General features: G+C 68.0%; 51 protein-coding genes and 2 tRNA genes (1 of these 53 cut by a window edge). 34 read left to right on the forward strand and 19 right to left on the reverse strand.

Features of this window, described 5'->3' with window-relative positions; all coding sequences use genetic code 11:
* Positions 1-28: 28 nt before the first annotated feature.
* The 5 genes from ACP7CK_RS01690 to flgF form a co-directional block, all read right to left on the reverse strand.
* On the reverse strand, positions 29-499 hold the full coding sequence (locus tag ACP7CK_RS01690; protein ID WP_426024935.1) for a hypothetical protein: 471 nt from the start codon (positions 497-499) through the stop codon (positions 29-31).
* Positions 500-597: 98 nt separating this feature from the next.
* A complete protein-coding gene (flgH, locus tag ACP7CK_RS01695) occupies positions 598-1338 on the reverse strand; it encodes a flagellar basal body L-ring protein FlgH (RefSeq protein WP_426024936.1) in 741 nt (246 codons plus the stop codon).
* Between the two features lie 11 nt (positions 1339-1349).
* A complete protein-coding gene (locus ACP7CK_RS01700) occupies positions 1350-1961 on the reverse strand; it encodes a flagella basal body P-ring formation protein FlgA (RefSeq protein ID WP_008264100.1) in 612 nt (203 codons plus the stop codon).
* Positions 1962-1964: 3 nt separating this feature from the next.
* Entirely contained in the window at positions 1965-2753 is a 789-nt protein-coding gene (gene flgG, locus ACP7CK_RS01705) for a flagellar basal-body rod protein FlgG (RefSeq protein WP_008264364.1), read from the reverse strand.
* 14 nt (positions 2754-2767) lie between these two features.
* Entirely contained in the window at positions 2768-3508 is a 741-nt protein-coding gene (gene flgF, locus ACP7CK_RS01710; RefSeq protein WP_008262304.1) for a flagellar basal-body rod protein FlgF, read from the reverse strand.
* Positions 3509-3686: 178 nt separating this feature from the next.
* Here flgF and ACP7CK_RS01715 point away from each other — a divergent pair, with 178 nt between their 5' ends.
* The 7 genes from ACP7CK_RS01715 to ACP7CK_RS01745 all read left to right on the forward strand — a co-directional run bounded on the left by ACP7CK_RS01715 (position 3687) and on the right by ACP7CK_RS01745 (position 9091).
* A complete protein-coding gene (locus tag ACP7CK_RS01715; RefSeq protein WP_035309203.1) occupies positions 3687-4364 on the forward strand; it encodes a flagellar basal body-associated FliL family protein in 678 nt (225 codons plus the stop codon).
* A gap of 2 nt (positions 4365-4366) precedes the next feature.
* Entirely contained in the window at positions 4367-5407 is a 1041-nt protein-coding gene (gene fliM / locus ACP7CK_RS01720; RefSeq protein ID WP_008260695.1) for a flagellar motor switch protein FliM, read from the forward strand.
* The gene (locus ACP7CK_RS01725; protein WP_035309205.1) at positions 5407-5997 is read left to right on the forward strand and encodes a DUF6468 domain-containing protein; all 591 of its coding nucleotides are present in this window, start codon (positions 5407-5409) and stop codon (positions 5995-5997) included. Before fliM ends, ACP7CK_RS01725 begins: the two co-directional genes overlap by 1 nt.
* A 17-nt stretch (positions 5998-6014) precedes the next feature.
* A complete protein-coding gene (locus ACP7CK_RS01730) occupies positions 6015-6920 on the forward strand; it encodes a MotE family protein (protein WP_426024937.1) in 906 nt (301 codons plus the stop codon).
* Positions 6921-7220: 300 nt separating this feature from the next.
* On the forward strand, positions 7221-7460 hold the full coding sequence (locus ACP7CK_RS01735) for a DUF3297 family protein (RefSeq protein ID WP_008263719.1): 240 nt from the start codon (positions 7221-7223) through the stop codon (positions 7458-7460).
* A 43-nt stretch (positions 7461-7503) separates the two neighbouring features.
* Positions 7504-8955 (forward strand): M20/M25/M40 family metallo-hydrolase, encoded by a 1452-nt coding sequence (locus ACP7CK_RS01740; protein ID WP_426024938.1) that lies wholly within the window; start codon positions 7504-7506, stop codon positions 8953-8955.
* Positions 8956-9004: 49 nt separating this feature from the next.
* Positions 9005-9091 (forward strand) — tRNA-Leu (locus ACP7CK_RS01745).
* A 59-nt stretch (positions 9092-9150) separates the two neighbouring features.
* Here the strand turns inward: ACP7CK_RS01745 and ACP7CK_RS01750 are convergent.
* Positions 9151-10560 (reverse strand): SLC13 family permease, encoded by a 1410-nt coding sequence (locus ACP7CK_RS01750; RefSeq protein ID WP_292149204.1) that lies wholly within the window; start codon positions 10558-10560, stop codon positions 9151-9153.
* Between the two features lie 88 nt (positions 10561-10648).
* On the opposite strand from ACP7CK_RS01750, the gene ACP7CK_RS01755 reads away from it, so the two are divergent.
* The gene (locus ACP7CK_RS01755) at positions 10649-11491 is read left to right on the forward strand and encodes a hypothetical protein (RefSeq protein WP_426024939.1); all 843 of its coding nucleotides are present in this window, start codon (positions 10649-10651) and stop codon (positions 11489-11491) included.
* 30 nt (positions 11492-11521) lie between these two features.
* On the opposite strand, the gene ACP7CK_RS01760 is transcribed toward ACP7CK_RS01755, so the two are convergent.
* On the reverse strand, positions 11522-12004 hold the full coding sequence (locus ACP7CK_RS01760) for a MarR family winged helix-turn-helix transcriptional regulator (RefSeq protein ID WP_035309464.1): 483 nt from the start codon (positions 12002-12004) through the stop codon (positions 11522-11524).
* Positions 12005-12068: 64 nt separating this feature from the next.
* Between ACP7CK_RS01760 and ACP7CK_RS01765 the strand changes: the two genes are divergently transcribed.
* From ACP7CK_RS01765 to ACP7CK_RS01775, 3 genes are read left to right on the forward strand one after another with little or no spacing between them, the layout of a single operon-like run.
* A complete protein-coding gene (locus tag ACP7CK_RS01765; protein WP_426024940.1) occupies positions 12069-13844 on the forward strand; it encodes an N-acetylglutaminylglutamine amidotransferase in 1776 nt (591 codons plus the stop codon).
* Positions 13834-15603, forward strand: coding sequence for an N-acetylglutaminylglutamine synthetase (gene ngg / locus ACP7CK_RS01770; protein WP_426024941.1), 1770 nt, complete (start codon positions 13834-13836; stop codon positions 15601-15603). The genes ACP7CK_RS01765 and ngg overlap by 11 nt, the downstream gene beginning before the upstream one ends.
* A gap of 10 nt (positions 15604-15613) precedes the next feature.
* The gene (locus ACP7CK_RS01775) at positions 15614-16738 is read left to right on the forward strand and encodes an osmoprotectant NAGGN system M42 family peptidase (RefSeq protein WP_426024942.1); all 1125 of its coding nucleotides are present in this window, start codon (positions 15614-15616) and stop codon (positions 16736-16738) included.
* A 17-nt stretch (positions 16739-16755) separates the two neighbouring features.
* Here ACP7CK_RS01775 and ACP7CK_RS01780 read toward each other — a convergent pair whose 3' ends face one another.
* Complete coding sequence (locus tag ACP7CK_RS01780) at positions 16756-18069, reverse strand: DUF5690 family protein (protein WP_008261144.1); 1314 nt, start codon at positions 18067-18069, stop codon at positions 16756-16758.
* Positions 18070-18142: 73 nt separating this feature from the next.
* Here ACP7CK_RS01780 and ACP7CK_RS01785 point away from each other — a divergent pair, with 73 nt between their 5' ends.
* Together ACP7CK_RS01785 and phnX are read left to right on the forward strand one after the other, a co-directional pair.
* Positions 18143-19276 carry a TIGR03364 family FAD-dependent oxidoreductase gene (locus tag ACP7CK_RS01785; RefSeq protein WP_040349277.1) on the forward strand — a complete coding sequence of 378 codons (1134 nt, stop codon included), beginning with the start codon at positions 18143-18145 and terminating at the stop codon, positions 19274-19276.
* On the forward strand, positions 19273-20082 hold the full coding sequence (phnX, locus tag ACP7CK_RS01790) for a phosphonoacetaldehyde hydrolase (RefSeq protein WP_426024943.1): 810 nt from the start codon (positions 19273-19275) through the stop codon (positions 20080-20082). The genes ACP7CK_RS01785 and phnX overlap by 4 nt, the downstream gene beginning before the upstream one ends.
* Here phnX and ACP7CK_RS01795 read toward each other — a convergent pair.
* Positions 20079-20798, reverse strand: coding sequence for a UTRA domain-containing protein (locus tag ACP7CK_RS01795; protein ID WP_008264036.1), 720 nt, complete (start codon positions 20796-20798; stop codon positions 20079-20081). The genes phnX and ACP7CK_RS01795 overlap by 4 nt on opposite strands.
* A 183-nt stretch (positions 20799-20981) precedes the next feature.
* Here ACP7CK_RS01795 and ACP7CK_RS01800 point away from each other — a divergent pair, with 183 nt between their 5' ends.
* From ACP7CK_RS01800 to ACP7CK_RS01815, 4 genes are all read left to right on the forward strand, one after another.
* Positions 20982-23120 carry a phosphocholine-specific phospholipase C gene (locus tag ACP7CK_RS01800; protein ID WP_426024944.1) on the forward strand — a complete coding sequence of 713 codons (2139 nt, stop codon included), beginning with the start codon at positions 20982-20984 and terminating at the stop codon, positions 23118-23120.
* Between the two features lie 53 nt (positions 23121-23173).
* Complete coding sequence (locus ACP7CK_RS01805) at positions 23174-23749, forward strand: HD domain-containing protein (RefSeq protein ID WP_292149185.1); 576 nt, start codon at positions 23174-23176, stop codon at positions 23747-23749.
* Positions 23750-24003: 254 nt separating this feature from the next.
* Positions 24004-26868, forward strand: a complete 2865-nt coding sequence (locus ACP7CK_RS01810; RefSeq protein ID WP_426024945.1) for a TonB-dependent receptor — start codon at positions 24004-24006, stop codon at positions 26866-26868.
* A gap of 32 nt (positions 26869-26900) precedes the next feature.
* A complete protein-coding gene (locus ACP7CK_RS01815) occupies positions 26901-27017 on the forward strand; it encodes a phospholipase domain-containing protein (protein WP_426024946.1) in 117 nt (38 codons plus the stop codon).
* Positions 27018-27080: 63 nt separating this feature from the next.
* Here ACP7CK_RS01815 and ACP7CK_RS01820 read toward each other — a convergent pair whose 3' ends face one another.
* From ACP7CK_RS01820 to ACP7CK_RS01845, 6 genes are all read right to left on the reverse strand, one after another.
* Positions 27081-27911 carry a hypothetical protein gene (locus ACP7CK_RS01820; protein ID WP_008260646.1) on the reverse strand — a complete coding sequence of 277 codons (831 nt, stop codon included), beginning with the start codon at positions 27909-27911 and terminating at the stop codon, positions 27081-27083.
* Positions 27912-28005: 94 nt separating this feature from the next.
* Complete coding sequence (locus tag ACP7CK_RS01825; protein ID WP_426024947.1) at positions 28006-29616, reverse strand: M56 family metallopeptidase; 1611 nt, start codon at positions 29614-29616, stop codon at positions 28006-28008.
* A complete protein-coding gene (locus ACP7CK_RS01830; protein ID WP_426024948.1) occupies positions 29613-29987 on the reverse strand; it encodes a BlaI/MecI/CopY family transcriptional regulator in 375 nt (124 codons plus the stop codon). Before ACP7CK_RS01830 ends, ACP7CK_RS01825 begins: the two co-directional genes overlap by 4 nt.
* Positions 29988-30314: 327 nt before the next feature.
* On the reverse strand, positions 30315-31352 hold the full coding sequence (locus ACP7CK_RS01835) for an oxidoreductase (protein WP_426024949.1): 1038 nt from the start codon (positions 31350-31352) through the stop codon (positions 30315-30317).
* A gap of 7 nt (positions 31353-31359) precedes the next feature.
* The gene (locus ACP7CK_RS01840) at positions 31360-32796 is read right to left on the reverse strand and encodes a helix-turn-helix domain-containing protein (RefSeq protein WP_426024950.1); all 1437 of its coding nucleotides are present in this window, start codon (positions 32794-32796) and stop codon (positions 31360-31362) included.
* Positions 32789-32929 carry a hypothetical protein gene (locus ACP7CK_RS01845; protein WP_426024951.1) on the reverse strand — a complete coding sequence of 47 codons (141 nt, stop codon included), beginning with the start codon at positions 32927-32929 and terminating at the stop codon, positions 32789-32791. The genes ACP7CK_RS01840 and ACP7CK_RS01845 overlap by 8 nt, the downstream gene beginning before the upstream one ends.
* On the opposite strand from ACP7CK_RS01845, the gene ACP7CK_RS01850 reads away from it, so the two are divergent.
* The 9 genes from ACP7CK_RS01850 to tdh all read left to right on the forward strand — a co-directional run bounded on the left by ACP7CK_RS01850 (position 32928) and on the right by tdh (position 45035).
* A complete protein-coding gene (locus ACP7CK_RS01850) occupies positions 32928-34463 on the forward strand; it encodes an acyl-CoA carboxylase subunit beta (RefSeq protein WP_008259414.1) in 1536 nt (511 codons plus the stop codon). The genes ACP7CK_RS01845 and ACP7CK_RS01850 overlap by 2 nt on opposite strands.
* Before the next feature lie 62 nt (positions 34464-34525).
* Positions 34526-35524 carry an RES family NAD+ phosphorylase gene (locus ACP7CK_RS01855; RefSeq protein WP_426024952.1) on the forward strand — a complete coding sequence of 333 codons (999 nt, stop codon included), beginning with the start codon at positions 34526-34528 and terminating at the stop codon, positions 35522-35524.
* Positions 35525-35576: 52 nt separating this feature from the next.
* Positions 35577-37556, forward strand: a complete 1980-nt coding sequence (locus tag ACP7CK_RS01860; RefSeq protein ID WP_426024953.1) for an acetyl-CoA carboxylase biotin carboxylase subunit — start codon at positions 35577-35579, stop codon at positions 37554-37556.
* A 169-nt stretch (positions 37557-37725) separates the two neighbouring features.
* Positions 37726-39105, forward strand: a complete 1380-nt coding sequence (locus ACP7CK_RS01865) for a methylmalonyl-CoA mutase family protein (RefSeq protein ID WP_426024954.1) — start codon at positions 37726-37728, stop codon at positions 39103-39105.
* The gene (gene scpA, locus ACP7CK_RS01870) at positions 39102-41258 is read left to right on the forward strand and encodes a methylmalonyl-CoA mutase (protein WP_426024955.1); all 2157 of its coding nucleotides are present in this window, start codon (positions 39102-39104) and stop codon (positions 41256-41258) included. Before ACP7CK_RS01865 ends, scpA begins: the two co-directional genes overlap by 4 nt.
* Positions 41255-41677, forward strand: coding sequence for a methylmalonyl-CoA epimerase (gene mce, locus ACP7CK_RS01875; RefSeq protein ID WP_426024956.1), 423 nt, complete (start codon positions 41255-41257; stop codon positions 41675-41677). The genes scpA and mce overlap by 4 nt, the downstream gene beginning before the upstream one ends.
* 39 nt (positions 41678-41716) lie before the next feature.
* Positions 41717-42646 carry a DUF4232 domain-containing protein gene (locus ACP7CK_RS01880; protein WP_426024957.1) on the forward strand — a complete coding sequence of 310 codons (930 nt, stop codon included), beginning with the start codon at positions 41717-41719 and terminating at the stop codon, positions 42644-42646.
* 41 nt (positions 42647-42687) lie between these two features.
* Positions 42688-43878, forward strand: a complete 1191-nt coding sequence (locus tag ACP7CK_RS01885; protein WP_372705545.1) for a glycine C-acetyltransferase — start codon at positions 42688-42690, stop codon at positions 43876-43878.
* Between the two features lie 104 nt (positions 43879-43982).
* Entirely contained in the window at positions 43983-45035 is a 1053-nt protein-coding gene (gene tdh / locus ACP7CK_RS01890; protein ID WP_008258650.1) for an L-threonine 3-dehydrogenase, read from the forward strand.
* Between the two features lie 190 nt (positions 45036-45225).
* Here tdh and ACP7CK_RS01895 read toward each other — a convergent pair whose 3' ends face one another.
* A complete protein-coding gene (locus ACP7CK_RS01895) occupies positions 45226-46503 on the reverse strand; it encodes a lytic murein transglycosylase (protein WP_426024958.1) in 1278 nt (425 codons plus the stop codon).
* Positions 46504-46685: 182 nt separating this feature from the next.
* Here ACP7CK_RS01895 and ACP7CK_RS01900 point away from each other — a divergent pair.
* The 4 genes from ACP7CK_RS01900 (at position 46686) to ACP7CK_RS01915 (ending at position 48071) form a co-directional block, all read left to right on the forward strand.
* A tRNA-Ala gene (locus ACP7CK_RS01900) sits at positions 46686-46762 on the forward strand.
* A gap of 282 nt (positions 46763-47044) precedes the next feature.
* Positions 47045-47170: a type B 50S ribosomal protein L36 gene (ykgO, locus tag ACP7CK_RS01905; protein WP_008263184.1), complete on the forward strand. Its 126-nt coding sequence runs from the start codon at positions 47045-47047 to the stop codon at positions 47168-47170.
* Positions 47171-47366: 196 nt separating this feature from the next.
* Positions 47367-47642: a DUF2312 domain-containing protein gene (locus ACP7CK_RS01910; RefSeq protein ID WP_008263716.1), complete on the forward strand. Its 276-nt coding sequence runs from the start codon at positions 47367-47369 to the stop codon at positions 47640-47642.
* 132 nt (positions 47643-47774) lie between these two features.
* Positions 47775-48071, forward strand: a complete 297-nt coding sequence (locus ACP7CK_RS01915) for a hypothetical protein (RefSeq protein ID WP_040349953.1) — start codon at positions 47775-47777, stop codon at positions 48069-48071.
* Positions 48072-48232: 161 nt separating this feature from the next.
* Here ACP7CK_RS01915 and ACP7CK_RS01920 read toward each other — a convergent pair whose 3' ends face one another.
* The 3 genes from ACP7CK_RS01920 to ACP7CK_RS01930 form a co-directional block, all read right to left on the reverse strand.
* A complete protein-coding gene (locus tag ACP7CK_RS01920; RefSeq protein WP_426024959.1) occupies positions 48233-49684 on the reverse strand; it encodes a sigma-54-dependent transcriptional regulator in 1452 nt (483 codons plus the stop codon).
* 113 nt (positions 49685-49797) lie between these two features.
* Entirely contained in the window at positions 49798-51579 is a 1782-nt protein-coding gene (locus ACP7CK_RS01925; RefSeq protein WP_426024960.1) for a DUF4153 domain-containing protein, read from the reverse strand.
* 64 nt (positions 51580-51643) lie between these two features.
* Positions 51644-52129: a DUF1203 domain-containing protein gene (locus ACP7CK_RS01930; protein ID WP_426024961.1), complete on the reverse strand. Its 486-nt coding sequence runs from the start codon at positions 52127-52129 to the stop codon at positions 51644-51646.
* 104 nt (positions 52130-52233) lie between these two features.
* Here ACP7CK_RS01930 and ACP7CK_RS01935 point away from each other — a divergent pair, with 104 nt between their 5' ends.
* The 4 genes from ACP7CK_RS01935 to ACP7CK_RS01950 all read left to right on the forward strand — a co-directional run.
* Positions 52234-54042, forward strand: a complete 1809-nt coding sequence (locus ACP7CK_RS01935; RefSeq protein ID WP_426024962.1) for a M3 family oligoendopeptidase — start codon at positions 52234-52236, stop codon at positions 54040-54042.
* 63 nt (positions 54043-54105) lie between these two features.
* A complete protein-coding gene (locus ACP7CK_RS01940; RefSeq protein WP_426024963.1) occupies positions 54106-54378 on the forward strand; it encodes an aa3-type cytochrome c oxidase subunit IV in 273 nt (90 codons plus the stop codon).
* Between the two features lie 94 nt (positions 54379-54472).
* Positions 54473-55606 carry a Re/Si-specific NAD(P)(+) transhydrogenase subunit alpha gene (locus ACP7CK_RS01945; protein ID WP_426024964.1) on the forward strand — a complete coding sequence of 378 codons (1134 nt, stop codon included), beginning with the start codon at positions 54473-54475 and terminating at the stop codon, positions 55604-55606.
* Between the two features lie 247 nt (positions 55607-55853).
* Positions 55854-56136, forward strand: partial view of an NAD(P) transhydrogenase subunit alpha gene (locus ACP7CK_RS01950; RefSeq protein ID WP_035307110.1) — the 5' portion only. It continues 53 nt past the right edge of the window; the window shows 283 of its 336 coding nt (coding positions 1-283); its start codon is at positions 55854-55856; its stop codon lies beyond the right edge, outside the window.

A 56136-nucleotide genomic window follows, 5' to 3' on the forward strand; every position in this document is an offset into this window, starting at 1 on the left:
ACGCGAAATGGCGTCTCCACCCATTTCGTCAAGCGCGCGACGATCCGCAATAGGAAAGGAAGCCCGCGATCATCCGGCGCTCATCCGGGCCGGCCTTCAGGACGAACCGCCCGGAGTCGCCCTGCACGCGCATCGCGCCGCGCGAAGCCAGCCCCGTCAGGCTGGCGTCCTGCAGGGAGAGGCGGGTTTCCGTCGCGTCTCCGCCGCTCATGGGATCCAGGGGCGCAGGGCCGTGAGAGGCCGCGATCAGACGCGGCGTATCCGGCTGGACGTCGCCATAGACCACGGCGGCGGCGTCGCCGGGGGAACAGGTGACCATCAGGGCCAGTTGGTCCGAGTTCTCGACCCCGTAGGCCAGCTTGGCCATCGCGCCTTCATGGCTCAGATGCCAGTTCATCGTCGGCGTCTCGACGGGTGGGAAGGCGTCGAGCGGTTGGGGCCTGGCGGCGAAGGCGACCAGGGCGACAGCAGCGGCGGCGGGGATCAGAACCTTGAACATGTGAATACTCGCGTCTGACGAACAAACGCGGTTACGCATCAAGGGTTCACGGCTCCGCTTGAGCCGCCGTCGTCCTGTGGCCGAGCGGCATCAGTGGATCAGAACGGGCTGAACCGCTCCACCAGGCTCTGGGCGGCAGGCGTCGCCTGCATCCGGCTGATGTCGCCACGACCGCCGTAGGAGATGCGGGCCTCGGCGATCTGGGTGTGATTGATCGAATTGGCCGACGAGATGTCCTCGGGTCGCACGATGCCGGCGACGGTCAGTTCGCGGACTTCGCGGTTGGTGCGCACTTCCTGCCGACCCTGAATCACCAGGTTGCCATTGGCCAGGACGTCGGTGACCACGGCGGCGACGGTCAGGGAGACCTTTTCCGAGCGGTTGACCGAACCAGAACCGGCGGCGTTGGTCTTTCCTTCCAGCCCGACCATGTTGGCCGGGTCGAAGCCACCGGGGAAGACGCGGCCCAGGCTGCTCTCCAGGCCGAAGAAGTTGGAGACTCCGTTCGCGGAGGTGTTCGAGCGCGCCCTTTGGGTCGAGTTCTGGGTCTGGGCCCGGTCGTCGATATCGATCCTGACCGTCAGGATGTCGCCGACGTGACGCGCGCGCTGATCGCCGAAGAAGGTGCGGGCGCCGACGCGCCACAGGCTGTTGGCGCTGGCGGGGGTCGCTTCCTGACGCAGACTGGGGTCGGCCATATAGGCCTGTTGCGCCGGCACAAGCGCGGCCGGATAGCCGATGGGGGCCAGTTCCGGGCCACGCACGGCCTCGATGGCGGTGGAGCAGGCGCCGAGCGAGGCGGCGGCGGAGACGGCGGCGACGATCAGGATCTTGCGCATGACGGATTCCCCTAGCGGGCGGCGAACTGTTGAGGATTGGCGCGGACCCTGTCGGCGGCGGGGCCGGCGACAGCCTGGCCCGGACCGGACGCGACGGCGTCGATGACACGGTTGGAGGCGGTGTTGAGGACGGCGACGGGCTCGCCCAGCGCGGCGTTGCGCATGGCCTTGCCCATGATGCTCAGGTTCACGCCGCCGACCTGATAGGTGACGCGCACCATGTCGTTGCGGGCGATGACCTGCTGTCCGCCGCCGGCCGGACGATAGACGGGACGGTTCTGGGGCGCAGAGGCCTGCAGGTCTGTTTGGGCGGCGGCGGCTGAAACCGGACCGGTCGATCGGCGGACGGCGACGCGCCGCAGACCATTGGGATTGGTCCAGTCCAGACCGGCCTGGCGGGCCTGGGCCTGAAGCTGGCCGGCCTCGATCACCACCGACGGGCCGACCCGCTGCGCCACGACCACTTCGGCGGCGGCGCCGGCGCCGTCGAAGATATCGCCCAGGGTGACGCGGCCGTCGTCATCGACAGGATTGGACTTCAGCGAAACCGGTCCGGCCCATGCGGCGCTGGAAACGGCGGCGAGGGCGGCGGCGAGAACCAGGGCGCGACGGATACGGGTCATGGCTTAGCTCTTCACCTGAGCGGTCACCGACAGCATGTTGTCGGCGGTCGAGATGACCTTGGAGTTCATCTCGTAGGCCCGTTGAGCGATGATCAGGGCGCTGATCTCGGCCACGGAGTCGACGTTGGAGGCTTCAGTGTAGCCTTGCAGGATCTTTCCGAAGCCCGGGCTGCCCGGCGTGCCGATGTTGGCGGCGCCCGAAGCGGCCGTTTCCAGCAGCAGGTTGTCGCCGATGGCCTCGAGACCGGCTTCGTTGAAGAAGGTCGCGAGTTCGATCTGGCCGACCGTCGTCGGCGCGGTCTGGCCGGCCTGGGTCACCTGGACCAGACCCGATTTGGAGATGGTGACGTCGGTCGCGTCCTGCGGGATGGTGACGGCCGGTTGCAGCGCATAGCCGTCGTCGGTGACGATCTGGCCTTCCTGGTTGACCTGCAGGTTGCCGGCGCGGGTGTAGCCGATCTCGCCCGAGGGCAGGGTGATCTGGAAATAGCCCTTTCCGTCGATGGCCATGTCATAATCGTTGCCGGTCTGGGCCGGCGTGCCCTGTTCGGTGACGCGATAGACGGCGCCGGCCTTGACGCCCGCGCCGATCTGGATGCCGGTCGGAACGACGGTGCCCTGGCTGGACGACTGCGCGCCCATCCGTTCGACGTTCTGGTACAGTAGGTCCTGGAACTCGGCGCGCTGCTTCTTGAAGCCCACCGTGTTCATGTTGGCGATGTTGTTGGAGATGACCTCCACGTTCAGCTGTTGGGCGGCCATGCCCGAGGCTGCGGTTCTGAGCGCTTGCATTGTCCGGCTCTCCCTTAAGCGGCCTTGCCGAGGCGCTCGACGGCGCGACGGCTCAGGTCATTGGTGTTCTCGATCATTCGGGTGATGCTTTCGTAGGCCCGGCTGATCTCGATGAGATTGGTGATTTCGGTCAGCGAATTGACGTTCGACGCTTCCAGAGATCCCTGATGGATCTGGACGTCGTTGGCCTCGACCGGCTGGACGTTCGAGCCGTTGCGATAGAGGCCGTCACCGCCCTTTTCGAGCACGCCGAGCGTGTCGAAGCGGACGACCGACAGGCGCCCGGTGATCTGGCCGCTCTGGGTGATGGTGCCGTCTGCGCCGACGGAGGGGGCGCCGAGGGCCGGGTCCAGCACGATCTCCGCCCCGCCGCCCAGCACGGCCTGACCCTGTTTGGTGGTCAGCCGGCCTTCCGGATCCATGGTGAAGGCGCCGTCGCGGGTGTAGGCCTCGCCGGCCGCGCCGTCTCGAACGGTGAAGAAGGCGCCCTCGCCGGCGATGGCGAAGTCGAGGGGGCGGCCGGTCTCGGACATCGAGCCCTGGCCGAAGTCGCGGCCCACGCCGTTGTCCAGCACGAAGCTGGCCGAGGGGCGGATGGAGTCGTTGCGGGCGCGCTGGCCCACTTCCGTCCCGACCATCAGCTGTTCGACCTTGAATCCGGTGGTGTCGGCGTTGGCGACGTTGTTGGCCACGATGTCGAGTTCGCGGCGCAGCGTCATCTGACGGGACAATCCGATATAGGCGGCGTTTTCCACGAGTGGCGTGCTCCTTCGATTCCTCCCTCGCAACGACCGTGCCAACAGGGTTAATCCAGCAGGAATGGCGGTTTGAGGGGGCGGGAGGCCGGTGACGCCCGGCAAAAACTGCCGTTTGTAAACGTCGCGTTAACCAAGCCGGGCCGATCCTCCCCATGAGATTCTCCGGGGCGAGCGCATGTTCAAGTTTGGCAAGAAGAAGGGCGACCCGAACGCCGATGCGCCCGCCGACAAGTCGGTCGATGCGGACGCGGCCGAGGGCGAAGAGGGCGCGCCCAAGAAAAAGAAGCTGCCGATCCTGTTCATCATCGCGCCCGTGGCCCTGCTGGTCCTGGGCGGCGGCGGCGCGGCGGCCTTCTTCCTGATGAAGCCCAAGCCGGCCGAGGCCCATGGCGAGGAAGCCGCCGCCGCAGGTCACGGCGAGGAGAAGGCTGAGGAAAAGGGCGGTCACGGCAAGGAAGAGAAGAAGGCCGAAGGCGGCGGACACGGCGCGCCCGCCGAAGGCGGCGAAGCCGATCCGGCTCTGGGCAAGATCAGCGAAGGGCCTGACGGCGTCACCTTCTACACCCTGCCGGACATGGTCATGAACATCCAGTCGGCCGACGGCCGGCCGACCTTCCTGAAGCTGAAGCTGACGCTGGAGATGCACGACGCCGAGGTGGCGACGCATCTTCAGTCCGAGATGCCGCGCCTGCAGGACATGTTCACCGGCTTCGTGCGCGAACTGCGTCCCGAGGATCTGAGCGGCTCGGCCGGCACCTACCAGCTTCGGGCGGAGATCCTGCGCCGCGTCAATCTGGTCGCGGCGCCCGGCAAGGTGGACGCGGTCCTGATCGAAGAAATGCTGGTGCAGTAGGCATGACCGATACGGCGCTCGATTCCTTCGGCGGCATGGGCGATCCGGCGGACGCCCTGTCCGAACGCGTCCTGAACCAGGACGAGATCGACAGCCTGCTGGGCTTCGACCTGGGCGACGACGACGGTTCGGAAAAGTCCGGCATACGCGCCATCATCAATTCGGCGCTCGTCTCCTACGAACGCCTGCCGATGCTGGAGATCGTGTTCGACCGCCTGGTGCGGTTGATGACGACCTCGCTGCGGAACTTCACCTCGGACAACGTCGAGGTGTCGCTGGACAATATTTCGTCGATCCGCTTCGGCGACTATCTGAACTCGATCCCGCTGCCGGCGATCCTGGCGGTCTTCCGGGCCGAGGAACTGGACAACTATGGTCTGCTGACGGTCGATTCCAATCTGATCTATTCGATCGTCGATGTGCTGCTGGGCGGGCGTCGCGGCACGGCGGCCCTGCGGATCGAGGGGCGCCCCTACACCACGATCGAACGGGTGCTGGTGCAGCGGATGGTCGAGGTGGTGCTGAACGACGCCCGCCTGGCCTTCGAACCCCTGACGCCCGTCACCTTCAACCTGGACCGGCTGGAGACCAATCCGCGCTTCGCCGCCATCGCCCGGCCGGCCAACGCCGCCATCCTGATCAAGCTTCGCATCGACATGGAAGACCGCGGCGGGCGAATCGAGCTTCTTCTGCCCTATGCGACGCTGGAACCGATCCGGAAAATGCTGCTGCAGCAGTTCATGGGCGAGAAGTTCGGCCGCGACAACATCTGGGAAGGCCACTTGGCCACCGAACTCTGGACGACCGAGACCGAGGTGCGCGCCGTGCTGGACGAGCAGATGATGCCCCTGTCCACCGTGCTGAATCTCAAGGTCGGCGATACGATGATGCTGAACGCCACGCCGGATTCGGAAGTCTCGATCCGCGCCGGCGCCATCCCCCTGACGACGGGGCGAATGGGCCGCAAGGGGCAGCATATCGCCGTCCGCATCGAAGGCCCGGTGAACCCGGAAATCGCCGCCCGCATAAGAGGACCCCGCTGATGACCGGCATGATCATGGATGCGGTGCTGATGCTGCTGCTCGTCGCGGCGGTGGGCTACGGGATCAAGCTGGAACGCAAGCTGTCGGCCCTGCGCACCGGCCAGGTCGCCTTCGCCCAGGCGGTGACGGAACTGAACGCCGCCGCCGGTCGCGCCGAGGCCGCCCTGGCGACCCTGCGCGCCTCGGGCCAGGAGACGGACCTGCTGCACGACCGCATCATCAAGGCGCGCGAGGTGAAGCAACAGCTGGAAGCCCTGATCGCCCGCGCCCCCGTCGCGGCGCCGATGCGGCTGCAACAGGAAGAGACGGCCCCGCGCCCCGAAATCGTTCGGCCGGTCGCGTCCGCGCCTTCGCCCGCCGCCGTGGTCAATGATGATGACGAACGCGCCCGGCGCATGGCCGCCCTGGCCCAGCGCATTCAGGGCATGTCCGGCCCCGCCGCGACGTCGCGAGCCGGGGCGCCGGCGGGTCGCGACAACGTCGCCGCCATCGTCCAGGCCCTGACCTCCGTCGGCTCCGCTAACCATTCCGCCAAACAAAGCCTCAACGCCGCGCGTCGTAATCTCGACGACGATCTGTTCGCCGCCTGAGTTCGGAACCCCATTTCATGGCTCGCATACCCCGCCTTCTGCCCCTGATCGCCGTCGCCATTGGCGGGGTTGTCGCGGTGCGCGCCGTCGGCGTCGCGCCCGGCCTGTTCGAGGGCGCCAAGGCCTGGGCGGAAGAGGCGCCGGCCGCCGCCGGCGCCCCGGCCAAGCCGGCCCTGCCCGGCACCTGCGCACTGTCGCCCGAACAACTGGCCCAGCAGGCGGGCATTTCGCCGGCCGAATTGAAGATCATCCAGTCGCTGTCGCAGCGCCGCACCGAACTGGACGCGCGCGACCAGGATTTCGCGACCACCCTGCCGCTGATGGTCGCCGCCGAGCAGAAACTGGACGCCAAGGTTCAGGCCCTGGCGGCGCTGAAGGCCGAGATGAAACAGATGCTGGGCCAGGTCGACGAGCGCGAGAAGGCCGAGATCGATCGGCTGGTCCAGGTCTATTCCGCCATGCGCCCCAAGGAGGCCGCGCCGGTCATGGCCAGCCTGGAGGATCGGGTCCGCCTGCCCGTCGCCGCCGCCATGCGTCCGCGCACCCTGGCCGCCATCATGGCCCAGATGACGGCGCCCCAGGCCAAGGAACTGACCGAGAAACTGGCCGCCCGGTTCCAGGCCCAGCAGATGGCCGCCCGCGCCGCCGCCGCCGAAGCCGCGACGCCGCCGCCCGCCGCGACCCCGGCCGCACAGCCTGCGGCCCAGCCGGCCGCCGCAACGCCTTCGCCCACGCCCGCCGTCGCGACAGCGCCCCAGGCGCGGCCCACGCCTCGTCCCGCCGCCCGCCAGCCGGCCCGTCGGCCCGCCAGCCGCCCTGCCAGCCGACCTGCGGCGAGCCCGGCCGCCGCGCCCGCCGCCGCCGGCCCGCAGCCTTACAAGCCTGCTGCTGCAGACGCCCAGCCGCGCCAGACGGTGCAGTAGGCGCATCCGCATTCCTCCGTAGCGGCGACAGGCGAATATAATAACCATTCCAGCGCATCATCGCCTCACGCTCCATCAAGGAGCGAGGCACAGAGGATGATACGCCGTGGTCGGCGAACTTCTTTATATCGCGCATCGTCTTCGGCGCGTCCTGATCCTGGGCGTGATCGTCACGCCGCTGGCGGTCTTGGCCCTGATGGTGCAGCGAAGTCTGAGCTTCTGATCGGCCGGTTTCGGTTGGCATGAGGGCCGGGCGCGGCTATCACCGCGCCTTCCCGATATCCGAGCCGCCGAACGATCATGTCCGACACGCCCCCCGACCGCCTCTCCGTCGATCCCTCCAGCCCCTTCCATGATGCGGACGTGCTGCAACGCGGCGTCGGCATTCGCTTCAAGGGCGAGGAAAAGACCAATGTCGAGGAATACTGCGTTTCCGAGGGCTGGGTGCGGCTGGCCCTGGGCAATCGGGTGGACCGCAAGGGCAAGGCCCTGACGGTCAAACTGCAGGGCTTGGTAGAACCCTATTTCCAGAACGGCTGAGTCTTTCTAGGCTGCGGCTCTTCCCCGAGTCTGGAGCCTGCCGATGTCCTTCCGTCTGCTGACCGTCAGCGCGCTCGCGCTCGGGTTTGTCGCCGCCGCTGCTCCGCTGGCCAGGGCCCAGGACGCAGCCACGGTGGAGCGCGCCATCGCCGTTCGTGACGCGGCGCTGAAGTCGAACATCGCCCTGGACTATGTCACCCAGCTGACCACCCGCTTCGGCGCGCGGCCGGCCGGGTCGAAGTCCGAGCAGGACGCCGCCGCCTGGGCCGCCGACTATCTGCGCGCCCACGGCTTCCAGAACGTCCGCATCGAAGAATTCCCGCTGGTCGGCTGGGAGCGGGGCGAAGGCTCGGCCGCCATCGTCGGCAGGAACGCCCAGTCGCTGGTCGCCGCCGCCCTGGGCCATTCGCCCGCCACGCCGCGCGGCGGGGTCGAGGCGGACCTGGTGCGCTTCTCCAGTTTTGAGGACCTGCAGGCGGCCGATCCGGCGACCGTTCGCGGCAAGATCGTCTATGTCGATCTCGGTCAGATGCACCCGATGCAGGACGGCTCGGGCTATGGTCCCCAGACCCGGGTGCGCGGCGCCGGTCCCGGCGTGGCGGCGGCCAAGGGCGCGGCTGCCTTCGTCATGCGCTCGGTCGGGTCGGACGAGGACCGCATGCCCCACACGGGCACGACCCGCTATGTCGACGGCAAGCCGACCATCCCGTCCTTCGCCCTGTCCGCGCCCGACGCCGACCAGGTCAGCCGGTTGATCGCCCTGGGCGAGCCGGTGCGGATGCGCCTGACCTCGACCGCCCGCACCTATGAGACCCACAGCCAGAACGTCATCGGCGACCTGCCTGGCGCGACCCGGCCGGAGGAGATCATCGTGCTGGGCTCGCACATGGACAGCTGGGATCTGGGCACCGGCGCCATCGACGACGGGGCGGGCGGCGCCATCACCGTCGCGGCGGCCAAGGCCATCGCCGACAGCGGGCGGCGTCCCGCCCGCACGATCCGGGTGATCTTCTACGGTTCCGAAGAAGTCGCCCAGCCCACGCCCCAGACCGGCAATGGCGGCGGCGTCTACGCCCGCAACCAGGGCGTCGCCCTGGAGAAACACGTGATCGCCGGCGAAAGCGACTTCGGCGCGGACCGGGTCTATGCGCTGCGCTTGCCGGCCGGCGCCCAGGGCTCGGACTTCCAGAAGGCGGCGACCCGCGTCCTCTATCCGCTCGGCGTCCTGGCGTCGGCCCAGGTCGAGACCGACGGGGGGGTCGATGTCGGTCCCATGGGGCCGCTGGGCGTGCCCTTCTTCGGTCTGGCGCAGGACGGGACGCGCTATTTCGACCTGCACCACACCGCCAACGACACCCTGGACAAGATCGACCCGGCGCAGTTGAGCCAGAACGTCGCCGCCTGGGCGGGCCTGCTCTGGCTGATCGCTGATTCCGACGTCGATTTCCGCGCCATGCGACCGGCGACGACGACAGCGACGCCGGCCGCACACTAGGGTCGCTTGGCCACATGGTCCGGTTCTGGCTATAGAGCCGGACCGGCTCGCGGGCGTGGCGAAACTGGTAGACGCAGCAGACTTAAAATCTGCCGGGCGCAAGCCCTTGCCGGTTCGACCCCGGCCGCCCGCACCAGATCTTGAAGGATCCAAGCGTCGTGCCCGCCAGACCGGCGCCGAATCGCGTTGGTCGGGTCAGAACGGAAAGAAGACCGGGATGGCGATCATCGCGGCGACCCAGGTGACCAGGTTCAACGGCAGGCCGACACGGACGAAGTCCATGTAGCTGTAGCCGCCCATGTTAAAGACCAGCACATTGGTCTGATAGCCGAACGGGGTCGCGAAAGCGGCTGAGGCGGCCATCATCACGCCCACCAGGAACGGGCGGGGATCGACGCCCAGGCTTTCGGCCAGGGCCACGGCGATGGGGGTGATCAACACGGCGACGGTGGCGTTGGACAGGAGCTCCGTCGCAAACAGGGTCACGCCGTACAGCACGATCAGCGCGCCCAGGGGCCCCATCGGCCGGATCACGTCGATCAGCCGGTCCGCCCCGGCGGACGCCAGGCCCGTCACCTCGATGGCGGTGCCGACCACCACCATGCCCGCGATCAGAAGCAGGATTTCGGGGCGAAGCCCGGCATAGGCCTCTTCGGGGGTGATCACCCTGAGCAGGATCAGCGCCACCGCCCCGGCGAAGGCCGAGGCCGCGATCGGAGCCCAGCCGAGCGCGGCGGACGCGATCACCAGAGCGAAGATCGCCAGGGAGATCAGCGCGGGCCGAAGCCGGAAGGGGCGATCCGCCGCGCCGAACAGGGCGACGTCGCCCAGATGGGCGTCGCCCGAGCCGTCCGACTGGTTGCGCGATTCTCCCAGGCGCGGCAGGCCAAAGGGCAGGGCGCGACGGCGTCGCCCGGCCGCCTCCGCCTCGGCGCGGCGACGCGCGCCTTCCATTTCGGCCAGACGGGCGGCCTGGGCCTCGTCCTTGGCCACCGACCGGCCGAGCTGTCGCGCGCCGACGAAATAGAGCCACAGGCCGCCGATCACGGCGATGAACAGACCCACGGGCGTGATCTCGAACAGGCCGAAGACCGGCTGGCCCGCATTGCGCGCCATGTCGTTGACCAGCAGATTGGTCGAGGTGCCGATCAGGGTCAGCAGGCCGCCCATCACCGTCACATGGCTGAGCGGCATCAGGAACCGCTTGGGCGACAGCTGCAGGGACTGGGCGACGTCGCGGATCACCGGCGCCGCCAGCACCACCACCGGCGTATTGTTCAGGAAACCGCCGACGGCGCCGCACAGGCCGATGACGATCCAGATGCCCATGGCCCCGATCCGGGCCGCCAGTCGGGTGGCCTGGCGGATCAGCAGGCCCAACAGGCCCGACAGTTCGATGGCGTAGGCGATGACGAACAGGCCGGCCAGGGCGATGACAGCGGGGCTGGCGAAGGCGCTCTGCACCTCGACCGGCCGCACCACCCCCAGCAGCAGCAGGACGGCGGCTCCAGTCAGGGCGACGACATCGGCGCGAAGCTTGCCGTGGATCAGCACGCCGACCACGCCGATGAGCACCGCCAGGGCGGCGATCTGATCGAAGGTCATGACCCTGTGCAGACCGGTCTCCGTAGCTTTCGTCAACCTTTTTCGCACGATGGCCCCCGAAAGCGCGAACCCATGCTAGGGTGGATTCATGCTGGAACCGACCGTGTCGCCTCGCCCGTCGGTCGTCGCGCTTGCGGCGTCCCTTGTTTTCCTCGCCGCCTGCCAGCGCGAGGAGGCCGCCCCCGCTCCGCCGCCGGCCCCGGCCGTCAGCGCGCCGCCGGTCGTCGCCATCGGTCCCGCGCCGGTGCTGGATCGGGCTGGGCTCTTGCAGGCCATGGATGTCGCGGCCTCGGCCTATGCCGCCGGCAAGGACCCGGGCGGGGCCACCCTGGCCGGTCGCCGCTTCGTCATCCGTCAGGCCTTCGGCTGCGCCGGGCCCGCGCCGACGGGTCGGTCGGCGGCTGGGGCGACGGGGGGCGACGGGCTGGCCGCCTGGTCGTGGGGCGACAAGGGCAAGAGCCTGAAACTGACCCTGGCGCCGGCCGATTGGACGGGTTCGCCGATGGTCGCGGGCGGCGCCGACAGTTGGGAAGCGGCCGAGGGGTTCTGGCTGCCGCGCCCGTGGTTGCGCACGGACGGCTGTCCGGGCGTTCCGAGCGATGCGGCGGCGGACGGCGCGACGGCGGTCTCGCCCCAGACCTTTGGTCTGGCGGCCGTGTTCGAGGAAGACGGTTCGCGCCTCGGCCGCCGCAACGGCCGGGCCTATGAATTCACCGTCCGCGCCGAGGGCGACCAGGCCCCGGTCGCGCCGACGAACGGGTATCGACTGGTGCTGGAGGGGCGGATGACGGCCTTTGCGGACGGCCGCGCCATTCGTTGTCGCGCCGCCGGACCGGATCAGCGCCCGGTCTGTATCGGCGCGGTCCAACTGGACCGGGTCGCCTTCGAGGACGCCCAAGGCCAGGGGCTCAGCGAGTGGCGGCCGGGGTAGGGCCGGGGCTCGCCATTCGGCGGCGCCGGGTCAGGACGAGGATGGATCCTCGGGGGCGGCGCTACGGACGGACATCATCGTGGCGAGGCGATCCGCTGCGGCGGTCATCGTCTCTCGATCCATGCGCGAAAGGCCGTCGAACCGGGTCGTGAAATTCTGGCCCAGCAGGCCCGGCGACGCCGCCAACGCCTGGCGGCCAGGCTCGGTCAGGCGCGCGTGAACCACACGTCGGTCGATGCTGGACCGATAGCGGACGACCATCCCCTTGGCCTCCAGCTTGTCGAGAACGGCCACCACGGTGGGCGCCGACATGGAGACGTCGCGGGAAATGGCGCTGGTGCTCACCTCGCCCATCGCGCGGATCGATTGCAGCACAAGAAGTTGCGGCAGGGTCAGGCCTGTCAGCCGGGCGATCTCGCGCGACCGGACGTCGATCGCCTGGGCGATCCGCCGCACCGAGCGGAGCAGGGACGTGGACAGGTCTTCAGCCGCGTCGGGAGAAATATCGCTCATCCGGTTGAACTCTTTCGTGCACGAATCATTTGTACACGCTGCTTCCACAATTCAAGGAGGACCCATGTGCGGTCTTAGCGGCGAGATCAATTTCGATGGACGGCCGGCCGACGCTGGCGCTGTCCAACGCATGACCGATGCGCTCTCGCCCCGTGGACCGGACGGGTCCGGCATAGTGATGCGCGGCCCGGTGGGGCTGGGGCACCGCCGGCTGAAGATCATCGACCTGTCCGAGGCGGCGCAGCAGCCGATGGTCGACGCCGACCTGGGCGTGACCCTGGCGTTCAACGGCTGCATCTACAATTATCCCGAACTGCGCGAAGAGTTGCAGGGGATGGGGTTCCGCTTCTTCTCGCACGGCGACACCGAGGTCATCATCAAGGCCTGGAAGGCCTGGGGCGAGGCCTGCGTCGAGCGATTCAAGGGCATGTTCGCCTTCGTCCTGCATGAGCGGGATACCGGCCGCACCGTGATCGCCCGCGACCGGTTCGGCATCAAGCCGCTGTATCTGGCCGAGAGCGGCCAGCGGCTGCGGTTCGCCTCGACCCTGCCGGCCCTGCTGGCGGCGGGGGACGTGGACAAGACCATCGATCCGGTCGGTCTGCACCACTACATGACCTTCCACGCCGTGGTGCCGCCGCCGCACACCATCCTGAAGGGCGTGAAGAAGTTTCCGCCGGCGACGATCCGGGTGATCGAGGCGGACGGGACGGCCAAGGACCGGCTGTATTGGCAGCCCGACATGACCCGCCATGCCGAGGACGCGGCCCTGACGGCCGAGGACTGGCGCGACCGGGTGCTGGACAGTCTGCGCGAGGCGGTGAAGCGCCGCATGGTCGCGGATGTGCCGGTCGGGGTGCTGCTGTCGGGCGGGGTCGACTCCAGCCTGATCGTCGGCCTGCTGGCCGAACTGGGTCAGAAGGACCTGATGACCTTCTCGGTCGGCTTCGAAGAGGCCAATGGCGAGAAGGGCGACGAGTTCGTCTATTCCGACCTGATCGCCAAACACTATGGCACCAAACACCACCAGATCTTCGTGCCGCACCGGCGGCTGATGGAGGCCCTGCCGGGCACCATCGGGGCCATGTCGGAGCCGATGGTCAGCTATGACAATGTCGGCTTCTACCTGCTGAGCCAGGAAGTCTCGAAACACATCAAGGTGGTGCAGTCGGGCCAGGGGGCGGACGAGGTCTTCGCCGGCTATCACTGGTACCCGCCGATGCTGGCGGCGACCGACCCGGTCGAGACCTACGCCAAGGCCTTCTTCGACCGCAGCCATGCGACGCTGAAGACCCAGCTGAACGGCGCCTATATGGCCGACACCGACGTCAGCCGCGCCCTGGTCGAGGCCCATTTCGCGCAAGGGCGGGCGGCGACGCCGGTGGACCAGGCGCTGCGTCTGGACAGCCAGGTGATGCTGGTCGACGACCCGGTGAAGCGGGTCGACAACATGACCATGGCCTGGGGTCTGGAGGCGCGCGTGCCGTTCCTCGACCACGAGCTGGTCGAACTGGCCGGGCGGATCCCGCCCGAACACAAGCTGGCCCAGGGCGGCAAGGGGGTGCTGAAGGAGGCGGCGCGTCTGGTGATCCCGTCCGAGGTGATCGACCGCAAGAAGGGCTATTTCCCCGTCCCCGCGCTGAAATACATCCAGGGCCCCTATCTGGAGATGGTGCGCGAGGCCCTGACCAATTCGGCCGCGCGCGACCGGGGCCTGTTCGACAGGGCCTATCTGGACACCCTGTTCGCCAATCCCACCGAACACATCACGCCGCTGCGCGGGTCGGAGCTGTGGCAGGTCGCCGTGCTCGAGATGTGGATGCAACAGCATGGCGTCTGACGTCCGACCTGAACGGTCCAAGGCGCACCGGCTCAAGCGGCTGCGTCATGAGGGGCTGAAGCCGCCGGTGCGGACGGGGGAGGGGCCCAGCCCCAACGCCGTGCTGGACTGCGGCTGGGGCCGGCTGCTGTTCGCCCAGACCTTCGACACGGCCGAGCCGCTGGTCGACGCCCTGCGCGCCGAGGGGCCGGACCGCCGCGACATCGCCTTCTATGTCCGTAATCCGCATGTCCTGCTGGCCCAGGCGCCGCAGGAGCTGTTTCTGGATCCGTCGCACACCTATCGGCTGGAACTGGCCACCTATCGCGCCAGCCGTCGCCAGCCGAGGGGGTTCACCGTCCGGCGCCTGACGTCCGAGATGGACGCCCAGGCGGTCAACGACATCTACGCCAAGCGCAAGATGGTGCCGGTGCCGCCTGACTTCTTCTGGTCGCATCGCGACGACCGGACCCTGACCTATTTCGTCGCCGAGGACACGACCACCGGAGCGGTGATCGGCACCGTGACGGGGGTCAATCATGTCCGCGCCTTCGACGATCCCGAATGCGGTTCGTCCCTGTGGTGTCTCGCCGTCGATCCCCAGGCGACCCAGCCGGGCGTCGGGGAGGCCCTGGTCCGGCGTCTGGCCGAGCATTTCAAGACCCAGGGTCTGGCCCACATGGACCTGTCGGTCATGCACGACAATGATCAGGCCATCGCCCTGTACGAGAAGCTGGGGTTTCGCCGCGTGTCCTTCTTCGGGGTCAAGCGCAAGAACCCGATCAACGAGGCCCTGTTCGTCGGACCGACCGACGATCACGACCTGAACCCCTATGCCCGGATCATCGTCAACGAGGCGCGGCGGCGCGGCATCCATACCGAGATCATCGACGCCGAGGGCGGGCTGTTCCGCCTGAACTGGGGTGGCCGGTCGGTGCGGTGCCGCGAGAGCCTGTCGGAGCTGACCTCGGCCGTGGCGCTCAGCATCTGCGACGACAAGCGGATGACGCGGCGCATCGTCGAGGCGGCCGGGGTGCGCGTGCCCGAGCGGATCGACCCCGGCGACCCGTCCGCCATCGACACCGCCCTGGCCAAGTTCGGCGCCCTGGTGGTCAAGCCCGCGCGGGGCGAGCAGGGCCAGGGCGTCTCCGTCGGCCTGACGACGATGAACGAGGTCCAGACGGCCCTGACCCGCGCGCGCCGCATCTGTTCGGAGGTGCTGATCGAGGAACAGGTTCAGGGCGAGGACCTGCGCCTGGTGGTGATCGACTACAAGGTCGTGGCCTGCGCCCTGCGTCGCCCGCCGCGCGTCATCGGCGACGGACGCTCCACCCTGCGCGCCCTGATCGAGCACCAGAGCCGTCGCCGCGCCGCCGCCACAGGCGGGGAATCGACCATTCCCATCGACGGCGAGACCGAGCGGACGCTGGCCGAGGCCGGTTATCGGCTGGACGACGTCGCGCCGGAGGGGGCGGAGGTGCTGGTGCGCAAGGCGGCCAATCTGCACCTGGGCGGCACCATCCATGATGTGACGGAGGAGGTGCACCCGACCCTGATCCGCGCCGCCGTCGCCGCCGCCCGCGCCATCGACATCCCCGTCACCGGCGTCGACCTGATGGTGAAGTCGCCGCGCGAGGCCGACTACGCCTTCATCGAGGCCAACGAACGCCCCGGCCTGGCCAATCACGAACCCCAGCCGACGGCCGAGCGGTTCATCGACCTGCTATTTCCCCTGTCCGCCCCGACCTCGGCGCGCGCCGTGGTCCGGGCCGACGTCTGAAGGAGGCCCCTTGGCCCGTCCTGCGATAGACCTAGACTACCTCAAGTCCCGTCTCGCCGACCTGCTGAACACGCCCAGCCCCACCGGCTATACGGACGAGGCGGTGTGGCAGTCGTGCCGCGAGCTGGAGCGGCTCGGGCTCGACTACGAACTGACCCGGCGCGGCGCCATCCGGGCCCGGCTGCCGGGCCGGACCGCCAAGCCCGCCCGCGCCATCGTCGCCCACGTCGACACCCTGGGCGCCCAGGTCAAACAGGTGAAGGACAACGGCCGGCTGGAGCTGGTGGCCATCGGTCACTGGTCGTCCCGCTTCGCCGAGGGCGCGCGGGCCACGATCTTCTCCGAGGGCGGCGCCTGGCGTGGAACCATCCTGCCGCTGAAGGCCTCGGGTCACACCTTCAACGAGGAGGTGGACACCCAGCCCGTGAGCTGGCGCCAGATCGAGCTGCGCATCGACGCCGTGACCCACGGGCGTGACGACACTCTGGCGCTTGGCGTCGACGTGGGCGACATCGTCGCCATCGACCCCCAGCCCGAGTTCATGGACACCGGCTTCATCGTCTCGCGCCATCTGGACGACAAGGCGGGGGTCGCCACCCTGCTGGCCGCGCTGGAATGCATGATCCGGGAAGAGCGCATCCCGACGGTCGACACCTGGTGGCTGTTCACCATCGCGGAGGAGGTGGGGCTGGGTGCTTCGTCCGTGCTGATCCCGGACGTGGCGGCCATGGTCACCGTCGACAACGGCACGACCGCGCCGGGCCAGAACTCGTCCGAGTTCGGCGTCACCATCGCTATGGCCGACCAGACGGGCCCGTTCGACTGGCACCTGTCGCGCAAACTGGTTCAGCTGGCGCGCGAGCATGACATCCCGCACCAGAAGGACGTCTTTCGCTATTACCGCTCGGACTCGGCCTCGGCGCTGGAATCGGGCGCCGACATCCGGACGGCCCTGGTCACCTTCGGCATCGACGCCAGCCACGGTTATGAACGCATCCACGAAAGCGCGTTGACGGACCTGGCGCGCCTTCTGGTCGCCTATGCCGAAAGCGACGTCGAGATCGGCCGCGACGCCAAACCGCTGAGCGGCGTCAAAGGCTTCACCCACCAGCCGGTGGATGAAGACCACGACTAGTCTAACCGCCGTCGCCCTCAGGGGCGCTCTTGGCCCTCCGAGCCCTTGGGAGAGGGAGATCCATCTCCACGTCCTCGCAGGAACAGGATTGCGGCGCCTCCGACCAATATGAGGCCGGCCAGGCTGGTGGCGTAGGCGGCGCCCACGAAAAATGGCAGCCAAGGCAGATCGACAGCGCCGAAATTCTTGAACAGCAGCAGCGCCACGCTGCCCAGATAGCCGGTGGAGTCGGCCACATAGATCAGGAAACCGGCGGTCGCGACCGTGCCCGAATAGGCGATCATCCGGTCGAACAGCATGGCGTTGAAGGGGGTATAGGCGAGGTACAGGCCCGCGCCGCCGGCGATCATCCAGACGATCGGCGACAGCAGGCCCTGCTGAAAGGCGAGGGTCGAGGCGCCCAGGATGGCGAACCCGGCCAGAATGACGCCGTGCATGAACAGCAGGGCCCGGCCGTTGTTCTTCACCGCGATCAACACGCCCATCGCCACCAGCGACAGGGCCGCCACCGGCCCTTCGCTGGCGGTGAAGACCGAGGCGGCGTCGCCGTAGCCCAGCGCCTGCCAGATTTCGGCGGCGAAGTTGTCGCGCAGGTCGCGGAAGGCCGTCAGCATCACATAGGCGGCGACCAGCAGAAGCAGCACCGGCCAATGCGCGGCCAGGAAGGCGGCGCGCTCTCTGGCCATCATCGGCCGACGCGCCACGCGCTCGGCTTCGTCAGCGGGACTGGGCGCGGGCAGGGTGGCGAGGGCCAGCACCGAAACGGCCAGCAGAGGCATGAAGACCACCCCGACGGCCGCCGGCATCCAGAACTCGCTGACCTGCCAGTTCTCCATCAAGGCCTTGCCGACCGATTTCACGACGCCGGAAGACAGAATGAAGCTGGCGCACAGGATCGCCCCCAGTACCTCGCTGGTGCGTCGCCCCTCCATGAAACCGAACACGAGGCCCCAGATCAGACCGAGCGGCAGGCCGTTGAGGAACAGGGCCGCGACATTCCATGGCGCAGGCACGACCGCGAACAGGACCAAAGCGATCCAGGAGACGCCGATCAGCAGGATGATCGCGGCCGCTCGGCGTTCGGGCCGCATCTCCGCGATCACCTTGATCCCGATCAGCTTGGACAGGGCGTAGCCGGCCACCTGCGCGATCACGAGGGCGATCTTGTAGTCCAGGGCGAAATCCCAACCGGCCACGACATCGAAGGTCGCGGCGGTGAAGGGTTTGCGGAAGGCGTACATGGAGAAATAGGCGCAAAATCCCGCCAGGCCCGCGAACGCCACAAAGACAACGGGGTTGGCCTTCGCCAGCCAGAGCCGCATCCGGTTCATCGTTTGACATCATCCTGTTGCACCCGCGTGGTCTAGACCACTGCTGCGACGCTTGAATGACGAGGATGATGGGATGATGGGACGGTACGACGTCGCCGTGGTGGGGGCGGGAATCGTCGGCCTGGCCTGCGCCCTGGCCGCTGCACGGCGCGGCCTTTCGGTGGTGGTGATCGACCGTGACGCCCAGGCGAACGGCGCCTCGATCCGGAACTTCGGTTTCGTCACCGTCACCGGCCAGCCGCGCGGCCGGGTGTGGCGCCGCGCGCATCGCAGCCGCGCCGTCTGGGACGAGGTCGCGGGCGAGGCGGGCGTGCCGATCCTGCAACACGGCCTCTGGCTGCCCGTGCGCAGGCCCGAGGCCGCAGCCGTGCTGGAAGCCTTCATGGCCACCGAGATGGGCGAAGGCTGTCGGCTGATGACGCCGGACGAGGCGCGGGCCCGGTCGCCGGAGACGACCGGACCTGACACGGTCGCCGCCCTCTGGAGCCCTCATGAATTGCGTGTGGACTCCCGCACGGCCATCCCGCGACTGGCCGCGTGGCTGGAGGGGCGTTTCGGGGTCGAGTTTCTGCGTCAGACCGTCGTCCAGGCGGTCGAGCCGCCGCGCGTCGTCACGGGCCGGGGCGTCGTGGAGGCCGCGCGGGTGGTGGTCTGTCCCGGAGACGATATGGTCAGCCTGTTCCCGGATTGCCTGGCTGACGCCGGCCTGGCGCGCTGCAAGTTGCAGATGATGCGGCTGGCGTCGCCTGGCTTCGACTTGCCGGCGCCGGTCATGTCCGACCTGGGTCTGGTTCGCTACGGCGGCTACGCCGACTTGCCGGAGGCCGCCGCCCTGCGCACGCGGCTGGAGGCGGAGCAGGGCCGGGCCCTGGCCGAGGGGGTCCACCTGATCGCGGTGCAGGACGCCGACGGCGCCCTGGTCGTGGGCGACAGCCATCACGACGCCGCCACGCCCGATCCGTTCGCCGACGAGGCGGTCGATCAACTGATCCTGGATGAATGGCGCGCCGCCACCGGCCGGCCCGCGCCGCCCGTCCTGCAACGCTGGACGGGGACCTATGCCCGTGGTCCGCACGCCGACCTGGTCGCCGCGCCGCACCCCTGCGTTCGCCTCGCCCTCATCACCGCCGGCAACGGCGCCTCCACCGCCTTCGCCTTTGGCGAAGAGGTGATCGCAGACCTGTTTCAGGAGACGTTCGAACCATGACCTCCATCCGCGACAGCTTCGACATGGTCGTTTTCGACTGGGCCGGCACCATGGTCGATTTCGGCAGCCGCGCCCCGGTGCTGGCCCTGATGGAGGCCTTCGCCGTCCTCGGCGCGCCCGTCAGTGAAGAGGAGGCCCGCCGCGACATGGGCCGGGCCAAGGCCGACCACGTCCGCGCCCTGTTCGAACAGCCCCGGATCAACCAGGCCTGGCAGGCGGCCCACGCCGCGGCGCCGGACCAGCAGGCTGTCGATCAGGTCATGGCCGAACTCCAGGCGCCGATGATCCGTCTGGCCGAGGAGACGGCGGATCTGATCCCCGGCGCCGCGGACGCCGTGGCGCATCTGCGCAGCCAGGGTCTGAAGATCGCGTCCTGCACCGGCTACACCCGCGAGATGATGCAGGCGATCCTGCCGCGCGCCGCCGCTCAGGGGTACGCACCCGACCTTGTGGTCTGCGCGCACGAGACCCCGGAGGGGCGACCCTCGCCGCTGATGATCTACAAGGCCTGCGCCGATCTGGGCGTCTGGCCCCTGTCGCGCGTGGTCAAGGTGGACGATGCGGAGGTGGGCGTCGCCGAGGGGCGCAATGCCGGCTGTTTCACCATCGGCGTGGCCGCCTCAGGCAATATGGTCGGTCTGACCGCCCAGGCCCTGGCCGATCTGGACGGCGATGAACGCGCCGTTCTGTTGAAGGCCGCCGCCGACCGGCTGCGTGACGCGGGCGCCGATCTGGTCATCGACACGGTGGCCGATCTGATCCCCGCGCTGGAGGCCGAGGCGGCCCGGCGCGCCGGCCTTTCCTAACGCACCCGAATATCGACGCTGATCTTCAGGGCGTCGTGGCGCCAGTATTCGCGGTCGAACTCGACCACGCGACCCTGGGCGTCATAACTGGTGCGGACCACATTCAGTCCCGGCAGTCCCGACTTGACCTGAAGCGCCTCGGCCTCGCCGCGGGTCAGGGCGCACGGCTGCATGTCCACCCGGTTGCGGGCCACGGCGATATTATAGGCGGACTTCAGGACGCTGGTCAGCGAACCGTCCAGCGGGTGGCTGAGCAGGTCCGGGGCCAGGGCCGCGTCGACGACGATGGTCTCGACCAGTACGGCGCGGCCATCGACTGAACGCCGTCGGCGAATGCGATACATCGGCGCGCCGACCGGGCGGCCGAAGATGGGGGCCAGGGCGGGGGTGCAGGCGATTTCCGTCTTGCTGAGGGTCTCGGTCTCCGGGCGGCGGCCCTGGGCCTCGACATAGGACATGAAGCCTTCCCACCGGGTCGGATCATAGACCACCGGCGGGGGCGAGACGTACCAGCCGCTGCGGTCCTTGCGATAGATGATCCCCTCGGCCTCCAGTTGGAACAGGGCCTCCCGGATCGTGCCGCGCGCCACCCCGCCGCCCACTTGCAACTGACGCTCGGAGGGCAGGCGTTCGCCGGGCTTCAACTCTCCTCCCGCGATCCGTGTGGCGATGGCGTCGCGCACTCCGAGATAGTGAAGGCTGTCCGGCTGAGTCATGGGATCGCTCGATCGACGGTCGATTCCCGCCCCACCGGAGGATGAGAAGTCGTGTCTGTGGGGTCAAGTGAACCGGATCAGCCCCTGACGGTTCAGACATTCGCCGCTCAAGCTTCACGAAAACTTCGCCGAAAATCTCCGTTCATCTGGTCTATACCAAAATTGAAGAGGGGGATTTGATCCATGTCAAATGATCGGCGGTCTTTCCTGCGGGGCGCGCTGGGCGGCGTCGCGGCCGGCGCAGCCTTGAACCTGTTGCCGGCGACGGTGCGCAAGGCCATGGCCATTCCGGCCAACAACGCCACCGGCACCATCATGGACGTCGAGCACGTGGTCATCTTCATGCAGGAGAACCGCGCCTTCGATCATTATCTCGGGGCCCTGAACGGGGTGCGGGGCTTCGGCGATCCCCGGCCGCAGCGCCTGCCGGGCGGAGCCTCTGTCTGGCGTCAGCCCAGCGCCGAGCATCCGGACGGCTTCGTCGCCCCCTTCCACGGCGATTCCCGCACCACCAACGCCTATACGGTCGATGGCGCGGATCAGGGCCATACGGCGGCGATCACCATCGTCAACGGCGGCCGCTATGACCAGTGGGGCCATTCGCGCGAGCTGCACAAGCGGATGGCCTATTACAAGGCCTCCGACCTGCCGTTCTACTACGCCCTGGCCGGCGCCTTCACCGTCTGCGACGCCTACCACTGCTCGACCCTGACCCAGACCTATCCGAACCGCCTGCACCTCTGGACCGGATGCAACGGCGGCGGAAAAGTCGGCGGCGATCCGGAGATGAGCAACTACGGCGAGGACGAGACCCCCAGCGCCGACATGGCCGAGGACAGGCCGATGGCCCGCGGCCCGCACGACTGGACCACCTACGCCGAACGGCTCCAGGCGGCGGGCGTCAGTTGGAAGGTCTATCAGGAATACGACAATTTCGGCGACAACATCCTGTCGGTTTTCAAGCCGTTCCGACCCTGCCCGAAGGATTCGCCCCTGTATCAGCGCGGCCGCGCCTGGGTGTCGGAAGACAAGACCGGCGCGGATCGCACCCGCTCGGACGGCGAACAGCTGGTGGAGGCCTTCCGCGCGGACATCGCCGGCGGGCGGTTGCCCCAGGTGTCGTGGATCGTCACGGCGGCGGATCTGTCCGAACATCCATCGGCCGAGCCGTCGAAGGGCGAGCATGTCTGCGCCAAGTTGATCGAGGCCCTGGTCGATCATCCCGAGGTGTTTTCCAAGACGGTCTTCATCGTCAACTACGACGAGGCCGGCGGCTTCTACGACCATGTCCAGCCGCCCATGCCGCCGCTGACGCCCGACCAGGGGTACAGCACCGTGTCCGTCGCCGGCGAGGCCAAGGACTATGGGCAGGATGCGGAACGGCCCCACCACGGCGCCCATCCGCTGGGCCTCGGCATCCGGGTGCCGGCCATCGTGGTTTCGCCCTGGAGCCGTGGCGGCTTTGTCTGTTCGGAGGTGTTCGATCACACCTCCACGCTTCAGTTCCTGGAAAAACGCTTCGGCGTCAGGGAAGAGAACATCAGCGACTGGCGTCGGACCGTCTGCGGCGACTTGACCTCGGCCTTCGACTTCGCGCGCCCGAACCAGGACTGGTCGGCCCTGTCCCTGCCGGCCACGGCCGACTACATGCAGCGCGTCGCCCGTTCCAAGGCCGCGCCCAGTCTGCGGATTCCGGAGCGCCAGACGCCGGCCTTCCAGGACGGCCCCCAGCGCGGCGCACGTCCCTTGCCCTATGACCTGGCCGCCGCGGCCCGCGTCGCGGATGGGGCGGTCCTGATCGATCTGGTCAACAGCGGGCGGACGGGCGCGGTCTTCCAGGTGTTCGACAATACCGACCGCGCGGGGCCGTGGCGCTTCACCCTGGGATCCGGGGAGACCTATGCGGCCGGACATTGGAACGACGGCCGGCCCGGCGTCTATGATCTGACGGTTCACGGTCCCAACGGCTTCTATCGTCGGTTCGCCGGCGACGCCACGCGGCCCCAACCCCAGGTGACGATCTCCACCGACGCCAAGGGTCTTCTCACCGTCGAGTTGACCGGTACGCAGGAAGGGACGGCGCAGGCGGTGCTGGACATGGACGCCGCCTATCCCCTGTCCGAAGGGGAGGCGCGCCGCCGCTTGACCCTTCGTCCCGGAACGGCGGCGCATTCGGTCTGGGATCTGCGCGGCAGCGACCATTGGTACGATCTGACCGTGACCTTGGCGGACGATCCGACCTTCATCCAGCGCCTGGCCGGTCATGTGGAGACCGGTCGTCCCAGCCGCACCGACCCGGCCATCGGACGCATGCGCCTGTGACCGACGCCACGCCCGCCCACCCGATTTCGACCCAGCTTACAGACGGACTTTCGATGACTTCTCCCGTGGATGCCGACGCCTTCTTCACCGAACTGTCGGACCTGTTCAGCCGACTGGGCGCGCTGCATTACGGCGAAGACGTCAGCCAACTGGAGCATGCGCTGCAGACCGCGCATCACGCGCGCGTCGATGGGGCGCCGCCGGCCCTGGTGGCGGCGGCCCTGCTGCACGACGTCGGCCATATGATGCAGAAGGCGGGCGAGGACGCCGCCGACCGCGGCATCGACACCCGCCACGAACATATCAGCGCCGGCTACCTGTCGCGCGCCTTTGGCCCGGAGGTGACCGAGCCGGTCCGGCTGCACGTCGCGGCCAAACGCTGTCTGGCCGCCACCGCGCCCGGCTATGTGGATCGGCTCAGCGCGGCCTCGCTCCAGAGCCTGGCCCTGCAGGGCGGGCCGATGAGCCCGGCCGAGGCCGAGGAATTCATGGCCCTGCCGGCGGCCGAGGCCGCGCTGCGGCTGCGGCGCTACGACGAACTGGGCAAGGCCCAGGGCGTCGAGGTCGACGGCTTCGAGGCCTATCGCGAGCTTCTCTGCGACCTGATCAACCGCAGGGCGGAAGCCTAGTTTTCATTTCAACTATGGGGGTTGTTGAATGAGTAAGCGTTTCCATCGTCGCCGGTCCGGATAGCCGGGCCAGCGAGAGAATGACCGACGTCGCCTGTAGCGGCGTCAACACAGCCGAACACGATCGGCCGGGGGATCCAACAGGGTGATCGACACCGACAGGGCGCGCACGCGCGTCGCTGATCGCTGACGGCTGCCTTGCGCCGACCCTGATCGGTCGAACCGAAATCACATCAGGATCAATGGAGACAGTCATGTCGCGTCATGTCATCGCCCGTGCGCGGGCCGTTCATCGTCAAATCTTCGCCGGCGCCGATCTGCGCACGGTCCTTCTGGCGGGTTCCGCCGTTCTGGCGGCCTCGTCCGCCCACGCTCAGACAGTTCAGGCCCCGGCAGCGGCCGAGGTGGACGAGGTCGTCGTCACGGGGCAGCGCCTCAGCACCGCCAACGCCATCGAGGCCCAACGCCGGTCGGGCGTGGTCTCGAGCGTGATCTCGTCCGACGACCTGGGCAAACTGCCCGACGCCAACGTCGCCGACGCCCTGGCGCGCGCGCCCGGCATCAATGTGGTGGTGAACCAGGAAACGGGCGAGGGCGAATATGTCTCGGTCCGGGGGCTGGCCGGCACCTTCAACGCCTATTCGATCAACGGCGTCCGCGTCGCCCTGACCGACCCCGACAGCCGCAAGATGTCGATGACGGTCCTGCCGCCCAACGGTCTGAAGAGCATCACCGTCTCCAAGACCCTGACGCCGGACATGGACGGGGACGCCATCGGCGGCTCGGTCAACTTCCAGACCCCGACGGCCTTCGACTTCACCAAGCCGGTTGCGCGCGCCTTCCTCAGCTACGGCGTCAATGACCGCGCCCAGGAACAGGGCGAAGAAGACGGTTCGGGCCAGGTCCAAATGGACTTCGCCAGCCGCCTGTCGTCCGACAGCCGTTTCGGCGCCTTCGTCTCGTTCAACTACGGCAAGAGCAACAGCCTGAACGAAGAAACCGAAAACGACGGCGAGTGGGAGCCCTATCGCTGGCGCAAGGACAGCGAAGAGGCGATCGACGAACGCTCGATGTATCTGCCGGGGATCGACCTCGACTACCGCCGTATCGAACAGGAGCGTTTCGGCGGAAACTTCTCGCTGGATTATCAAGGTCAGGCGAACGACTTCTATCTGCGCGGCCAGTACAGCCGTCTGGAACGGACGGGCACCAACGACTACACTGATTTCCGCAGTCGCAAGACCAAGCGCCTGCAGCAAGTCGATGTTGAAAACTCAAGCCTGATCCAGCCCGACAACGCCGTCGTCGGTTTCGGCGCCAAGGGCCGTATCTACAGCTACACCGTCGCCCAGATGAAGGACTTCGACGCCGACGGCGTGATCACCGACGCTGACCGCAAGAGCAGTTCGTCCTACTGGTCGCTGTTCGGACGCTCGGGCGTGTGGAGCCCCGAGACCTTCCAGTTCGCCCGCACCTTCCAGACCCTGGACCAGGTCTCAACCCTGGGCACGATCAACCTGGGCGGCCAGAGCCGTCTGAACCGCCTGACCCTTGATTACGACCTCAGCTACAGCGCGGGTGAGAAGGGCGGACCGGACAGCTTCTCGATCGGCTACAACTGCGACGCCTGTTCGGCGCCGTTCAATCAGACGGGTCTGCTGTGGTCGTCCTACGACCCCCGCTTCCCCATGCCGCAGCTGCCGGCCTTCGCCCAGAACGCGCAGAACGATCCCAATCTGCTGCCCTATGACGGGGGCGGGCGCAGCCGCGACAAGCAGACCGACGCGCGCACGGCGTTCAAGTTCGACGCTGTCTATGAGATGGAAGGCGTGGTCCGTCATCTGAAGGCGGGCGTGAAGGTCCTGCGGTCCGAGCGCGAATACGACGCCACCCCGATCTGGGGCGGTTCGTTCGACAACACGCCGCTGGAGGGCAAGAGCCTGGGTCAGTCGGGCCTGATCGACCGCGAGGTCGGCTCCGTTCTGAACGGCCGCTACTACTATGGCGCCATCCTGAACCGCGATCGGGTGACGGCCGCCATCGAGGCCGCCCAGAAGGCCAATCCGGTCACCTATTCCTACGCTGATCTGAGCTCCAGCGATAAGAGCGGCGAAGAGACCATCTACGCCGGCTACGGCCTGGCCAGCTTCCAGTTCAACGATCTGGACGTGGTCGCCGGGGTGCGGATCGAACACACCGAGGTCAGCAACACCAACTGGATCGAAGACGGCGCCCAGACCGGCTTCGGCGACACCGACAGCCAGTACACCAATGTCCTGCCCAGCGTGACGGCGGTCTATCGTCCGTCGGACAACTTCGTCTATCGCGGCGCGATCTGGACCAGCTTCTCCCGGCCTGAGTTCAGCAACATCTCGCGGGGTGTCAGCGTCGGCCGGGCGCCGCCGCGTCCGGGCCAGACCCTGGGCGACATCGTCTCGATCAGCCGCGGCAATCCCGATCTGAAACCGGCCGAGGCCCTGAACCTGGACGTTTCGGCTGAATATTACCCGGACCGGTCCAGCCTGGTCTCCATCGGCGTCTTCCACAAGAAGATCGACCACTTCATCTTCACCAACGGCAGCGCGGTCGACGCCGACACCCAGGAAGGCACGATCACCATCAGCCAACCCAAGAACGGCGAGACGGCCAAGATCACCGGCGTCGAACTGAACCTGATCAAGTCGTTCGAGGGCATGGGCGCGCCCTTCGACGGCTTCGGCGTCGAGGCCAACCTGACCCGTCAGGTCAGCGAGGCGGAGACCGGCCTGGACTATCGCAAGGGTCGGTCGATCTCCTTCATCCAGGCGCCGGATCTGATCTACAACGCCTCTCTGACCTATCAGAAATACGGCTTCGAAGCCCGCCTGTCATACCAGTACCAGGGCGCCTATATCGAAGACCTGCGCGACAACGCCGTGGATAAATGGGTCCAGCCGAACAAGAGCCTGGACTTCCACTCGCGCTACAACTTCCGCCCCGGTCTGACGATGGACTTCGATGTCCAGAACATCCTGGACGGCCATCGCTACTACACCACCAAGGGCGAGAGCCCCTCGTACCAGAAGGACTATATGGAGCCCGGTCGGAACTTCCTGGTCCGCCTGGCCTACTCCTACTGATCTGAAGACGAAGCGCCGCCCCGCCCCCGATCTTGCGATCGGGGGCGGGCGAGAGCCCGACGGGCGTATGGGCGCTGGCGTCCGATGGAGGACGATACGACCTCTGGGTTCTGGGACCGTCAGGACGGGTCGGTCATTTCGTCGGCTGACCCAAGGCTGAGGCCTGGACGGCACGGGACGAAGGCCCGAGCCGTCCAGGCGCCACGCCCTCTTCACCAGATCTGGGTTTGGGCGGGAATGCTGTTGAAATAGCTGCAGAGGTTCACATAGGGGCCGCGATTGCAGGTGGCCGGGCTCTGGATCAGGTTTCCAGAGTTGTCCGTGTTCTTGGCCGGCGTGCTGCCGGGTTTGTGAGACCACAGGCCGTTGCTGTCCCTTCGGTACCAGTGGAAGTCATTTCCGGGCCAGATGACCAGGCAGATGATCTGCCCCGCCGCCGGGGTGACGTTGGGATTGGGGATCAGGATCTGGCCGTCGCGCTGCGAGGCGGCGCCGACGTTGTCGCAGCTGAACGTCGTGTACATCTGACCGGACCCGCGCCCGGGCTGTGCGAAACTGTTGGTGATCTTGTCGTTGGCGTAGTTGTAGCAGTTGTTGTTCGCCATGATGTAGGGGTTGTTGTTCCACTTCCCGGGATCATAGGGCGGCGCGGCGAACACCGTGGGCGCGGCCTCCGCCTTAAAACCCTCGCCGCCGATTTCCTCCGAGACATAGTCGTAGAGATCGTCCGGAAGCGCCGCCCGGCCGGTTTCGAGCAGGAACAGTTCGGTTTCGGGCGATCCGAGGTTGAGCGAGATATTGAGGCCGCCGATCTCGGCCAGGCCCTGGTGGACGAAGATGTGCGAATCCAGCGCCTTCTCGCCCGTGCTGAGGATGCTGAAGCCCCGATAGCCCAAGGCGCCGGCGATGCCGGGGGGGCGAAGAAGTGACCGCTCCTGCGTGGATCGGAGCCGTTCCGTGAGTTGAAGCACCTGGTCTTCCGCCAATTCCCAAACCGGGTCCGGACGACCAGAGAAGATGTGAAGCGTAACGATGACTGACATAGTGTTTGCTCCCTGTGTGCAACCTTAAAGTGTCGCATCTGGGCGGCGAAGTCAATCTTAGGTCGTGAAGGTTCGCGATAGGGTCGTGTCCGGATCAATCCTGACGGCGCGCGTCGCGCGCCAAGCGGGCCGCGTCACGGTCCATCTCGTCCGCCTTGGCGGGTAGGCTGGCGGCGACGGCCAGGAGTTCGGCGTCGGTGACGCGGTTGCCGCGTGTGCGGTTCTCGGCGATCTGGCGGGCGCGATAGGCGGGGTCGCGAAGGCGGACGGCCTCCGACCGCAGGTCCTGGGCGCTCTTGCGCATCTGTTCGGCGCCCTGGGCCATCTGGCGGCGGGCGTCCACGCGGGCGCCGGCGGCCTGGAGGCGGGCCTGTTCGCCCATGCGCCGCGCCTTTTCGTCTTCGACGCGAGCCTGGGCGGCGGCGGCGCGGGCCTGGTCGCCGTCGAGGCGGGCGATTTCGGCCTGGGCGCGGCTTTCTTCGGCTTGGCGGCGGCTTTCGGCGGCGTTGCGACGGGCCTCTGCGGCGTGGGCGCGGGCTTCTTCGGCCTCGGCGCGGGCGTCGGCTGCGGCGCGTTCCGCTTCCGGAGAGGGGACGCCGCCGTAGCTGTAGGTGTAGCTTGAACGGAAGACTGACGGCGCCGGGGGAGCGGGGGGCGCCGGCGGGACGACCATCGACGGCGGGGCGGGCGGCGCAGGCGGGGCCGGGGGCACGGGCGCTTCGGGCGGACTGGCGTAGTCCTGGCGGCTCAGCTCCAGGGCGGCCAGCGGCGTGGCGACGGCGGCGAGGGCGGCGATGGTCAGGGCGACGGTCAGCGGGCGACGGCGGGACGGCGTGTTCGACATGATGCAGGCGATCCTTGTCTTCAGGGTGCGGGCGTCGGCGGCCATGGGGCTGGCGGCGCAGGGGATGGAGCGGGGGACGGGATGCGCGGCCAGGCGGACCAGGGCGCGGGCGTAGACCTGACGGTCCACGGTGGTCAGGGCGTCGGCGTCGGCGGCCTCTTCGGTGCGGGCGACCAGGTCGAGGTGCAGGGCCCAGACCAGGGGATTGAACCAGAACAGGGCCAGGCTGAGCCGCGACAGAACCAGGAAGACCCAGTCCTTGCGCCGCAGATGGGCCAGTTCGTGAGCGAGGATGGCGGGGGCGGCCTCGCGTTCGGCCAGGCTGGTCGGATCGACCAGGATGACGCCGGGCGCGGCGCCCCAGCTGAGCGGACCCGACAGGCGGTCGTTGGCGATCAGGCGCGGCGGTCGGCCGGTGGTCTGGGTGTCCAGCGCGGTCCGCCAGGCGGGGCATTTGACGGCGCGGCCTTCGTGGGTCCAGCGCTCCAGGGTGTGCAGGCCCAAGAGGAGCCGTCCGGCGACCGCCGCGACGCCGATCAGCCAGATCAGACCGACGATCAGGGCGGGGGTGGGCCAGGGCAGGGCGCCGGAGATCTCGACCCCGGCGACGGGGCCGACCTCGCCCTGCCACATGGGTAGGTTCTGGGGCGTCACGAGGGGTTCTGCGGCGGGCAGCAGCGCCAGTTCCAGCGACGGCAGGACCGCCATGATCACCGGCAGGGCCAGCAGAAGACAGGTCACGCCGCGCAGGATGTCGACCCGGTCGACCGGCCGCTGGGCCAGAAGCCGCGAACAGGCCAGGCCGGCGCCGGCGATCAGGCTGGACTTGGCCAGCAGGGACAGCAGAAGGGCCCAGGTCACGACTCGCGCTCCACGGCTTCGTCGATCATGCGTTCGAGGGCGGCGGCTTCCTGCGGCGTCAGCTTCTGACCCAGGCCCAGCAGGGCGGTGGCGGCGCTGGCGGCCGAGCCGGCGAAGAAGGTGTCGATCATCCGTTGCAGGGCGCCGGCGGCGACCGCCTCGGTGCGCTGGACCGGGCTGTAGACATAGCCGTCGGGGCCAGGGGCGCGTTCGATCAGACCCTTGGCCTCCAGCCGCGACAGCAGGGTGCGGACGGCGGAGTCGCTGATCGGGTCGGACAGGGCGTTGCGGACGGCGGCGGCTGAGCCTCTCTCGAGCCGACACAGGGTCTCGAAGACCTCGCGTTCGCGGCGGGGCAGGGATTCGATCATGAGGCTGTTCCCGTGGCTGTTGACGCTACACCTGTAGCGCTACATGCGTAGCGGATTGGGGCGGGAATGAGGCGGCGGGATGAACTCGCGGTAGGGTGGGAATTCTACCCGTCATTTAGGGGGGGCTCACCCCACCCCCGTCACCCTCGGACTTGTTCCGAGGGCCCACCTATCCGCCGCAACGACGCTTAGGGTTGTCGCACTGTCCCGCCGTTCCGGATCGCGTCCGGCGTGGGCCCTCGGAACAAGTCCGAGGGTGACGGAAGGTGGGGTGCGTATGTGCCGTGTGCAATTCCTTCGCTGGCGAAGGGTGACGGGTGGTGAAAGCTAGAGCGAAACCTCGCGGCCCTCGGCGGCGCTGCGGAGACCCGCGTCGAGGATGCGCATGACGGTCAGGGCCTGGTCGGCGGGGACGGGCGGGGGCGCTTCGCCACGAACGGCGTCGCGGACTGCGGCGTAGAAGGCCGGGTAGTCGCCCCGTTCGGGCGTCGGGGTCGTGCGGAGGGTTTGGCCGCCGATCTGTTTCGTCAGGACGCCGGGCAAGGGGTCCAGGCCCCAGTCGGGGTCGCCGGGGCGAAGGCCCGCCTTGGACTGGTTCTCCTGGGCGTCGAGGCCGTGTTTGATGAAGCTGCCGCCTGTGCCGTGGACGACGTAGCGGAGCGAAGCCTCGGCGGCGAGGTGGCTCATGTTCAGGATGACGCGCAGCCGGTCGTAGCGCAGCAGGACGTGGGCGTAGTCGATGGCGGTGGCGCCCTGACGCTGGGCCTGGAGGTCGGCGTAGACGGCGAGGGGCGGACCGAACAGCTGCACCGCCTGGTCGATCAGGTGCGGGCCCAGGTCGGCCCAGACGCCGCCGTCGCGCTGGTCCTTCCAGCGGTCGGTGACGGCGGGGCGGAAGCGGTCGAAATGGCTTTCGAACACGGCGACATCGCCCAGTGCACCTTCGGCGATCAGGCGGCGCAGGGTCAGGAAGTCGGCGTCCCAGCGGCGATTCTGGAAGACGCTGAAGACGCCGGGCGCTTCGGCGGCGACGGCGGCGACGGCTTCGGCCTGCTCAAGTGTGGCGGCGAAGGGCTTGTCCACCACCACGGACTTGCGGGCCTTCAGCGCGGCGATCGACTGTTCGGCATGCAGGGCGTCCGGCGTGGCGACGACGATCAGGCCGATGTCGTCACGGGCCAGGGCGGCGTCCAGGTTGGGCAGGACCTCGACGTCTGGGAGGTCGGCGTGCACCGCCTCGGGCCGCGACGAGACGACGGCGGTCAGGGTCAGGCCGGGGGTCGCTTCGATCAGGGGGGCGTGGAAGGTCTGGCCCGCCAGGCCGTAGCCGACGACGGCGACGCCGATGGGTGCGTGTGAGGTCATGCCCCGATCAATAGCGGTCCGGGCGGGGGCCATCCAGCACATAGGGCACCACGCCGCGCTCGTTCTCGGGGACGTGAAGGGCGCGGTCCAGGGGGGGAAAGGCGCGCTGGGTGCAGTCGGTGCGTTCGCAGATGCGGCAGCTGACGCCGATCCGGGCGGCGGGGCCGTTCAGGTCCAGACCGGCGGCATAGACCAGAGACCTGGCGTGTTCGACCTCGCAGCCCAGGGACAGGGCGTAGCGGCGGTCGTTGGCCAGGTAGGAGCCGCTGGGCTTGGACACGGAGCGTGCAATGGAGATGTAGCGCGAGCCGTCGGGCATCTCGGCCAGCTGGACCCCGATCCGATCCGGCGTAGCGAAGGCCTCGTGGACATTCCACAGGGGGCAGGCGCCGCCGAAGCGGGCGAACTGGAAGCGGGTGGCGCTGTGGCGTTTGGTGATGTTGCCGGCCATGTCGACCCGGGCGAAATAGAAGGGCACGCCGCGCCAGCCGGGCCGTTGCAGGGTCGAGAGCCGGTGGCAGACCTGTTCGAAACTGACCTGGAACCGGGTGCGAAGCCGGTCGATGTCGTGCTTCTCGGCCCGCGCCGCCTCCAGGAAGGCGCGGTAGGGCAGCAGAAGCGCGCCGGCGGCGTAGTTGGCCAGGCCGACGCGGGCCACGTCGCGCGCGGCCTGGGTGCGGAAGGCGGCCTGGTCCAGTTCGGTCTCGATCCGGTCGCGGAAGGACAGCAGGGCCAACTGGTGGGCCAGTTGGAACGACCGGGTCGCGCCGGGCCGCCAGGCGTCCAGGGTCAGCACCCGGTTGGCCGGATCATAGCGGCGCAGGGCCTCCTGACCCGCGACATAGACGGTGCGGACCCCGTGCCGGTCGGCCAGCAGGGTCTCCAGCGCCCGTTCGATCGGGCCGTCCTGGGGGACCGCCGCGGCCAGGGCCTCGGCCGCCGTATCCAGGCTGTCGACGTAGTTGTCGCGGTAGTGGAAGAAGTCGCGCACCTCCTCATAGGGCAGCAGGGCGACGCGGGCGCCCAGTTCGTCGCGGCCCAGGGTGTCGTCCAGCGCCTTCACCCGCTCGTCCAGCTGGCGGAAGGCCTGGTGCAGGGCCAGGAACTGATGGGCCAGGCGCGGGGTGTTGGCGACGGCCTGTTTCAGCTCGGCCGCCGTCGGGGGCTCGGCCCCGCCGCTGACCGGGCCGGCGATGTCGGTGGTGGCCTCGCGCAGGTCGGCGATCAGGCGGGCGTCGCCCTCCAGATCGAACAGGCTGGCGTCGATATGGAAGGCGCGGGTCAGGGCGATCAGGACGCGGGCGGTGGCCGGGCGCTGATTGGTCTCGATCTGCGACAGATAGGAGGGCGACAGGCCCAGACGTTCGGCGCAGGCCTCCAGCGTCCAGCCGCGCGCCTCGCGCAGCTTGCGCAGCTTGGCGCCCAGGAAAAGCTTCTCAGCCATTCGCAAGTTTGCAGTTCATCGTCGCCACCTTTGCAAGTCCGCGCAGTTCCGCACCTTTTGCAAAGTTGCGTTTGCCATTTTGCGATGAAGCCGCCACTCCTTGCCGTTCGAACACAAGGCCGAAACCGATCATGACTCAAGCCATCCTTGAAGAACTGGAGCGCCGTCGCGCCGCCGCCAAACTGGGCGGCGGGGAAAAGCGTATCGCCGCCCAGCACGCCAAGGGCAAGCTGACGGCGCGCGAACGCATCGACGTTCTGCTGGACGAGGGCTCCTTCGAGGAGACCGACATGTTCGTGGAGCACCGCAGCCACGACTTCGGCATGGAGACGCAGCGCATCCCCGGCGACGGGGTGGTGACGGGGCGCGGCACCATCGGCGGGCGGCTGGTCTATGTCTTCTCCAAGGATTTCACGGTGTTCGGCGGGAGCCTGTCGGGCGCCCATGCGGCCAAGATCGTCAAGCTGCAGAAGATGGCCCTGACCACCGGCGCGCCGATCATCGGCCTATTCGACGCGGGCGGGGCGCGGATCCAGGAGGGGGTCGAGAGCCTGGCGGGCTACGCCGACATCTTCCTGCAAAACACCCTGGCCAGCGGCGTCATTCCCCAGATCAGCGTGATCATGGGGCCGTGCGCGGGGGGCGACGTCTATTCGCCGGCCATCACCGACTTCATCTTCATGGTGAAGGACACGTCCTACATGTACGTGACCGGCCCCGACGTGGTGAAGACCGTCACCAACGAGGTGGTCAGCCACGAGGACCTCGGCGGGGCGCGGGTCCATGCGGGCAAGTCGGGCGTGGCGGACGGGGCGTTCGAGAATGATCTGGAGGCCCTGTCGGAGGTGCGCCGCCTGATCGGCTTCCTGCCCCTGTCGAACCGCGAAAAGCCGCCGGTGCGCGAGAGCTATGACGAGCCGGAGCGGGACGAGCCGAGCCTGGACACCCTGATCCCGGCCAATCCGAACCAGCCCTATGACATGAAGGAGCTGATCCTGAAGGTGGTCGACGAGGCCGACTTCTTCGAGATCGGGGCCGACTTCGCCAAGAACATCATCTGCGGCTTCGGGCGGCTTGACGGCCAGACGGTCGGGATCGTCGCCAACCAGCCCCAGGTGCTGGCGGGGGTGCTGGACATCGATTCAAGCCGCAAGGCCGCGCGGTTCGTGCGCTTCTGCGACGCCTTCGACATTGCCCTGGTGACCCTGGTGGACGTGCCGGGCTTCATGCCGGGGACCAAGCAGGAGTACGGCGCCCTGATCAAACACGGGGCCAAGCTGCTGTTCGCCTATGCCGAGGCGACCGTGCCGAAACTGACCCTGATCACGCGCAAGGCCTATGGCGGCGCCTATGACGTGATGAGTTCGAAACACCTGCGCGGCGACGTCAACTACGCCTGGCCCACCGCCGAGATCGCCGTCATGGGCGCCAAGGGGGCGGTCGAGATCATCTTCCGCAAGGAGGCCGGCGATCCGGCCGCCCTGGCCGCGCGCGAGGCGGAGTACAAGGACCGGTTCGCCAATCCGTTCGTGGCGGCGGGGCTGGGCTATATCGACGACGTCATCATGCCGCACGGGACGCGGCGGCGGCTGGTGAAGGCGCTGCGGACGCTGAAGAACAAGGTCCAGGAGAACCCCTGGAAGAAGCACGATAATATTCCGCTGTGACTGCTGAACGCTCCACAAGGACCTTGCTTTGCTCGTCGTGTTTTCACGATGAGGGGCTGCGCTTGACCGCCGAGATCGTCGGCGTACCGAACAAACGCAGGTGTCCAGCTTGTGGCGTTACGGGTGGTGCCAAATTGAACGAGGGTGCCCTCCATCAGGTTGCGGGAAGTTTCTTCGTGCAGGGAAGCGTGCTTCGTACAGACTTCGGTGGTGCGCCTAGGATTCAAGCGAACACCAGCCAAACGACCAGCGTGGTTTTAGCTGAGCCACTGCAAAATGACGCTCGCCTGATCGAGCGAGCTACAGGTTTGGGGTTCTTCCACTACGGACCGCGGCTGTGGATGATCGGTGAGATTGAGCCTCTAAAAGACCTGCAAAGCCGTCTTAAGCGACGACCTATTATCGATCGCATCCTGTCAGAATTTCCCGAAGAATCGCTGGGTGTCGGAGAGAAGCTTTACAGGGTTCGCCTGAATCCTTCGTCTCCTGGCGCGCCAAATGAATACGACTCGCCACCTGCCAAATTCGCAAAAGCCGGGCGACTCAATGCGAAGTCGCAGTCAACGTTTTACGCCTCTTCAGACTTACAAGTATGTCTGCATGAATGCCGTGTTTCGGCGGAAGACGACATCTACGTGGCTACAATGGATGTCGCCAAAGAAATGAAAATCTTGGACCTCACCGAGATTCTTGACGAAGAAGAAACTGAGTTCGAGAGCCTCGACCTGGCAGTTCACATGGTCTTTCTCGCACGAAGCCACGCCTACCCAATAGCTCAGGCGATATCTAAAGCCGCTAAGAATGCCGGCTTTGAGGGTATCCGCTATCCTTCGTATTTCAGCCTCCTGCGAACGGGAGGACTGCCTTTTGAAACTTCTTATGGGCTTTCAAACCGTAGGCTAAGTAGCCTACGCGACTACGAGAAGTCGAAGATTGTCTCAAATCTCGCGATCTTTGGACGTCCGGTTTCTGACGGCCGCGTGTCTGTGAGGAGCATGAATCGGTTTGTGCTGAGCGCCGTCCAATATGGCGGGCGCTTCGGCCCATCGGCGGTCGATTAAATGGTTTCACTGATCAACTCTGGCTGCCCCAAAGCAGTGCGTAGGAACGTCCATGTTCTCTAAAATCCTCATCGCCAACCGGGGCGAGATCGCGGTTCGGATCATCAAGACCTGCCGCCGCATGGGCATCAAGACCGTGCAGGTCTATTCGGAGGCCGACGCCGGGTCGCTGGCGGTCGAGATGGCCGACGAGGCGGTGCTGATCGGGCCGGCGCCGGCGGCGCAGTCCTATTTGCTGGCGGACAAGATCGTCGAGGCGGTGCGCCAGACGGGGGCGCAGGCCGTGCATCCGGGCTTTGGCTTCCTGAGCGAGAACGCCGGGTTCGCGCGGCGGCTGAGGGACGAGGGGATCGCCTTTATCGGGCCGAACCCCGAGGCCATCGAGGCCATGGGCGACAAGATCAGCTCCAAGAAGCTGGCGGCCGAGGCGGGGGTCTCGACCGTGCCGGGGCATATGGGGCTGATCGAGACGCCGGAAGAGGCGGTCAAGATCGCCAACCAGATCGGCTATCCGATCATGATCAAGGCCAGCGCCGGCGGCGGCGGCAAGGGCATCCGCGTGGCCCATTCGGACGCCGACATGGCCGAGGGGTTTGCGGCGGTGAAGGCCGAGGCGCTGAACGCCTTTGGCGACGACCGGGTCTTTCTTGAGAAGTTCATCATCGATCCGCGCCACATCGAGATCCAGGTGCTGGGCGACAAGCACGGCCATGTGGTCCACCTGTTCGAGCGCGAATGTTCGATCCAGCGCCGCAATCAGAAGGTCATCGAGGAGGCGCCCAGCCCCTTGCTTGACGAGGCCACCCGCGCGGCCATGGGGGCGCAGGCCGTGGCTCTGGCCCAGGCCGTGAACTATGACTCGGCCGGTACGGTCGAGTTCGTGGCGGGGCAGGACAAGTCGTTTTATTTCCTGGAGATGAACACCCGTCTTCAGGTCGAACATCCGGTGACGGAGCTGATCACCGGGGTCGATCTGGTCGAACAGATGATCCGTTCGGCCTGGGGTGAAAAACTGGCCTTCGAACAGAAGGACCTGAAGATCGACGGCTGGGCCATCGAGAGCCGGATCTACGCCGAGGATCCCTATCGCGGCTTCCTGCCGTCCATCGGGCGGCTGGTCCGTTATGAGCAGCCGGAAGAGGGCGATCAGGGCGACTATACGGTCAGGAACGATTCCGGCGTCCGCGAGGGCGACGAGATCAGCATGTTCTACGACCCCATGATCGCCAAACTGTGCGCCTGGGGCGAGACGCGCGAGGACGCGGTGACGGGCATGGCCCGGGCGCTGGAGGACATCCATCTGTCGGGGCTGGGGCATAATGTGCCCTTCCTGGCGGCGGTGATGGACCAGGACCGGTTCAAGTCGGGCCATCTGTCGACCAGCTATATCAAGGACGAGTTCCCGGACGGCTTCCACGGCCTGCGCCCAACGCAGGCGCAGGAGCGGATCCTGATCGCCTCGGCCCTGGCCATGCACGAGGTCATCGCCGAACAGGACGGCGACCCGTCGGACCGCACCGACTGGATCGTGATGATCGACAAGACGCCGCACGGCGTCGGCCTGTCCTATGACGAGGACGAGGAGATGATCCTGACCCTGACGGGCGGCGGCGACATCCGTCTGTCGGACATCGACTGGCGGCCGGGCCTGGCCCAGTTCAAGGCCGAGCTGGACGGCGAGCCCTTCACCGCCGAGGTCAAGCGCGTCGCCGACGGCTTCGACATCCGCCACCGGGCGGCGCGGGCGCGGGTGCGGGTGCTGCGGCCGCATGTCGCCGAACTGTATGCGCGCCTGCCGGAGAAGGCGGTGGCGGACACCTCGAAGATGGTGCTGTCGCCGATGCCGGGGCTGGTGGTGTCGATCCCGGTGTTGGTGGGGCAGGCGGTCAAGACCGGGGAGACGGTGGCGATCATCGAGGCGATGAAGATGCAGAACATCCTGAAGGCGGAGCGCGACGGGGTGGTGAAGGCGGTGGGGGCGAAGGACGGGGATCCGGTGGCGGCGGATGACGTGCTGGTGGAGTTCGGGTGATGTTTTCTTCGCCCCCTCACGTTTTCGCCCCCCGCTCCGTCATCCTCGGGCTTGACCCGAGGACCGGAGGGTCCGCCGCACAGGCGAAGCCGTCGAACGCAGGTCTCGCCCTACGCCCGGTCCTCGGGTCAAGCCCGAGGATGACGGGAGTGGGGGCGGGAGGCGTCGCATGAGCTTCCCCACCCCCACGCCCCTCGAATGGCGCGAGTCCGCCCAGAAGGCGCTGAAGGATCGGCCAATCGAGTCGCTGATGCACCTCGACGCCGACCAACTGGTGACGCGGCCGCTGTACGCCGGAGCGACGGGCGTGCAGCCGATCTTCGCCCCGCGTCCGTCCGATTCCGAAGGCCGGGCCTGGGATCTGCGGACCCAGGTCGAGGGGGATGATCCCGAGGCGGTCAATGAGGCCGTGCTGACTGATCTGGAGAACGGCGCCGCCTCGGTGGTGCTGAAGGGGCGGGTGCTGGCGGATTCAGCGCCGCTGGGTCGAGCGCTGGAAGGCGTGGCTCTGGAGCTGGCGCCGGTCGCGCTGGAGGCAGGGATCGACGGGCCGGATGCGGCCAACGCCCTGGCGGTCGTGGCCAAGGGCTCGCCGCGCGCCCAGCTGAGGTTCCACATGGACCCGGTCTCGGCCTTCGCCGAGGCGGGCGGGGCGCCGCGTTCGGTGGAAGCGCATTTGAGCCTGGCGGCCAATACGGCGGCGCGCCATGCGGGGGCCTATCCCGACGCGACCTTCTTCATGGCCAGCGGGCGCGTGGCGCACGAGGCGGGCGGATCGGTGGCGCAGGAGCTGGCCTTTGCGGCCTCAAGCGTCGTGGCCCATGCGAAGGCGGCTGTGGACGCCGGGATGTCGGTCGAGGCGGCTTTGCGCGGCACGGTCGTCGGCCTGTCGGTCGATGCGGAATATTTCGACAGCCTGGCCAAGGTGCGGGCCATGCGGCTGATCTGGGCGGCGTTGACGCGAGGGTTTGGCGTTGAAGCGCCGGCCGTGATCGAGGCGCGGTCGTCGCGGCGGATGCTGGCGGCGCGCGATCCCTGGCCCAATCTGCTGCGGCTGACGGCGGCGGGGTTTGCGGGCGCCGTGGGCGGCGCGGACGTGGTGGTGCTGGACGGTTTCACCCGCGCCTCGGGGCGGTCCGACGCCTTTGCTCGGCGGCAGGCGAGGAACACCCAGCTGGTGCTGATGGAAGAGGCCAATCTGGGCCGGGTCGACGATCCGGCGGCGGGCAGCTGGTATCTGGACGCCCGGACACGGGATCTGGCCGAGGCCGGCTGGGCCGAGTTCCAGATGATCGAGGCCGAGGGCGGTCTGGTCGAGGCCCTGAAGGGCTCGGTGATCCAGCCCCGCATCGCCCGCGCCCGCGCCCTGCGCGAGGCGGCTCTGACGAACGGCGCGGCCCAGATCATCGGGGTGACGAAATATGTGGACGCGGAGGTGCGGCCGGCTCCCGTCGAGGCGGCTGACGTGGCGCCGGCGCCGGTCGAGCGGGTGTGCGAACCTCTGAGCCCGATCCGCTTCGCCGCGGCCTTCGAAGAGGTGATCGGATGAGCTTCCCCGATTTCAGCAAGATCGCCCTGAACCTCGACGCGACCGGGCAGGGGCCGGCGCGCGAGCCGTGGGTCACGCCCGAGGGGCTGACGGTCGAGACCGCATACGGCGCCGAGGCGCTGGAGGGGCTGGCGCACCAGGACGGTTTGCCGGGCTTCGCGCCGTTCGTGCGCGGGCCCTATCCGACCATGTATGCGGGCAATCCCTGGACCATCCGCCAGTACGCCGGATTCTCGACCGCCGAGGAGTCGAACGCCTTCTATCGTCGCAATCTGGCGGCGGGTCAGAAGGGGCTGAGCATCGCCTTCGATCTGGCGACGCACCGGGGCTATGACAGCGACCACCCGCGGGTGAAGGGCGACGTCGGCATGGCGGGCGTGGCCATCGACAGCATCTATGACATGCGGACCCTGTTCGACGGGATCCCGCTGGACCAGATGTCGGTGTCGATGACGATGAACGGGGCGGTGCTGCCGATCCTGGCCCTCTATGTCGTCGCGGCGGAAGAACAGGGCGTGCCGCATGCGGCCCTGACCGGGACCATTCAGAACGATATTCTGAAGGAGTTCATGGTCCGCAACACCTACATCTATCCGCCCGAGCCCTCGATGCGGATCATCGCCGACATCTTCGCCTGGACGGCGCAGGAGACGCCGAAGTTCAATTCGATCTCCATCAGCGGCTATCACATGCAGGAGGCGGGGGCCTCGGCGGATATCGAGCTGGCCTATACGTTGGCGGACGGGATCGAATATCTGCGGGCGGGCGTGGCGGCGGGCATGCCGATCGACCGGTTCGCGCCGCGCCTGAGCTTCTTCTGGGCCATCGGCATGAACTATTTCATGGAGGTGGCCAAGATGCGCGCGGGCCGCCTGCTGTGGGCCGAGGCGGTGCGGAAAGAGGGCGGGGTCGATCCGAAATCGCTGTCCTTACGCGCCCACTGCCAGACGTCGGGATGGAGCCTGGCGGCGCAGGACGTGTTCAACAATGTGCCGCGCACCATGGTCGAGGCCATGGCGGCGGCGGGCGGGCAGACGCAGAGCCTGCACACCAATGCGCTGGACGAGGCCCTGGCCCTGCCGACCGACTTCTCGGCCCGGATCGCGCGCAATACGCAGATCCTGCTGCAGTCGGAAACGGGGCTGACGCGGGTCATCGACCCATGGGGCGGCAGCTTCTATGTCGAGCGGCTGACCCACGAACTGGCTGAACGGGCGCGGGCCCATATGGCCGAGGTCGAGGCCCTGGGCGGCATGGCCAAGGCCATCGAGGCCGGGATTCCCAAGCTGCGGATCGAGGAATCCGCCGCCAAGACCCAGGCCCGGATCGACACCGGCCAGCAGACGGTGGTGGGGGTGAACAAATATCTGAACCCCGTCGTCGACGATATTCCGATGCTGAAGGTCGACAACGCGGCGGTGCTGGCGGCCCAGATCGACAAGCTGAAACGGCTGAGGGCCGAACGGGACCAGGCGGCGACCGATGCGGCGCTGGAGGCCCTGACTGAGGGCGCGCGGGGCAGCGCTAACCTGCTGGAGCTGGCGGTGCAGGCGGCGCGGGCCAAGGCGACGGTGGGGGAGATCTCCGACGCGCTGGAGGCCGCCTTCGGCCGCCATGTGGCGACGGTGCAGACTGTGTCCGGCGTCTATGCGAAGGAGGCTGGGTCTGACGCCCGTTTCGCCCGCGCCCGCGAGATGGTGGCGACCTTCGTCGAGAACGACGGCGGGCCGCCGCGCATCCTGATCGCCAAGCTTGGGCAGGACGGGCACGACCGGGGCCAGAAGGTGGTCGCCACCGGATACGGCGACCTGGGCTTCGACGTCACCGCCGGCGCCCTGTTCCAGACCCCGGCCGAGGCGGCGCGCGATGCGGTGGACAAGGGGGTTCATGCGGTGGGGGCCTCGTCCCTGGCGGCTGGCCACCTGACCCTGGTGCCGGAACTGAAGGCCGAGCTGGCGCGGCTGGGGCGGCCGGACATCATGATCGTGGTCGGGGGGGTGATCCCGCCGTCCGACGTCCAGCCCCTGCTCGATATGGGCGCGGCCGCCGTCTATCTGCCCGGTTCGGCCATCGCCGACACGGCGGTGGACCTGATCGAGAAGCTGAACCAGCGGCTGGGTTACGCCCAGCCTGCTCCAAAGGAGACCGCATGATCGGCGCCCTGAACCATGTCGGGGTCGCGACCCCGTCCATCGCGGACTCGATCAAACTGTATCGCGACATTCTGGGCGCGACCAAGATCGGCGAGCCCTTCGACCTGCCGGCGCAGGGGGTGAAGGTCTGTTTCGTCGATACCCCGACGGCCCAGATCGAGCTGATCGAACCCTATGACGACACCAGCCCCATCGTCGGCTTCCTGGCCAAGAACCCCAAGGGCGGCCAGCATCACGTCTGTTTCGAGGTCGCCGACATCCACGCCGCCGTCGCCGAGATGCGGGCCAAGGGGGTGACCATCCTGGGCACGGGCGAGCCGCGGATCGGGGCCCACGGGACGCCGGTCGTCTTCCTGCATCCGCGCGACATGGGCGGGGTGCTGATGGAGCTGATGGAGACGCCGAAAGGCGCGCACTGATCGCTGGAGCCTTTCGCCAGCTTCGCCGTTAAGTTTGCCATGGAAGACCTGACCATGATGCGCCGCCTGACCGCTTTCGTCGTCCTCGCCGCCCTGACCGGGGTCTCCGCTTGTCAGCAGGCGGAGCCGGAGCAGCCGACCGCCCCGGTCGAGCCCCAGCCGGCGCCCGCGTCGGCCGCTCCGGCCGTCGGCTACGCCTGCGAGAGCGGGGCGATGGTCGAGGCGCGGTATCCCGACACGGCCACGGCGCAACTGGCCTACAAGGGGCAGACCTATGATCTGCGCTCGGTCGAGGCGGCGAGCGGCGCCCGCTATGTCGGCTCGGGCGTCGAATGGTGGACCGCCCCCCGCGACGGCCAGGAGAAGGCGACCCTGAGCCGCCTCGGCCCCAACGAGGAGGTCGGGGTGGCGGTGCTGGAGCAATGCGCGCGGCCGGTGGCGACGGCGGCGACCGCCGCGCCGGCTCCGCAAGCCTTGCCGGGCCAGACGACCACGCCCGCGCCGGGCGGGGTCCTGCCCGCCTCGACGCCCTGCAAGGGACCGCAGCTGAAGCTGGCGGCCGAGGGCGGCGACGCCGGGGCGGGCAACCGGGTGCGCAACTTCAGCCTCCAGAACCTCGGCGCCCAGGCGTGCAGCCTGACCGGCTATCCGGGCGTGACCCTGCTGGACGGGCAGGGGCGGGCCCTGACCTCGATCCGCGCCGACCAGAGCCCCGGCAGCTATTTCCGCCAGGGCCAGGCGCCGACGCCGGTGGAGCTGGCGCCCCGGGCCAAGGCCTATTTCGAAATGGCGTGGAGCGTCGTGCCGGACGAGACGATGCAGAAGACCTGCCCCAGCGTCGCCACCCTGCGCGCCACTGCGCCGGGCGACACGGCGGCCGTCAGCCTGCCCTTCGAGTTCCAGCCGTGCGGCGGCAAGGTCCGCGTCAGCCCGATCCGGGCTGAGGCCGATCCCGAGATGGCGACCTAAGACGGGTGGAATCCCGGTCGAAATCGGCGTAGGTCGCGGCCATGACCCAGAGCTTCTATGACCGCGTCGCCGGTGAACTGACCGAGATCGACGCCCAGGGCCTGACCAAGCCCGAACGCATCATCGCCTCGCGCCAGGGACCGGTGATCCAGGTCGCCGGCCGCGACGTGCTGAACTTCTGCGCCAACAACTATCTGGGCCTGGCGGGCGACGAGCGTGTCGTCCAGGCCGGGATCGCCGCTCAGCAGAAGTGGGGCGCAGGCACGGCCTCGGTCCGCTTCATCTGCGGCACGCTGGAGATCCACAAGGAGCTTGAAGCCGCCATCGCCGGCTATCTGGGCTTCGAGGACGCCATTCTGTTCGCCGCCGCCTTCGACGCCAACGGCGGTCTGTTCGAACCCCTGCTGGGCGAGAACGACGCCATCGTCTCGGACAGCCTGAACCACGCCTCGATCATCGACGGGGTGCGGCTGTGCAAGGCCAAACGCTATCGCTTCGCCAACTCGGACATGGATGAGCTGGAAAGCCGGCTGAAGGAGGCGCGCGAGGCCGGCGCCCGCGACATCATCATCGCCACCGACGGCGCCTTCTCGATGGACGGCTATATCGCCAAGCTGGATCAGATCCGGGTGCTGGCCGACAAATATGACGCTCTGATCATGGTGGACGACTGCCACGCCACCGGCTTCCTGGGTCCGCAAGGCAAGGGTTCCTTCGCCCACCACGGGGTCGAGGTCGACTTCGTCACCGGCACCTTCGGCAAGGCCCTGGGCGGCGCCATGGGCGGCTTCATCTGCGCCAGGAAGTCGGTGGTCGAACTGCTGAAGCAGCGGGCGCGGCCCTATCTGTTCTCCAACGCCCTGGCGCCGGCCGTGTGCGGCTCCAGCCTGGAGGCCATCCGTATCGCTCAAGGGGCGGAGGGTGACGCCCTGCGCACCCGTCTGTCGGCCAACGCCCACCGCTATCGCATGGCCATGACCGATGCGGGCTTCGACCTGCTGAACGGCGAACATCCGATCATCCCTGTCATGCTGGGCGACGCCAAACTGGCCCAAGATTTCGCGGCGCGCGCGTTGGAGCTGGGCGTCTATGTGATCGGCTTTTCCTTCCCCGTCGTGCCGCGCGGCCAGGCCCGCATCCGCACCCAGATGTCGGCGGCGCATAGCTTCGACCAGATTGACCGGACGGTGGCGGCGTTTACGCAGGCGGGACGAGAACTGGGCGTCATTTAGCCCTCTTCGCGCGCCATCGACGAAGAACAAGCGGTGAGGAGGCGTGGGGCCTCAGCCGCGGGCTTCGGAACAAGCCGAGGCCATGATTTCAGGGAGTTGAGACTATGACCGACACGATGAAGGCCCTGGCCAAGACCGCCCCGGGCGTCGGCCTGGAACTGATCGACGCCCCGATCCCTGAGGCGGGACCGGAGGATGTGCTGATCCGGGTGCACCGCACCGCCGTCTGCGGCACCGACATCCATATCTGGAACTGGGACGAATGGTCCCAGAAGAACGTTCCGACCCCGATGATCACCGGCCATGAGTTCGCCGGCGAGATCGTCGCCGTCGGCAAGGACGTGGATCGCCCGCTGAAGATCGGCCAGCGCGTCTCGGCCGAAGGGCACGTCATCGACCTGAACTCCGAGGCGGCCCGCGCCGGTCATTTCCACCTGGACCCCAAGACGCGCGGCATCGGCGTCAACCGCCAGGGCGCCTTCGCCGAGTTCGTGGTGGCGCCGGCCTTCAATGTGATCGAACTGCCCGACGACGTGCCCTATGAGATCGGCTCGATCCTGGATCCGTTCGGCAATGCGGTGCACACCGCGCAGCAGTTCGACCTGCTGGGCGAGGACGTCCTGGTCACCGGCGCCGGCCCCATCGGCATGATGGCGGCCGCCGTGGCCCGTCACGCCGGAGCGCGCACCGTGGTCCTGACCGACATCAACGATTTCCGGCTGGAGCTGGCGCAGAAGGTGGCGCCGGGCGTGCGCACCGTGAACACGACCAAGGAAGACATCCACGACGTGATGAAGGAGCTGGGCCTGAAGGTCGGCTTCGACGTGGCGCTGGAGATGTCGGGTTCGCCGATCGCCTTCAGACAGTGCGTCGACACCCTGATCATGGGCGGCGGCATGGCCATGCTGGGGATCCCCGGCAAGCCGATGGAGACCGACTGGGGCGCGATCATCCTGAAGGCCTTGACGATTAAGGGCGTCTATGGCCGCGAGATGTTCACCACCTGGCGCAAGATGCTGGGCCTGCTGAAGGCCGGCCTGGACCTGAGCCCGCTGATCACCCACCGCCTGGACTACGCCGACTACCGCGAAGGCTTCGAGGCCATGAAGTCGGGCCAGTCGGGCAAGGTGGTGTTGAACTGGGACAAGGCGGCCTGAGCGGATTTCACCTCCCTGTCGGCGAAGGCCGACGGGGAGGACCGGTCGCGCAGCGACCAGGCGGGGGCGACTCCGACAGTGGTGATGACCGATCCAGCTTCAGAAACCGAGTCGCCCCCTCCTGGCGCTCGCTGACGCGATCGCCTGTCCTCCCCGCGCGCCTTCGCGCGCGGGGAGGTAAAGTCGCCCCTCAGTTCGCCTTGCGGATCAGTTCGTCGGCCAGGGCCGCGGTCAGATAGCCGTCGGCGATGCGGCCGTTGGCCTGTTGCCAGCGGCGCAGGGCCGTGCGGGTGTTGGTTCCGATGACCCCGTCGACCCCTTGAGTGTCATAGCCCAGCCGTGTCAGGGCGGCCTGGGCGCCGATCCGTTGTTCGCGCGACATGGAGGCGTCGTTGGGCCAGGCCTTGGTCAGGCCGGGCTTGCCCATGATCCCGTCCGCCGTCAGGCCGATGGCCAGGGCGTAGGAGACCGAGTTGTTGTAGCGCCGGATCACATAATGGTTCGGCAGGGCCAGGAAGGCCGGGCCGTTGGCGCCCTGGGGCAGCAGGATGGTCGCCTCTTCCAGCGCCTCGGCGCCGTTCGGCGTGCCGCCCTGGGCCAGGCGCACGCCCCTGGCCGCCCAGTGGGCCCAGTTGTGTTTCGGCCCTTCGGCCTCGGCGTAGTTGAAGCCTGCGGGCAGGACGACTTCGTAGCCCCAGCCCTGGCCGCGCTTCCAGCCGGCCTGGGCCAGCAGATTGGCGGCGGAGGCCAGGGCGTCCGCGTCGTCGCCCCAGATGTCGACCTTGCCATCGCCGTCCTGGTCGACGCCCAGGCGCAGATAGTTGTCGGGCATGAACTGGGTCTGGCCCATGGCCCCGGCCCAGCTGCCCTTCAGGCCTGCGCGTTCGCGGCGGCCGTCGACGACGATGTCCAGCGCGTCCTTCAGCTGGGCCTCGGCCCAGTCGCGGCGGCGGCCGTCATAGGCCAGGGTCGCCAGCGAGCGGATGACGTCATAATCGCCCTGAACCTGACCGAAGGCGCTCTCCTGAGCCCAGACCCCGACCAGGATCTCGGACGGCACGCCGAAGCGCTGGACCACCGGCCACGGCACGCGGTCGATCCGCTGCTTGGCCTGGGCGATTCGCACCGGCGTCACCGCATTCTGGATATAGGCGCCAGCGGGCTTGGAGAATTCGGGCTGATTGCGGTCCAGCCGCACGACCGAGGCGTCGGGCGTCAGCCCGGCCAGTTCGCGTTCGTAGTCGGCGCGACGGCCCCCGCCCTTGCGCGCCAGGAATCCCTGTTTCCAGCCTTCGAACCCCTGCTGGTCATAGGCGGCCAGGGGCGGCGTCTGGGGCGCGGGCGTCGGCGCCGCGACGGGCGCGCCCGGCTCAGGCGTCGGCGTCGGCAAATTGACGGGCGGCTCGGGCAGCATCGGCGCGCAGGCGGCGACACAGCAGATGAGGAGTAGGCGATAGGAAAAGCGCATGAGATTCAGACTACAGCCCCCGAGGTAATAGGTGAAATGACATCCGCGCGAATGGCTTTCACGCGCCACAAAGCGCCTGTGGCGCGAAAGCGGCGCCGGGAGACTCCCCTATTGACGTCGTTAACCCTCAATTTCATCGACGCGCTAACGAACTGCGGCGTATTGGCGCAGGGTCCTCTGACGGCCTGATGGCGGAGTGGCGACGCGACGGGCGTGCAACCCCGGAAACCCTCCGTTCGACTCGGAGGTCAGGCCTCCATCTTCTTTTTTGGTGCTATCGCCCTTCGGGCTGCTTGAGCACATCTCTTTGAGTGCTACCGCCCTTCGGGCTGCTTGAGCACATCTCTTTGGGTGCTATCGCGCTTTGCGCTACTTGAGCACGGGTCGGGGATCGCCGCGCCGGGCAGGCGGAGATTGGGTTTTCCGTGCATTTGCCTTGTAGCGGGTTGACCTTCTCCGGACCGCTCTCTATACGACCGCCTCCGCCGCGATCCGCCCGGATCAGCGGCTTTCTTATTGGCTTCTCTCAGGACGTCCGACCATGAAGGTCCGCAGCTCGCTCAAGTCCCTGAAGACCCGTCACCGCGACTGCAAGGTCGTGCGTCGCAAGGGCGTCGTCTTCGTCATCAACAAGACCGACCCGCGCTTCAAGGCGAAGCAGGGCTAAGCTGCGTTCGCGGCGCGCCGCTCGGGCGGCGTGCGCACGCAGGGCCGCGCTTAGGTCGCCCGAAGGGCGACAGCGCGACAAAAGCTCTGACGATCCACAGGCTGCGGGCTTTGTCCGCGGCCTTTTTCGTGTTCGGCGGTTGAGCCGCGCCGCTGGGCGTGGTTAGCGTCCGCGCTTGATTTCTGGAGTATTCCCCATGGCCGATGACGCCGCCTTCGACGCCTCGTCCGATGTTCTGACCGCGACGGCCCAGGGCCGGCTGCGCTCCATCATCGAGCGTCTTGAACGCCTTGAGGAAGACAAGCAGGCCGTGATGACGGACATGAAGGAAGTCTTCGCCGAGGCCAAGGGCGAGGGCTATGACGTCAAGATCCTGCGCAAGGTCATCCGCATCCGCAAGCAGGACAAGGCCAAGCGCCAGGAAGAGGACGCCATCCTGGACCTCTATCTGTCGGCCCTCGGCGAGATCTGAGACTGACCCGGCTTGAAGCGCACCCCCTTCAAGCCAGGCGGCGGCCTTTCGCGCTCAGGCGGGCCGAAGGGCGGTAGCGCTTTCAAGACGCGCTCAAGCAGCCCGAAGGGCGATAGCGCGCCCAAGAAGCCGCTGCCGAGCCCGTTCGAAATCCAGCGTGAGGCGGCCAAGCGCGCCGCTCTGAACGCATTGAAACGCGCCCGCCGCTCGGCAGAGAAGGCGGGCGTTTCTCTGTCCGAATGGGAGGGCGAGTTCCTCGATTCGGTCGGCGAGCGGGTCAAGACCCACGGCCGCGCCTTCGCCGACCCCGAAAAGGGCGCGCCCGGTCAGGCCCTGTCGGCCATGCAGGGCCGCAAGCTGAAGGAAATCACCGCCAAGGCCAAGGGCGAGGAGCCTAAGCGGCGGTGGGGCAGGAAGAAGGAAGAGTGATGTCTTCCTTCTCCCCTTGCGGGAGAAGGTGGCCCGAAGGGCCGGATGAGGGTTCCGCCGGTGGGCCAGTTCGCACCACCGTGCCCCTCACCCTTTCGCGCCAGAACGACGGCTTACGCCGCCGTGCGCTCAAGCCCTCTCCCGGTGGGAGAGGGAGGCGTTCACCCCGCCTCCTTCAGCTGACCCTCCAGCCCCTGTTCGCGGACCTTGCGGTACAGGGTGGAGCGGCCGATGCCGAGGCGGCGGGCGATTTCGCTCATGTGGCCGGCGTAGACCTCGATGGCGTGCTGGATCAGGTCGCGTTCGATGTCTTCCAGCGTCCGCAGATGGCCGCGGTCGTCCAGGATGCGGATCGGCTGTTCCGGCAGGGGCGGCAGATCGGCGTAGGACGGAGCCTCGGTTCTGAGCGCAGCCGTCGCCGCCTCCGGCATGGGCGCCACCACGCCCGAGATGGACGGGAAATCATAGGGCTGAAGGAAGGGCGAGTCGGCCAGGACGATGGCGCGGAACACCGCGTTCTCGAGCTGGCGCACATTGCCGGGCCAGTCGAAGGCCTGGAGCATGGCCTGGGTCTCGGGCGCGCAGGCGACGATCCGCTTGCCTTCCTCGGCGTTGAACCGGGCGATGAAATGATCGACCAGGGCCGGGATGTCCTCGCGGCGGTCGCGCAGGGACGGGGCCTCGATCGGGAAGACGTTGAGGCGGTAGAACAGATCCTCGCGGAAGGCGCCGTCCTTGACCTGTTGGGCTGGGTCGCGATTGGTGGCCGAGACGATGCGGACGTCGATCTTGACCGGGCGTTTTCCGCCGACCGGATCGATCTCGCTCTCCTGCAGGGCGCGCAGCAGCTTGACCTGAAGATCCAGCGGCAGTTCGCCGATCTCGTCCAGGAACAGGGTGCCGCCGTCGGCCTCGCGGAACTTGCCCAGGGTCTTGTCGACCGCCCCGGTGAAGGCGCCCTTCTCGTGGCCGAACAGGATGGATTCCGCCAGATTGGCGGGCAGGGCGCCGCAGTTGACGGCGACGAAGGGCTTGCCGGCCCGGTCGCTGGCGCCGTGCAGGGCGCGGGCGATGACTTCCTTGCCGACGCCGCTTTCGCCTGTGATCAGCACCGGAATGGACGACTTGGCGGCCCGCGTTCCAAGAGCCTTGACCATTCGCATGGGGGCGCTGTCGCCGATGATATCGTCGAAACTGGCGCGCCCTTGCGCCCGTTTGGTCAGCCGGCCGACCTCGGCGGTCAACTGGGTCATCTTCAGGGCGTTGCGCACCCCGACCAGCAGACGCTCAGGGCCGACCGGCTTGACGAAGAAGTCCTGGGCGCCGGCCTGCATGGCCTTGACCACGGTGTCGATGCCGCCGTTGGCCGTCAGGACGATGACCGGGGTGGTCACGCCCGCGCTGCGCAGTTCGGCCAGGCATTCCAGACCCGACATCTCGGGCATCACCATGTCCAGCAACAGCATGTCTGCGCCGCCGCCCCGGAGCATGCGGTCAATGGCTTCGCCGCCCCCGGCGGCATGGACCACGGCGTAGCCGTCGCGTTCGAGCACGGCCTGCAGCAGGCGGCGCTGGGTCGGATCGTCGTCGACCACCAGAACGGTCTTGGCCATGGGAGCCCCTTGTCATCACCGATAGGCCGCCCGTGGTGCGGACTGGCCCGTTTCGGGACGATTTCTAGGGGGACGAGGTGAAAATCGGGTGAGAGGGCGTGGTGAGCGGGACGTTAACCAGGTGACGCCGTCGCGCACCGAATCTGCGGCTGGGCCTTCAGCGTCTGATCGGCCACGACCAGGTCCGGCAGGCTGGCGGGGGCGACGGTCACAGCCTCGGCGAAGGCCTTGGGCAGGTCGTTCGGCGATACCTTCCCGCACATGACGCTGTAGGATCCGGTTTGCGACCATTGTCCCCCGGCGTCCTGGGCGAAAGCCATGATGGACCCCGGCGCCGCCAGCAGAACCTCGACCCGGCCGTCGCCGTCCAGGTCCAGGGTGCGCAGGCGGCAGGGCGCCTCGCTGTTGCAGGTGTACATCAGGGCGTCCTGGCGACCCAGCTGGGCGGTGAAGCTGGGCGGGGTCGTCTGGCCGTCGACCGGCTGGATCCGGGTGCCCGCCAGCCGTTCGTTCCGGTCCTGAACGGAATAGGCTTCGCGATCTACGCGCACGCGTGCCGCCCGCGCCAGCTCGGCAATCTCCGCATCCGGCGACTGTATCAAACGATCAAGCGCAGCCAGCCCCGCCTTGCCGCTGTCGAAGCGCAGGAAGTCATAGTCGAAATCCTTGGCCGCCACGGCCCCGCGCTCCAGCCGCGCGACCTGGTCCTTCGCCGACAGTCGCGCCGGGTCGGCCTGGGGGCTGAACAGGGCCAGGATGACCGCGACCGACAGGACGGCGGCGGCGACATTTGTGCGTTCCAGCGGCTTCATCCAGGGGCCGGGGCGGACGGCGGCGAACAGATAGCCCAGGCCATAGACCGCGCCGATCGCCGCGCAGGCCGTGGCGATGATCCGATCCGGCGTCAGTCCGTGCTGGCCGATGCGCAGCGCCAAGCCCCAGAAGGCCAGACCGACCAGGGGCGCAATCAAGGCCGAGGCGACCCGGACGCCGTAGCGCAGCACCACCGGGGGGCGATGGTCGGGACGGCCGTCCTGATAGGCGGTGTTGATCAGCACGATCAGGGCCGCGGCCGCCGACAGCACCAGGGCCGTTGCGCTGCCCGTCTCCCACAGGCCGTCCAGCCCGGTGAAGGGCAGGGCCGCGAGGAAGCCGCCGACCAGCACGGTGATGACCAGCAGCAGCCAGGACAGCAGCATCAGGGCCACGGTCCGCACGCCCCGGATCAAGCCGTCGCGCACATCAGTCAGATGCACCGCCGTGGCGAAGGCCAGGCTGGTCAGCGGCAGGGAGAACCAGCTCTCTTGCAGCAGGTCGCTGAGGAAGCTGAGCCCGATGATCTTGAACAGGCTGGCCCCGAGCAGAAGCAGCAGCCAGAAGGCGCCGGCGAAGCCGACCGACAGCACCCCCTGCACCCCCGCCATCCAGGCGGCGTCGAAATAGGCCGGGTAGGAGGCCGCCAGCCGGCGCTCGCGGTCGGCCGGCACGACCAGATGATGGGCGATGAACAGGGCCGCCGCCGCAAAGACGAACAGCGGGAAGGTCGCCTCGCGAGCGCCGTCGGCCTGGCGGGCGATGTCGTGCCAGGCCAGCAGGGCCAGCACCAAACCTGCGATCAGGCTCCAGACCACATAGACCCGCAGCCTCAGCTTGCCGACGCCGGACAGCAGGACGGCGGGCAGGAACAAGGCGGTCAGCAGGGCCGGGGCGAACAGGTCGGGATGGCGCTGCGACCAGCTGGCGCTGTCGCCCTCGGTGGCGCGCAGCAGCAGGTACAGGACGATGCCCTGCACCAGGCCGACCGTCAGCCGCACGATGGCGATCCGGCGGCGGTCGCCGTCCGGCGTGGTCCCGCCCCAGCCCGTGCCGAGAATATTCGCCGCTTCGGTGGTCATGACGCGCCCTTTTGTCCGGTTCGGAGCCCGACCTGGGCGCGCCATCTAGCCGGATCGGGGGTGTTCAGGGAAGCGGCGCCTCGATCCGACACGCCCGCGCCAGATAACAGCCGCGCGGGGCGAAATGGATGTGGACCTGGTCCAGGGCCGGATGGTCGAACGCCTCGGCAAGCCGTGCATCCAGATCGGCGCCGTCGATCACCAGCCCCTCGATCATCATGTTGCGCCGGTCATAGAGGCGCAGCGACAGTGGTCGTTTGGTCAGCATCTCCGGCGCCGGTCCGGTGATCGGCGCCTGTTCCACCGCCGACTCGCGCACGAAGATCGGTCCCGAGGCGCGATAGGGCGAGGTCGGGTCGGTCAGATGGGCGTGATTGACCAGCACAAGGGCTTCGCCGGCGTCGGCGTCGCGCAGACTGACCCGGCAGGGGGCGCGGCCGGGGGCGTCGGCGACCCACCGGCGTGCGCCGACGGCGGCTAAGTCTTTATCGGACATGGCGAAATAGGGCGTAAAGGGCGCCAGGGGCAGGGCTTCGATACGGTAGGTCATGCGGGATCTCCGGGGTGAGGTCCTTTGCTTGCGATGATCCGCGCGTGTCGTCTGGCGGCTTCCGGCCGTTGCATCGGCCTCGCCGCGCCCCCACAAAGGCAGGCATGAACGCCCCCTTCAAAGCCCCGCCCCAGTCAGAGCCTGCGGAAGCCCCGCTGTGGGACCTGACCGACCTCTATGGGTCTCGCGACGACGCCCGGATCGCCGCCGACCTGGATCGGGCGCGCGCCCTGGTGGACGAGATGAACGGCCTGCAAGGCCGGCTGGCGGGGCAGGACGGCGATCCGGCTTCCTTGGGCGCCGCGCTGGATCGGGCGATCAGCCTGTATGAACAGGCGTCGGACGTGCTGGGCGCGCTGGGGGCCTACGCCTTCCTGGCGGCCTCGACGGCGCGGGACGACGCAGGGGCGCAGGGGTTCGAGGCGGATGTGCGCGAGAAGATCACGGCCATCGCCACCCCGACCGTCTGGCTGACGCTGGAGATCAACCAGATCGACGACGCCGCCCTGGAGGCCGCGCTTCGGGCCCACGCCGGCGCATCGCGCTGGCGGCCGTGGCTGCGGCGGGTGCGGGCGATGAAGCCCCACGAACTGTCCAGCGAGCTTGAGACCTTCATCGCCGAACGCGGCCCGATCACGGCCCAATGGCCGCGCCTGTTCGACGAGCAACTGGCGGCGCTGCGCGCCAAGGCCGGGAGCGAAAGCCTGACCCTGGCCGAGGCCCTGAACCGGTTGTCCGATCCTAAGCCCGCGCGCCGCAGGGCCGCCGCCGAGGGGCTGTCGGAGGCCCTGGCCGCCCGCGCCCCGACCCTGGCCCTGGTGCTGAACACGGTCGCCGCCGACAAGGCGATGGAGGATCGCTGGCGCGGCTTCAAACGCCCCGCCGACAGCCGCCACCTGGGCAACGAGGTCGACGGCGAGGCGGTGGACGCCATGGCCGAGGCCGTCGCCGCCGCCTATCCGCAGCTGTCGCACCGCTATTATGCGCTGAAGGCCAAGGCCATGGGCAAGGCGCGGCTGGACCACTGGGACCGCAACGCCCCGATCGAGACCACCGCCCCGCGCGCCTTCACCTGGACCCAGGGGCGCGAGATCGTTCTGGACAGTTTCTCCGACCTTGGGGCCGAGTTCGCGGAGCGCGCCGCCGGTTTCTTCGACAAGCCGTGGATCGACGGCCGCGCCCGGCCGGGCAAGCAATCGGGCGCCTACGCCCACCCGGTCACCGCCGACCGCCACCCCTATGTCTTCCTGAACTGGATGGGCGAGCGGCGCGACGTCCTGACCCTGGCCCACGAACTGGGCCACGGGGTGCACCAGACCCTGGCGGCGGACCAGGGCACTCTGTTGGCCGACACCCCCCTGACCCTGGCCGAGACCGCCTCCATCTTCGCCGAGGGTCTGACCTTCGATCGTCTGCTGGCGACAGCGCCCAAGCGCGAGCAGCGCGGCCTGCTGGCCGGGCGGATCGAGGACGGGCTGAACACGGTGGTGCGCCAGATCGCCTTCCACCGGTTCGAGACCCGCTTCCACGACGAGCGGCAGAAGGGCGAGGTCTCGCAGCAGCGGATCAACGAGCTGTGGCTGACCGAGATGGGCGCCTCCCTGGGGCCGGCGGTGGCGCTGAACCCCGGTTACGAGCACTGGTGGGCCTATGTCAGCCACTTCGTCCACTCGCCCTTCTACGTCTACGCCTACGCCTTCGGCGACCTGCTGGTGGCGGCGTTGATGGAGGCGCGACGGGCCGATCCGACCGGGTTCACCCCCCTGTACCGCGACCTGCTGGCCGGGGGCGGGGCCAAGACCTATGTCGAGGCGCTGAAGCCCTTCGGCCTCAATCCGCGCGATCCGGCCTTCTGGAGCGTGGGCTGCAAGCGGCTGGAACGTCTGGTGGATCAGTTCGAAGCGCTGGGGTGAGAGGCTGGCGTCCGGCTGAACCCGCGCTATAGTCGCCTCAACGACAAGACCGAGGGAGTTCTCATGGCCGACGCTCACAATCCCGCCACCGCCGAGGCAGACGCCGACGCGACCGCCTATGTCCGGGGCGGGATGCAGATCAATGAACAGGCGGCGACCTTCAAGCTGTTCATGGATCTGGCCAAATGGGGCTCGCTGGCCGTGGCCTGCCTGCTGCTGTTCCTGACCCTGTGGTTCCATCCGGGCGGCAACCTGATGGCGGCCCTGGTCGGCGCAGTGGTGCTGGGGGGCGTCGGCTTCTTCGCCCTGAGGCCCAAGGCCGACGCGGGCCACTGAGCACCCGTCCGCAACGATGCAATAACGACGCGCTTTGACGGCGTCTTCGGAACCGGCCTAGTCTCGCGTCCCATACAGGAACAAGGGGATTCGCTTGGCCGTCGCTATCGCCGCCACCCGTGAACGTCGCGAAGGCGAGACGCGCTGCGCCGTCACGCCCGAGACGGTCAAGAAGCTGATCGCCCTGGGCGCGACCGTCACTGTCGAGGCCGGGACCGGCCTGGGCTCCTCCATTCCCGACGCCGACTACGCCGCCGCCGGCGCGGCGGTGAAGCCCGACACCCGCGCGGTGCTGGACGGCGCCGACATCGTGCTGAAGGTGCGCGGCCCGACGGCCCAGGAGACCAGCGCGCTCAAGCCCGGCGCAATCGTCATCGCCATGCTGGACGCCTGGCGCGACAAGGCCACGGTCGAGGCCCTGACCGGCGCCAACGCCACCGCCTTCGCCATGGAATTCGTGCCCCGGATCACCCGCGCCCAGGTCATGGACGTGCTGTCGTCCCAGGCCAATCTGGCCGGCTACCGCGCGGTGATCGAGGCGGCCTACGCCTATGGCAAGGGGTTCCCGATGATGATGACGGCGGCCGGCACGGTCGCCGCCGCCAAATGTTTCGTCATGGGCGTCGGCGTCGCCGGGCTTCAGGCCATCGCCACGGCGCGGCGGCTGGGCGCCGTCGTCACCGCCACCGACGTCCGCCCCGCCACCAAGGAACAGGTCGAGAGCCTGGGCGCCAAATTCCTGGCCGTCGAGGACGAGGAGTTCAAGAACGCCCAGACCGCCGGCGGCTACGCCAAGCCGATGTCGCCCGAGTATCAGGCCAAACAGGCCGAACTGACTGCCAGCCATGTGGTCAAGCAGGACATCGTCATCACCACCGCCCTGATCCCCGGCCGCGCCGCCCCGGTGCTGCTGACGGCGGCCCATGTGGCCTCGATGAAGCCGGGCTCGGTCATCGTCGATCTGGCGGTCGAGGCGGGGGGGAATGTCGAGGGTTCGAAGCTGAACGAGGTCGTGACTACCCCGAACGGCGTGACCATCGTCGGCTGGTCCAACCTGCCCGGCCGCATCGCCGCCGACGCCAGCGCCCTGTACGCCCGCAACCTGTCGGCCTTCGTCGGGCTGATGATCAAGGACGGGGTTCTGGCCGTGGATCTGGAGGACGAGATCCTGAAGGCGGCCGTTGTGACGCACGGCGGGGCCGTGGTGCATGAGGGGGTGAGGGGATGATATCTCGGCAAGTTCGACGAGCTCTCACCATCCTTTCTCTTACTACCATGGTCGGTAGTTCGCTCCTGATTGTCCTGGGAGTGGTAGTCACGGTCTATGCCGAGATGACAGGACCACGACTTTCGGATGGTCCCTTCACAATGTTCTTGGAGGGGCGGTTGGGCGGCTTGCTCATGGGGCTGCTGACGAGTGCAGTTTTGCGAACCTTGCTCAGCATTGACGCACGTCTGGAGCAGAAGGCCTGACCATGGAACATGTCGATCCCACCGTCTTCCGCCTGGCCATCTTCGTCCTGGCCATCTTCGTCGGCTATTATGTCGTCTGGAGCGTGACCCCGGCCCTGCACACGCCGCTGATGGCCGTGACCAATGCGGTGTCCAGCGTCATCATCGTCGGCGGCCTGATCGCGGCGGCGGCTGTGTCGGGCGATGCGACCGGCCCCAGCGCCTGGATCGCCAAGGGCGCAGGCGTGGCGGCCGTGACCCTGGCGAGCGTCAACATCTTCGGCGGCTTCATGGTCACCCGGCGGA

It is taken from the genome of Brevundimonas sp. TSRC1-1 (genome assembly GCF_049898245.1).
Classification (GTDB): domain Bacteria; phylum Pseudomonadota; class Alphaproteobacteria; order Caulobacterales; family Caulobacteraceae; genus Brevundimonas; species Brevundimonas mediterranea_A.

Excerpts from the sequence above, each read along its gene's own strand:
- ACP7CK_RS01690 (WP_426024935.1), bottom strand. The coding sequence starts at position 499 with ATGTTCAAGGTTCTGATCCCCGCCGCCGCTGCTGTCGCCCTGGTCGCC.
- flgH (WP_426024936.1), bottom strand. The coding sequence starts at position 1,338 with ATGCGCAAGATCCTGATCGTCGCCGCCGTCTCCGCCGCCGCCTCGCTC.
- ACP7CK_RS01700 (WP_008264100.1), bottom strand. The coding sequence starts at position 1,961 with ATGACCCGTATCCGTCGCGCCCTGGTTCTCGCCGCCGCCCTCGCCGCC.
- flgG (WP_008264364.1), bottom strand. The coding sequence starts at position 2,753 with ATGCAAGCGCTCAGAACCGCAGCCTCGGGCATGGCCGCCCAACAGCTG.
- ACP7CK_RS01715 (WP_035309203.1), top strand. The coding sequence starts at position 3,687 with ATGTTCAAGTTTGGCAAGAAGAAGGGCGACCCGAACGCCGATGCGCCC.
- fliM (WP_008260695.1), top strand. The coding sequence starts at position 4,367 with ATGACCGATACGGCGCTCGATTCCTTCGGCGGCATGGGCGATCCGGCG.
- ACP7CK_RS01725 (WP_035309205.1), top strand. The coding sequence starts at position 5,407 with ATGACCGGCATGATCATGGATGCGGTGCTGATGCTGCTGCTCGTCGCG.
- ACP7CK_RS01730 (WP_426024937.1), top strand. The coding sequence starts at position 6,015 with ATGGCTCGCATACCCCGCCTTCTGCCCCTGATCGCCGTCGCCATTGGC.
- ACP7CK_RS01735 (WP_008263719.1), top strand. The coding sequence starts at position 7,221 with ATGTCCGACACGCCCCCCGACCGCCTCTCCGTCGATCCCTCCAGCCCC.
- ACP7CK_RS01740 (WP_426024938.1), top strand. The coding sequence starts at position 7,504 with ATGTCCTTCCGTCTGCTGACCGTCAGCGCGCTCGCGCTCGGGTTTGTC.
- ACP7CK_RS01750 (WP_292149204.1), bottom strand. The coding sequence starts at position 10,560 with ATGACCTTCGATCAGATCGCCGCCCTGGCGGTGCTCATCGGCGTGGTC.
- ACP7CK_RS01755 (WP_426024939.1), top strand. The coding sequence starts at position 10,649 with ATGCTGGAACCGACCGTGTCGCCTCGCCCGTCGGTCGTCGCGCTTGCG.
- ACP7CK_RS01760 (WP_035309464.1), bottom strand. The coding sequence starts at position 12,004 with ATGAGCGATATTTCTCCCGACGCGGCTGAAGACCTGTCCACGTCCCTG.
- ACP7CK_RS01765 (WP_426024940.1), top strand. The coding sequence starts at position 12,069 with ATGTGCGGTCTTAGCGGCGAGATCAATTTCGATGGACGGCCGGCCGAC.
- ngg (WP_426024941.1), top strand. The coding sequence starts at position 13,834 with ATGGCGTCTGACGTCCGACCTGAACGGTCCAAGGCGCACCGGCTCAAG.
- ACP7CK_RS01780 (WP_008261144.1), bottom strand. The coding sequence starts at position 18,069 with ATGAACCGGATGCGGCTCTGGCTGGCGAAGGCCAACCCCGTTGTCTTT.
- ACP7CK_RS01785 (WP_040349277.1), top strand. The coding sequence starts at position 18,143 with ATGATGGGACGGTACGACGTCGCCGTGGTGGGGGCGGGAATCGTCGGC.
- phnX (WP_426024943.1), top strand. The coding sequence starts at position 19,273 with ATGACCTCCATCCGCGACAGCTTCGACATGGTCGTTTTCGACTGGGCC.
- ACP7CK_RS01795 (WP_008264036.1), bottom strand. The coding sequence starts at position 20,798 with ATGACTCAGCCGGACAGCCTTCACTATCTCGGAGTGCGCGACGCCATC.
- ACP7CK_RS01800 (WP_426024944.1), top strand. The coding sequence starts at position 20,982 with ATGTCAAATGATCGGCGGTCTTTCCTGCGGGGCGCGCTGGGCGGCGTC.
- ACP7CK_RS01805 (WP_292149185.1), top strand. The coding sequence starts at position 23,174 with ATGACTTCTCCCGTGGATGCCGACGCCTTCTTCACCGAACTGTCGGAC.
- ACP7CK_RS01810 (WP_426024945.1), top strand. The coding sequence starts at position 24,004 with ATGTCGCGTCATGTCATCGCCCGTGCGCGGGCCGTTCATCGTCAAATC.
- ACP7CK_RS01820 (WP_008260646.1), bottom strand. The coding sequence starts at position 27,911 with ATGTCAGTCATCGTTACGCTTCACATCTTCTCTGGTCGTCCGGACCCG.
- ACP7CK_RS01830 (WP_426024948.1), bottom strand. The coding sequence starts at position 29,987 with ATGATCGAATCCCTGCCCCGCCGCGAACGCGAGGTCTTCGAGACCCTG.
- ACP7CK_RS01835 (WP_426024949.1), bottom strand. The coding sequence starts at position 31,352 with ATGACCTCACACGCACCCATCGGCGTCGCCGTCGTCGGCTACGGCCTG.
- ACP7CK_RS01840 (WP_426024950.1), bottom strand. The coding sequence starts at position 32,796 with ATGGCTGAGAAGCTTTTCCTGGGCGCCAAGCTGCGCAAGCTGCGCGAG.
- ACP7CK_RS01850 (WP_008259414.1), top strand. The coding sequence starts at position 32,928 with ATGACTCAAGCCATCCTTGAAGAACTGGAGCGCCGTCGCGCCGCCGCC.
- ACP7CK_RS01845 (WP_426024951.1), bottom strand. The coding sequence starts at position 32,929 with ATGATCGGTTTCGGCCTTGTGTTCGAACGGCAAGGAGTGGCGGCTTCA.
- ACP7CK_RS01860 (WP_426024953.1), top strand. The coding sequence starts at position 35,577 with ATGTTCTCTAAAATCCTCATCGCCAACCGGGGCGAGATCGCGGTTCGG.
- ACP7CK_RS01865 (WP_426024954.1), top strand. The coding sequence starts at position 37,726 with ATGAGCTTCCCCACCCCCACGCCCCTCGAATGGCGCGAGTCCGCCCAG.
- scpA (WP_426024955.1), top strand. The coding sequence starts at position 39,102 with ATGAGCTTCCCCGATTTCAGCAAGATCGCCCTGAACCTCGACGCGACC.
- mce (WP_426024956.1), top strand. The coding sequence starts at position 41,255 with ATGATCGGCGCCCTGAACCATGTCGGGGTCGCGACCCCGTCCATCGCG.
- ACP7CK_RS01880 (WP_426024957.1), top strand. The coding sequence starts at position 41,717 with ATGGAAGACCTGACCATGATGCGCCGCCTGACCGCTTTCGTCGTCCTC.
- ACP7CK_RS01885 (WP_372705545.1), top strand. The coding sequence starts at position 42,688 with ATGACCCAGAGCTTCTATGACCGCGTCGCCGGTGAACTGACCGAGATC.
- tdh (WP_008258650.1), top strand. The coding sequence starts at position 43,983 with ATGACCGACACGATGAAGGCCCTGGCCAAGACCGCCCCGGGCGTCGGC.
- ACP7CK_RS01895 (WP_426024958.1), bottom strand. The coding sequence starts at position 46,503 with ATGCGCTTTTCCTATCGCCTACTCCTCATCTGCTGTGTCGCCGCCTGC.
- ykgO (WP_008263184.1), top strand. The coding sequence starts at position 47,045 with ATGAAGGTCCGCAGCTCGCTCAAGTCCCTGAAGACCCGTCACCGCGAC.
- ACP7CK_RS01910 (WP_008263716.1), top strand. The coding sequence starts at position 47,367 with ATGGCCGATGACGCCGCCTTCGACGCCTCGTCCGATGTTCTGACCGCG.
- ACP7CK_RS01920 (WP_426024959.1), bottom strand. The coding sequence starts at position 49,684 with ATGGCCAAGACCGTTCTGGTGGTCGACGACGATCCGACCCAGCGCCGC.
- ACP7CK_RS01925 (WP_426024960.1), bottom strand. The coding sequence starts at position 51,579 with ATGACCACCGAAGCGGCGAATATTCTCGGCACGGGCTGGGGCGGGACC.
- ACP7CK_RS01930 (WP_426024961.1), bottom strand. The coding sequence starts at position 52,129 with ATGACCTACCGTATCGAAGCCCTGCCCCTGGCGCCCTTTACGCCCTAT.
- ACP7CK_RS01935 (WP_426024962.1), top strand. The coding sequence starts at position 52,234 with ATGAACGCCCCCTTCAAAGCCCCGCCCCAGTCAGAGCCTGCGGAAGCC.
- ACP7CK_RS01940 (WP_426024963.1), top strand. The coding sequence starts at position 54,106 with ATGGCCGACGCTCACAATCCCGCCACCGCCGAGGCAGACGCCGACGCG.